This window comes from Pseudolactococcus chungangensis CAU 28 = DSM 22330, from assembly GCF_002441885.1.
GTDB lineage: Bacteria > Bacillota > Bacilli > Lactobacillales > Streptococcaceae > Pseudolactococcus > Pseudolactococcus chungangensis.
Genome location: NZ_JXJT01000014.1, coordinates 1 through 49,767, shown reverse-complemented (window position 1 = coordinate 49,767; position 49,767 = coordinate 1). Strand labels below are relative to the sequence as shown.

Annotated in this window: 48 protein-coding genes and 1 pseudogene; all 49 read left to right on the top strand. The window is 39.7% G+C overall.

Annotated features, from left to right (window positions below; genetic code table 11):
- The first annotated feature begins 240 nt into the window (after positions 1-240).
- The 49 genes and pseudogenes from RR45_RS06965 to rplS all read left to right on the top strand — a co-directional run bounded on the left by RR45_RS06965 (position 241) and on the right by rplS (position 49,615).
- Positions 241-735, top strand: coding sequence for a FeoA family protein (locus RR45_RS06965; RefSeq protein WP_031365855.1), 495 nt, complete (start codon positions 241-243; stop codon positions 733-735).
- Complete coding sequence (gene feoB / locus RR45_RS06960) at positions 728-2,830, top strand: ferrous iron transport protein B (RefSeq protein ID WP_031365854.1); 2,103 nt, start codon at positions 728-730, stop codon at positions 2,828-2,830. Before RR45_RS06965 ends, feoB begins: the two co-directional genes overlap by 8 nt.
- Positions 2,827-2,961 carry a FeoB-associated Cys-rich membrane protein gene (locus RR45_RS06955; protein WP_084463486.1) on the top strand — a complete coding sequence of 45 codons (135 nt, stop codon included), beginning with the start codon at positions 2,827-2,829 and terminating at the stop codon, positions 2,959-2,961. Before feoB ends, RR45_RS06955 begins: the two co-directional genes overlap by 4 nt.
- Positions 2,962-3,053: 92 nt before the next feature.
- Entirely contained in the window at positions 3,054-3,419 is a 366-nt protein-coding gene (locus RR45_RS06950) for an ArsR/SmtB family transcription factor (protein WP_031365853.1), read from the top strand.
- Positions 3,412-5,520: a heavy metal translocating P-type ATPase gene (locus tag RR45_RS06945; RefSeq protein WP_031365852.1), complete on the top strand. Its 2,109-nt coding sequence runs from the start codon at positions 3,412-3,414 to the stop codon at positions 5,518-5,520. The genes RR45_RS06950 and RR45_RS06945 overlap by 8 nt, the downstream gene beginning before the upstream one ends.
- 352 nt (positions 5,521-5,872) lie before the next feature.
- Entirely contained in the window at positions 5,873-6,736 is an 864-nt protein-coding gene (locus RR45_RS06940; protein WP_031365851.1) for an Rgg/GadR/MutR family transcriptional regulator, read from the top strand.
- A 588-nt stretch (positions 6,737-7,324) separates the two neighbouring features.
- Positions 7,325-7,468 (top strand): hypothetical protein, encoded by a 144-nt coding sequence (locus RR45_RS11230; RefSeq protein ID WP_003138273.1) that lies wholly within the window; start codon positions 7,325-7,327, stop codon positions 7,466-7,468.
- 155 nt (positions 7,469-7,623) lie between these two features.
- Positions 7,624-9,594 carry a hypothetical protein gene (locus RR45_RS06935; protein ID WP_072353641.1) on the top strand — a complete coding sequence of 657 codons (1,971 nt, stop codon included), beginning with the start codon at positions 7,624-7,626 and terminating at the stop codon, positions 9,592-9,594.
- The gene (locus RR45_RS06930) at positions 9,591-10,202 is read left to right on the top strand and encodes an ATP-binding cassette domain-containing protein (protein WP_031365849.1); all 612 of its coding nucleotides are present in this window, start codon (positions 9,591-9,593) and stop codon (positions 10,200-10,202) included. The genes RR45_RS06935 and RR45_RS06930 overlap by 4 nt, the downstream gene beginning before the upstream one ends.
- 14 nt (positions 10,203-10,216) lie before the next feature.
- The gene (locus tag RR45_RS06925) at positions 10,217-10,825 is read left to right on the top strand and encodes a hypothetical protein (RefSeq protein ID WP_031365848.1); all 609 of its coding nucleotides are present in this window, start codon (positions 10,217-10,219) and stop codon (positions 10,823-10,825) included.
- A gap of 503 nt (positions 10,826-11,328) precedes the next feature.
- Positions 11,329-12,705 (top strand): anthranilate synthase component I, encoded by a 1,377-nt coding sequence (trpE, locus tag RR45_RS06920; RefSeq protein ID WP_031365847.1) that lies wholly within the window; start codon positions 11,329-11,331, stop codon positions 12,703-12,705.
- The gene (locus tag RR45_RS06915) at positions 12,689-13,246 is read left to right on the top strand and encodes an aminodeoxychorismate/anthranilate synthase component II (protein ID WP_031365846.1); all 558 of its coding nucleotides are present in this window, start codon (positions 12,689-12,691) and stop codon (positions 13,244-13,246) included. The genes trpE and RR45_RS06915 overlap by 17 nt, the downstream gene beginning before the upstream one ends.
- 57 nt (positions 13,247-13,303) lie before the next feature.
- Positions 13,304-14,308: an anthranilate phosphoribosyltransferase gene (gene trpD, locus RR45_RS06910; protein ID WP_031365845.1), complete on the top strand. Its 1,005-nt coding sequence runs from the start codon at positions 13,304-13,306 to the stop codon at positions 14,306-14,308.
- Positions 14,308-14,586 carry a chorismate mutase gene (locus RR45_RS06905; RefSeq protein WP_031365844.1) on the top strand — a complete coding sequence of 93 codons (279 nt, stop codon included), beginning with the start codon at positions 14,308-14,310 and terminating at the stop codon, positions 14,584-14,586. The genes trpD and RR45_RS06905 overlap by 1 nt, the downstream gene beginning before the upstream one ends.
- Before the next feature lie 30 nt (positions 14,587-14,616).
- Positions 14,617-14,739, top strand: a complete 123-nt coding sequence (locus RR45_RS11225; RefSeq protein ID WP_179295333.1) for a chorismate mutase — start codon at positions 14,617-14,619, stop codon at positions 14,737-14,739.
- On the top strand, positions 14,727-14,873 hold the full coding sequence (locus RR45_RS11220; protein ID WP_167362599.1) for a hypothetical protein: 147 nt from the start codon (positions 14,727-14,729) through the stop codon (positions 14,871-14,873). The genes RR45_RS11225 and RR45_RS11220 overlap by 13 nt, the downstream gene beginning before the upstream one ends.
- A gap of 28 nt (positions 14,874-14,901) precedes the next feature.
- The gene (trpC, locus tag RR45_RS06900) at positions 14,902-15,672 is read left to right on the top strand and encodes an indole-3-glycerol phosphate synthase TrpC (RefSeq protein ID WP_031365843.1); all 771 of its coding nucleotides are present in this window, start codon (positions 14,902-14,904) and stop codon (positions 15,670-15,672) included.
- Positions 15,662-16,252, top strand: a pseudogene (locus RR45_RS11560) (phosphoribosylanthranilate isomerase); the annotation flags it as partial. The gene trpC and the pseudogene RR45_RS11560, both read left to right, overlap by 11 nt.
- 479 nt (positions 16,253-16,731) lie before the next feature.
- Positions 16,732-17,931, top strand: coding sequence for a tryptophan synthase subunit beta (trpB, locus tag RR45_RS06890; RefSeq protein ID WP_031365841.1), 1,200 nt, complete (start codon positions 16,732-16,734; stop codon positions 17,929-17,931).
- A gap of 1 nt (position 17,932) precedes the next feature.
- Positions 17,933-18,706 carry a tryptophan synthase subunit alpha gene (gene trpA / locus RR45_RS06885; protein WP_031365840.1) on the top strand — a complete coding sequence of 258 codons (774 nt, stop codon included), beginning with the start codon at positions 17,933-17,935 and terminating at the stop codon, positions 18,704-18,706.
- A 128-nt stretch (positions 18,707-18,834) separates the two neighbouring features.
- Complete coding sequence (gene rpsA / locus RR45_RS06880) at positions 18,835-20,076, top strand: 30S ribosomal protein S1 (RefSeq protein ID WP_031365839.1); 1,242 nt, start codon at positions 18,835-18,837, stop codon at positions 20,074-20,076.
- Positions 20,077-20,268: 192 nt separating this feature from the next.
- Positions 20,269-22,056: an excinuclease ABC subunit UvrC gene (gene uvrC, locus RR45_RS06875; RefSeq protein ID WP_031365838.1), complete on the top strand. Its 1,788-nt coding sequence runs from the start codon at positions 20,269-20,271 to the stop codon at positions 22,054-22,056.
- A 143-nt stretch (positions 22,057-22,199) separates the two neighbouring features.
- A complete protein-coding gene (locus tag RR45_RS06870; RefSeq protein WP_031365837.1) occupies positions 22,200-22,898 on the top strand; it encodes a hypothetical protein in 699 nt (232 codons plus the stop codon).
- Positions 22,895-24,313 (top strand): dipeptidase PepV, encoded by a 1,419-nt coding sequence (gene pepV / locus RR45_RS06865; RefSeq protein WP_031365836.1) that lies wholly within the window; start codon positions 22,895-22,897, stop codon positions 24,311-24,313. Before RR45_RS06870 ends, pepV begins: the two co-directional genes overlap by 4 nt.
- A gap of 162 nt (positions 24,314-24,475) precedes the next feature.
- On the top strand, positions 24,476-25,819 hold the full coding sequence (locus RR45_RS06860) for an L-cystine transporter (RefSeq protein WP_031365835.1): 1,344 nt from the start codon (positions 24,476-24,478) through the stop codon (positions 25,817-25,819).
- A 58-nt stretch (positions 25,820-25,877) separates the two neighbouring features.
- Entirely contained in the window at positions 25,878-26,243 is a 366-nt protein-coding gene (gene acpS, locus RR45_RS06855; RefSeq protein WP_031365834.1) for a holo-ACP synthase, read from the top strand.
- A 3-nt stretch (positions 26,244-26,246) separates the two neighbouring features.
- A complete protein-coding gene (gene alr / locus RR45_RS06850; protein WP_031365833.1) occupies positions 26,247-27,356 on the top strand; it encodes an alanine racemase in 1,110 nt (369 codons plus the stop codon).
- A complete protein-coding gene (locus tag RR45_RS06845) occupies positions 27,357-27,704 on the top strand; it encodes a type II toxin-antitoxin system PemK/MazF family toxin (protein WP_031365832.1) in 348 nt (115 codons plus the stop codon).
- Between the two features lie 179 nt (positions 27,705-27,883).
- Entirely contained in the window at positions 27,884-28,306 is a 423-nt protein-coding gene (spx, locus tag RR45_RS06840) for a transcriptional regulator Spx (RefSeq protein WP_031365831.1), read from the top strand.
- Between the two features lie 163 nt (positions 28,307-28,469).
- Positions 28,470-29,318 (top strand): bifunctional methylenetetrahydrofolate dehydrogenase/methenyltetrahydrofolate cyclohydrolase, encoded by an 849-nt coding sequence (locus tag RR45_RS06835; RefSeq protein WP_031365830.1) that lies wholly within the window; start codon positions 28,470-28,472, stop codon positions 29,316-29,318.
- 51 nt (positions 29,319-29,369) lie between these two features.
- On the top strand, positions 29,370-30,698 hold the full coding sequence (gene xseA, locus RR45_RS06830) for an exodeoxyribonuclease VII large subunit (RefSeq protein WP_031365829.1): 1,329 nt from the start codon (positions 29,370-29,372) through the stop codon (positions 30,696-30,698).
- Complete coding sequence (locus RR45_RS06825; protein ID WP_031365828.1) at positions 30,691-30,909, top strand: exodeoxyribonuclease VII small subunit; 219 nt, start codon at positions 30,691-30,693, stop codon at positions 30,907-30,909. Before xseA ends, RR45_RS06825 begins: the two co-directional genes overlap by 8 nt.
- Complete coding sequence (locus tag RR45_RS06820) at positions 30,899-31,771, top strand: polyprenyl synthetase family protein (protein ID WP_031365827.1); 873 nt, start codon at positions 30,899-30,901, stop codon at positions 31,769-31,771. Before RR45_RS06825 ends, RR45_RS06820 begins: the two co-directional genes overlap by 11 nt.
- Positions 31,764-32,585: a TlyA family RNA methyltransferase gene (locus tag RR45_RS06815; RefSeq protein ID WP_031365826.1), complete on the top strand. Its 822-nt coding sequence runs from the start codon at positions 31,764-31,766 to the stop codon at positions 32,583-32,585. The genes RR45_RS06820 and RR45_RS06815 overlap by 8 nt, the downstream gene beginning before the upstream one ends.
- The gene (locus RR45_RS06810) at positions 32,572-33,006 is read left to right on the top strand and encodes an arginine repressor (RefSeq protein WP_031365825.1); all 435 of its coding nucleotides are present in this window, start codon (positions 32,572-32,574) and stop codon (positions 33,004-33,006) included. The genes RR45_RS06815 and RR45_RS06810 overlap by 14 nt, the downstream gene beginning before the upstream one ends.
- Positions 33,007-33,051: 45 nt before the next feature.
- Positions 33,052-34,722 (top strand): DNA repair protein RecN, encoded by a 1,671-nt coding sequence (recN, locus tag RR45_RS06805; RefSeq protein ID WP_031365824.1) that lies wholly within the window; start codon positions 33,052-33,054, stop codon positions 34,720-34,722.
- Positions 34,723-34,726: 4 nt separating this feature from the next.
- Positions 34,727-35,527: a glutamate 5-kinase gene (gene proB / locus RR45_RS06800; RefSeq protein WP_031365823.1), complete on the top strand. Its 801-nt coding sequence runs from the start codon at positions 34,727-34,729 to the stop codon at positions 35,525-35,527.
- Positions 35,517-36,734, top strand: a complete 1,218-nt coding sequence (locus RR45_RS06795; RefSeq protein ID WP_031365822.1) for a peptidoglycan bridge formation glycyltransferase FemA/FemB family protein — start codon at positions 35,517-35,519, stop codon at positions 36,732-36,734. The genes proB and RR45_RS06795 overlap by 11 nt, the downstream gene beginning before the upstream one ends.
- Positions 36,735-36,847: 113 nt before the next feature.
- Positions 36,848-38,017: a peptidoglycan bridge formation glycyltransferase FemA/FemB family protein gene (locus RR45_RS06790; protein WP_031365821.1), complete on the top strand. Its 1,170-nt coding sequence runs from the start codon at positions 36,848-36,850 to the stop codon at positions 38,015-38,017.
- Positions 38,018-38,031: 14 nt separating this feature from the next.
- The gene (locus tag RR45_RS06785) at positions 38,032-39,273 is read left to right on the top strand and encodes a glutamate-5-semialdehyde dehydrogenase (protein ID WP_031365820.1); all 1,242 of its coding nucleotides are present in this window, start codon (positions 38,032-38,034) and stop codon (positions 39,271-39,273) included.
- A 237-nt stretch (positions 39,274-39,510) separates the two neighbouring features.
- Entirely contained in the window at positions 39,511-40,458 is a 948-nt protein-coding gene (gene rsmH, locus RR45_RS06780; RefSeq protein WP_031365819.1) for a 16S rRNA (cytosine(1402)-N(4))-methyltransferase RsmH, read from the top strand.
- Positions 40,459-40,557: 99 nt separating this feature from the next.
- Positions 40,558-40,938, top strand: a complete 381-nt coding sequence (locus RR45_RS06775) for a septum formation initiator family protein (protein ID WP_031365818.1) — start codon at positions 40,558-40,560, stop codon at positions 40,936-40,938.
- 12 nt (positions 40,939-40,950) lie between these two features.
- Complete coding sequence (locus tag RR45_RS06770) at positions 40,951-43,245, top strand: penicillin-binding transpeptidase domain-containing protein (RefSeq protein ID WP_244148309.1); 2,295 nt, start codon at positions 40,951-40,953, stop codon at positions 43,243-43,245.
- A 143-nt stretch (positions 43,246-43,388) separates the two neighbouring features.
- Complete coding sequence (mraY, locus tag RR45_RS06765; RefSeq protein WP_031365816.1) at positions 43,389-44,378, top strand: phospho-N-acetylmuramoyl-pentapeptide-transferase; 990 nt, start codon at positions 43,389-43,391, stop codon at positions 44,376-44,378.
- 181 nt (positions 44,379-44,559) lie between these two features.
- Complete coding sequence (gene spxB / locus RR45_RS06760) at positions 44,560-46,350, top strand: pyruvate oxidase (RefSeq protein WP_031365815.1); 1,791 nt, start codon at positions 44,560-44,562, stop codon at positions 46,348-46,350.
- An 81-nt stretch (positions 46,351-46,431) separates the two neighbouring features.
- Positions 46,432-46,965, top strand: coding sequence for a hypothetical protein (locus tag RR45_RS06755; RefSeq protein WP_031365814.1), 534 nt, complete (start codon positions 46,432-46,434; stop codon positions 46,963-46,965).
- Positions 46,966-47,001: 36 nt separating this feature from the next.
- Positions 47,002-47,799, top strand: coding sequence for an HAD family hydrolase (locus RR45_RS06750; protein WP_031365813.1), 798 nt, complete (start codon positions 47,002-47,004; stop codon positions 47,797-47,799).
- Positions 47,799-49,103 (top strand): FAD-binding oxidoreductase, encoded by a 1,305-nt coding sequence (locus tag RR45_RS06745; RefSeq protein WP_031365812.1) that lies wholly within the window; start codon positions 47,799-47,801, stop codon positions 49,101-49,103. The genes RR45_RS06750 and RR45_RS06745 overlap by 1 nt, the downstream gene beginning before the upstream one ends.
- A 164-nt stretch (positions 49,104-49,267) precedes the next feature.
- Positions 49,268-49,615, top strand: coding sequence for a 50S ribosomal protein L19 (rplS, locus tag RR45_RS06740; RefSeq protein ID WP_003136991.1), 348 nt, complete (start codon positions 49,268-49,270; stop codon positions 49,613-49,615).
- Positions 49,616-49,767: the final 152 nt, after the last annotated feature.

Below are 49,767 nucleotides of genomic sequence, written 5' to 3'. Positions count from 1 at the left end.
ATTTTATTCTAACTTAATTTGACAAATCATAGAATCAAAAATCGAGTTAATCCCTCGATTTTTTGATTTTATACAAAATGTCGGAAAAATTTTTCATTTTTTGTCTAAAACCTTTTACTTTTTGTGCTATAATAAATGAATAAAGAAATCATTTGATTTTGATAGTTAAATCTGATATGTATTGATAGCCGAAAGGAATGATGGTTGCTTTTTATCAAAAAACAACCTCAAAATAATAATATGATTACATTAACTAGTTGCCCACTCAAGCAAACCTATTTTGTTTCAGAAATTAAAGGTGACCCGGATAGTAGAAAGCATCTACAAAACTTAGGTTTTGTTAAAAACGCACGCGTCGCCGTGATGAATCGTGACAAGCATAACGGTGTCATTCTCATTCACAATTCCCGTGTTGCATTAGACAATACCATTTTGGATAATATTACACTCTCAAAAGAACTCATCGGTCGTGGCAACCTTACCAAACTATCATCAGTTAAACCAGGGCAGATGGCTATGGTCCTTAGTATTGCCGTTGCACATCCGTCGGATCCTGCTGAGGCAGCTTTGAAACGTCGCTTACTGGACATGGGTGTGACACGTGGCACACGTATCTTTGTTAGAAAGGTAGCACCATTAGGTGATCCGATGGAATTACATGTCAGAGGATACGAACTGACCTTGCGAAAAAATGAGGCAGAAAAAGTAGAAGTGAGCGTACTAGAAAATGACTGAAAACAAACGATTTGCACTAGTCGGAAATCCTAACTCTGGTAAGACATCAACCTTTAATTTGTTGACAGGGGCTAATCAATATGTTGGCAATTGGCCCGGTGTGACTGTCGAGAGAAAATCAGGTAAATACGTTAAAGATAAGTCAATTATCATTCAGGATTTACCTGGTATTTATTCTCTATCTCCTTTCACGCCAGAGGAAAATGTCACTCGAGATTATTTATTATCTGATGACTATGATGTTGTGATTAACCTCGTAGATGCAACGAATATTGAGCGTAATCTTTATCTAACAACCCAGTTGATTGAGATTGGAAAACCTGTTATCATTGCCCTCAACATGACCGATTTGCTGGTGAAACAAAATATCTTCATTGACACAGAAAAGTTATCTTACTCACTTGGCGTACCTGTTGTTAATATCTCGGCCCTTAAAAATCAAGGCTTTGATAACTTAGTTGCCCAGAGTCAAAAAGCAACGGTCCCTCAAGTTCAAGTTCATTATGATGAACGTTTTGAGGCTAGCTTAATGGAACTTTCTAATGTGACGAACATCACAAATCGCTTTGAACTCATTAAGATTTTTGAAAATGATGAAAAAATAATTGAGCGCGTTGCTTTATCAGCCAAACAAACTGATGAAGTCTCAGAAATTATCTCGATTGCAGAAGATATATTTCTGGATGATCGACAAAGCATTGTCGTTAATGAGCGCTACCAATACTTGACGACCTTGGCTGACATGGTTGAGCATCGGACACAAGGTGTCAGATTGAATGTGTCAGATAAGATTGACCAATTTGTGACATCACGTCATTTTGGTCTACCTTTTTTCCTCTTCGTGATGTGGGCAGTTTACTATGTCAGCATCCAGACGGTTGGCACTATGGGAACAGATTTTGTAAATGAGAAATTATTTGGGGAAATCGTCCCACATTATGCTCAAAATTTGCTTGATTTTTTAAATATCGCACCAATTGGTCAGAGTTTAATTTTGGACGGCATTATCGCCGGTGTCGGCGCTGTTCTTGGTTTTGTTCCACAAATTTTTGTTCTCTTTATCTGTTTAGGTATTCTGGAAGATTCAGGCTATATGAGTCGCGTTGCCTTCGTCATGGACCGTATTTTCCGTCGCTTTGGTCTATCGGGTAAATCCTTTATCCCAATGTTGATTGCGACAGGGTGTGGTATTCCAGGTGTGATGGCGTCTCGGACAATTGAAAATGAAAGAGACCGTCGAATTACGATTATGGTGACAACTTTCATGCCATGTTCGGCTAAATTACCGATTATTGCTTTGGTGGCCGGCTCTCTTTTCCCTAATAATTCTTTGATTGCGCCAAGTGCTTATTTCGTTGGTATTTTTACGATTGTCATCAGTGGTATCATGCTGAAAAAGACTAAATTATTAGGCGGTTCTGTGACACCATTTATTATGGAGTTACCAAATTACCACATGCCGAAATGGTCAAACGTCTTACGCTATGCGTTAGATAAAGGATTAAGTTTTATCAAGCGTGCAGGAACGATTATTCTTGCCATGACGATAGTGCTATGGTTCTTGACAACTTTCAATTTTCGCTTGCAGGTCGTTGATACGGAGCAATCTATTTTGGCAGGGATTGGCCGAGTGATTATGCCGATTTTTGCCCCACTAGGTTGGACCTCTTGGCAGGCAACTGTTTCGACGTTTACTGGTTTACTTGCAAAAGAAACACTCGTCTCGACCATGGGTGTGTTGTATCATGCGAAAGGTGGTGCGGCTTTGAATACTGCCATGCAGAGTAATTTCACAGCCTTATCTGCCTATACCTTGCTCTTGTTTAATTTACTTTGTGCACCATGTTTTGCTGCTATCGGTGCCATTTATCGTGAAATGGGAACAGCAAAATGGACAGGTATTGCAGTTGGTTTCCAATGTGGTATTGCCTATATCATCAGTTTTATCGTTTATCAGATTGGGACGACTATTGCTACAGGTCAAGTTAACCTATCGACTGTGTTAGCGATTTTATCTCTACTGCTTGCTAGTTACTATGTGTTTAGAAAACCAGTCTACCAAGCGCCTAAACTTTCAGAAAGTGTGACTATATGAACATCCAAACCATCATTATTTTTGCCCTAGCTATCGCAGGTGCTGGCTATGCTTTTTATAAATTCATCAAGTCTCGTGGCGCTTGTGAAGATTGCGGTTGCTCTTGTCCGGTTAAAGAGCAGATGAAATGAAACATATTCAAATGAAAGTTTGAATATGTTTTTTCTTTATGTTAAACTAGAAATAATCAAACGGTGATTTGAATAATAGGAGGCCATATAAAATGCGTGAAGAAAGTTGTAAAATTCCTTGCTTTAATGAAGAGAAAGTAAAGGCAGTGAAAGCAGAATTAGCCGCAGCTGATATATTTACCATCAGCCAGCTTTTTAAAGTGGTAGCAGATGAACATCGGTTTAAGATATTGTATGCCTTGACAAAACAAGAGAGACTCTGTGTTTGTGATGTCGCACGCATCATCGGAGCAACTGTTGCCACAACTTCTCATCATTTACGTACTTTGAGTAAACAGTCAATTTTGACACATGAAAAAATTGGTAAAATGGTTTATTATCAACTCAGCAATCCAATGATTCAACAGCTCGTGCTAGACGCGATGAACCGAGAAAAAGAGGGGATTACCTATGGCTGACAAAGAAATACATCATTATCGATTGACTGGTCTATCTTGTACAAATTGTTCGGCTAAATTTGAGAAAAATGTTCAAGCAATTGAAGGTGTTAGTGCGGCAAAAGTCAATTATGGCGCAGCTAAGTTAACCGTAACAGGACATGTATCAGTTGCCGAATTGGAACAAGCGGGTGCCTTTGACAAGATTAAGGTAAGACCAGAACAAGATACTAACTCTGATACAACACATCGGCAGACTTCTTTTTGGCGTGACAATCGTAGCCAATTGATTGCAGTAGTTCTGATTATTCTAGCTTTCATTAGTCAATGGTGTATAGGGGAGCCACATTTTCTGATGCCTGTTCTATTTGTTATGGCAATCTTAGTAGGTGGCTATGCCTTATTTATAGAGGGATTTAAAGACCTCATCAAGTTTGAGTTTTCAATGGCAACCTTGATGACAATTGCCATTATCGGTGCTACTTTGATAGGTGACTTTGCTGAGGGAGCTGTTGTCGTCATTCTTTTTGCGATAAGTGAGATGCTAGAGGGCTATGCAGCCGAACGGGCGCGACAATCAATTTCAACCCTAGTGAATGTTGCCCCAAAAGTTGCAACGGTTCGCCGTAATGAATTAGAACAAACAATTGCTGTTCAGGAGATTCAAATTAATGATATTATGATTATTAAACCTGGTCAGAAAATTGCCATGGATGGTGTCGTTATAAGAGGTGACTCAGCCGTTAATCAAGCTGCCATTACAGGAGAATCCCTTCCAGTTGACAGACGAATTGGAGATGTAGTCTTTGCAGGAACACTTAACGAAACAGGTTATCTAGAAGTTCAAGTCACAAAACTTGCATCAGATACAACGCTTGCCAAAATTATCCAACTCGTCGAATCAGCCCAAGGTGAACGCGCACCAGCTCAGGCTTTTGTTGACAAATTTGCAAAAATATATACCCCATTCATTATCTTGCTAGCGACCCTGATCATCATCGTTCCACCCTTGTTTTTCGGTGGCGACTGGCAGAGATGGTTTTACCAAGGTCTATCAGTCCTAGTCGTCGGTTGTCCGTGTTCTTTAGTCATTTCAACCCCAGTCTCTATCGTGTCTGCTATCGCTAACGCTGCGCGTCATGGTATCTTGATTAAAGGTGGGATTTATTTAGAAGAAATCGGAAAGCTTCAAGCCATTGCCTTTGATAAAACGGGTACTTTGACAGAGGGAAAACCGACAGTAACTGACTTTGTTGTAGTAGATGAACGCTATAATGAAACTGACCTACTTCAAAAAATATCAGTCTTGGAAAGTTATGCGCAACATCCTCTTGCCTCTGCTATTGTAGAGGAAAATCAAAGACGTGGCATCGACATAATACAGACCAGCATTGAAAATTTTCAGTCAATCACAGGACGTGGTGTGCGGGGCGACATTTTAGGTACAACTTACTTTATTGGTAGCGCAACATTATTTTCATCAAACTCAAAAATCACTACTATAGCACAAGCCTTTCACGACCAAAGTAAAACGGTTATCTACTTTGGTACAAGTGAGCAAGTCCTAGCAGTTATTGCCATGCAAGATATCGTTCGACAAATGAGTCAACAAACGATACAAGAATTACAATCACTTGACATTCAAGAGACGGTCATGCTGACAGGAGACAACCAAGCAACAGCGAATCAGATTGCCAAAGAAGTGGGTGTCTCATCAGTCAAAGCAAATCTAATGCCAGCAGATAAATTGCAAGAGATTCAGAACTTACAAGCGACCTTTGGACGCGTTGCTATGATTGGCGATGGTGTTAATGATGCACCAGCTTTAGCAGTGGCGACTGTCGGTATTGCCATGGGTGTCGTGGGAACAGATATAGCTTTAGAAACCGCAGATGTCACTTTAATGGGAGATGATTTATCTAAATTACCATTTCTTATCAGACTGAGCCGTAGCACTTTACGAACCATTAAGCAGAATATTACTTTTTCATTAGTCTTGAAAGTCATCGCCTTGCTACTGGTTATCCCAGGCTGGCTCACACTTTGGATAGCCATTTTAGCTGACATGGGTGCGACGATAGTCGTTACATTGAATGGTATTCGGTTGTTGCGAGTGAAGTGACATATAATTAGATTGCGTATCAGAATTAAAAATATAAAAATGTAAAATCGTAAGAGAAATATGCTTTGAAACATTTTAATCTTACGATTTTTTTAATTGATAAAAGATAGTACTTAGGTTATCCATTTGAAGATTAATTTAGTGGGAATAGCTTATAAAATATACCAAATAGTAATCTAGTCTAAAACTTTAATGCATTTAAGTTGAGATATACAAATAAAAATTGATAAATAAATTTCTTATATATGAAATAAATGATTGTAATAATTTATTATTTTTGTATTATTCTTACTGATTATGTTAAAATTAGTAAGAAGAACTTCGTTTTTTTATTTAGATTGGAGGAAAGTGTTTGACAAAATTACAAGAAGAAATGTCTGAACAAATGGAATTGCGAACATTTTATCAAAAAACGCGTGAAGCGCGTGGCTATAGTTATGGTGAGATTGAGACAGGCTATCTTCATAGTTCTCAAATTTCACGTTTTGAAAAAGGCGAAAGTATGTTTTCGGCTGAGTGTCTTTTGCTAGCGATTCAGGGGCTTAACATGACCCCAACAGAGTTTTTTGCTTTGATGCCGACTTATGAACCCAGTAGGCTACATGTTTTTATGAAACAAATGAGTGATTACGCTATAAATAATGATATAGAGCGAATGAAAAAATTATTAAAGCCGAGAGCCAAGAAAAAAATTGATAAAATTTATAATGTCATGGTTAAAGTGGCGATATATGATTCATCAGGAGAAAACTTAATCACAGATAACGATCGAAAACTCATTCAGGATTATCTAACAAGTATCGAGCAATGGACACTTTTTGAAATTGATGTTTTCTCCAACTGTTTGGAAGCGTTAAGTCTTAAAGAAGCCTATTATTTGGGGCTAGAGATGTTAGATTGCGATGAACTATCTAATCTATTATATTCTCATGCTGATGTTGTTAAAAGAACTTTAGTAAATTTATATGTCCATATGGTATGTAATGAACAATACACGCGTGCGAATAGAATTAAAAATGAACTAGAGGAACTTTTAGATGCATGGGATATGGAAGGGAAGATTATAGTTTCTATTTTTGAAACTTTTTCCAAATTTAAGCAAGAAAAAAGCTCTGAACTTTTCGAGGAGATACAGAGCGATATTCAGGTTTTAAAAAAATTTGGCATTGTAGATTTAGCTAAACGAATTGAGATGTTCATGGCAAAGGAACACTAAGTTCTAGCTATTTCATCTGTAATCATTTAGTAAAGATAAGTGAACGTAAAAAAGCTAACATATTGATTTCTCCTTTCGTTTTACTTGATAAATTTATTATAGCATCAGAAAATATTTAAAAATGCAGAATTGAGAATCTGCAGGAGTAAATGAATCAAATTGAGAATGCTCAGGACATAAAGCTAAAGTCCTGAGCATTCTCAATTTTTGTTTTAAAGTCAAGAGAATATACAATTTTCATCATCAAGTCATGCAGATTCTCAATTTTTGAAATTTAATAATTTTTATGTAGTAGAATTAGAATTGTAAGTTAGTTCGAACGACTTTCAAAACTTAATTGTTTATCTTTCTCCACTTTATTTATTTTGAGTGAGGGAATAGTATGTTAATGACAAGATAGAAGGAGTCAATATGATGAAAATTAAAAAAATTGCAATGTTAACAGTTGCGGTAGCAACATTAGGTGGCGCAGTTGTTGGATGAGGAAAAGCATCCGCAGCTACTGATTATCCTCATCCTTGGGCTAGAGATAAATGGGATCACAACATAAGCTTAACAAACGTCAGCTCATCTTATAAGAATTGGTCTATGTCTGGCAAAGCAGATATTGTCAAAAATAATAAAGTCCAAACTGGTGGTTGGAAAGGTGCAGGGCAAACCAGTTCCATTAGTGTTGGCCATCTACCGTGGGAAATCACAAGTACACCAGAACCTTGGTGGGAATACCAATAATACGTTGAGTTTGTAGACTTAAATACTGCATATTCAATCAACCGTAAAACCAAAATGATTGACATAATTCATAGGTGAATTTTGGTTTTATACTTGTTTGAATATCAATCTGTTGAAAAAATATCGGCATCTATTTTTAGGAGTGAACACTTGGTATGAAGAAAATTTTACAAAGTAAATATCTGATTATTTTTATCGTTACATTTTTTCTTGGCTTGCTATCATTTGTTCAAGTGCGAGAAATTAAATCATACATCGTCTATCCGGCATCGGAAACCCTATCGATTAAGCAAGTTGATGACACGAAAGCTAACAAAGTTTATTTTGAAATCTTAGAACAATTTGCTGTTACGCATCATATCGAGTTATATTATCCTGTTGTGACTTCAGGCAAAACAGAAACCTTTACTTTTGGAAAAGGTGAAGATTTGACAAAGTTAAAAAATAGTTATGTGGTTGGCGGTTATTGGTCATCGGATAATCTGAGTCAAGATGATTTAAAATTTTTGAAAAATAAAGGTATTATTTCTGAGAAATTCCCAGCCTTTTCACCTCAAATGTCAGGTTTATCATTCTTGTTTAGTGGGTTGAAATCTTTAATTACCTGGGGAATTATTATAACATTTATAACAATCTTAACGTTGTTGAAACTACTGAAAAGTAAGGCGGTAATTATCAGAAGAAGTTTAGGGACTTTAAGAAAATATGCTCTGATAGAATTAGTAACGGATGTCGCGAGCTATCTAGTGTTTGGCATGAGTGTTTTTACACTTGTTGGCATTTTAAATGGCGGATTAGTTTATACCAATGTTTTTTCAATGGTGATTGCCTTATTTCTAACGTTATCAATTGTCATAATCATCTTACTTATATTGGCCAATTTATTAGTGTTTTTGGTTATTCAATTTTCAAACCCGATTTCAATTTTTAAAAATAAATTACCTAATAAAGGGTTTTTAGGTATTCTATCTGTTTTAAATATATTTATCCTTATTATTTTTGGGACTTCCTTAATCAAAACTATCAAAACAATTCAGCCGATTTATGAAGCCTATCATAGTATGAGTCAGTGGCAAAACTACCAAGATTACCTGACTTATAGCCGTCATGGGCTAGATAATCCAAATAGTATTGATGAAGATCATCGTTTAGATAAAAATCAAATGGCGGAAGAATTGACCTATACACGAAAATGGGCAGCATTCTATCTAGCTTATCCTAAGGAGAAGGTTATTACCAATATGCCTTTGAATTGGCAAGTTGAGGCAGTATCAGAAACAGCTTATAGTTCGCAAAACACACATATTGTTAATAGGCAATTTTTGAAAGAAAATCAAAAAATGGGTTATCTTGAAAAATTGGCAGAACCTGTTAAAAATTATCTTTATACAATTTATTTACCCGAGAAATATACTGATGAGCGAGAGAACCTGGAAAAACTATTGGATATGGGAGAGTTAAGCCTAGATAAGACGATTAGTAAGTTTCAATTTATAACAATCAAGAATGGGCAAGAAACGTTTCAGTTTAATTCAACGATTGAGGGGCAGGCTATTCCTGAGCAACTCCAAAAAGACCAGATATTTGTTGTGGTGAATACGGCATTACTTGATATGACTAACATTGTCGCAGCTGATTTACCACGTGCTTTGTCGGAGCAATCCATTTTTGAGCGTCATGGTTTTGATGGTATCGCAAAACAAACGGACGTTCAAAAAGGTATTTTAGATACAACGAATGTCTATCAACGCATGTCAACTTATGTGACGGAGTTATTTAATAGTTTATTAGCGAATGCTATCTCACTTGTTTTATTATTCATTTTTCAAATTATGATTTTTTATAAATTTATTAGTTTGGCCATTAGATTAAAAGCGAAACAAATTGTGATTACAGCGTTATATCGTCCAAAATCGAAAAAAATATTTTTCTCTATCTTAGCCTTGGCTTTTGGGATAAATATCGTATCAAGCATCGGTGTCTGGTTATTGACAAAAGAATTGGTACTTATCTTGATAATGCTGAGTTTTCTGATTCTTGAAATGTTGATTTTAATGACAGTTTCAGCCATTAAACTAAAAAAATATAGGGTACAAATTTTAAAAGGAGAAGTTGAGGTCGTATGATTGAAGTCAAAAATTTAAAGAAAACATTTGATCAAAAGATAGTTTATGATGGCATTGATTATCAGTTTGAATTTGGTAAATCATATGCCATTATTGGCGAGTCAGGTAGTGGAAAATCAACTTTTCTCAATGCGCTTGCAAGACTTGAAAAACCGACATCTGGAACGATTCAGTTAAAAAATCAAGATATTTGGAAAATGAAAGAAACAACTTATTTTCAGCACCATCTAGGTTATATTTTTCAAAATTATGCTTTGATAGATGATGAAACAGTGTCACAAAATTTAGGACTTGTTTCTAAAAATAAAGCGCGACAAGTTGAAGTGTTATTACAAGTTGGTCTTGATGAAAGCTATTTGAAATCAAAAATTTATGAGTTATCTGGCGGTCAGGCACAACGGATTGCGATAGCAAGATTATTACTGAAAGAATCAGACGTTATTTTAGCTGATGAGCCAACAGGTGCCTTGGACGAAAAAACAGCTGAGGAAGTTGAGCGTTTATTATTATCCTTGGTTAAACCGGAAAGTGTCTTGATTGTGGCAACGCATGATGAATTTTTGGCAAGTAAAATGGACGCTATTATTGATATGGTAGCATTTAAGTAAGAAAGTTGAAAAATATGAAGAAAATAATAATTACGCTTGTGTCGTTTGTGGCGATCTTTTCCTTGGGTTTTGCCTTCATGTCTTGGAAAAATCCAAGAAATCATCCGGAAAGAGTTTCAGGCAAGGCAGAAACGCTTATCAATGAAACTTCTGGAGAGAAAAAGATTAAAATTAAGACAGCTGGCTATTATGATTTGATAGCTATTAAGTCGGATGATTTGGTAGCAGGCAGAGAGTTCCCGCTAGTAGGTCAAACAAATGTTGGGCACTTTTTCAAAAAAAATCAAGAAGTTATTTTGAGTCCGAATAGTGAGGTTGAGATGGTGCCAAGTAAATTTGAAAAGATTGAAGTAGAAAATGAAGGCATCAAGTTACAAAATTCAGGTGCTTACCTAATCGAAAAACAATTCTCAGTAGGTGATTATGAGGCATCACTTTCTGGTGTGGCGACAGATACAAGTGGCGTTCAAATTATCATTGAAACATTGAGTGGTAAAGTAAAGCAAGAAGTTAGTTTATTAAATGATGTTGATAAAATCAATCTGACAGTTTCAAAAAATACTTTTTTAAGAGTGAAAAAGGGCTTAAATAGGGAGTTGCGTGTTATTTTGAAAAAGAAATAGAATTGTTGTTTTTTTCAACATTCGATTATTTTCGAACGATGAACTGAAACTAAATCTTTTTTTCGCTTGACAACTTGTCAGAATAATCGTAAAATTAGAACAATAGCAGAAGAAGTAGCGAGATATTAGGACTTTCAGGGACTTGTCGGTGATTGCGAGACAAGAGTTCTATCACGTGAATGGGCTGCGATGTGTGAACTGATATCAGATTAGTTCGATTTTGATTCGAAACGATAAGAATCACGTGGGTGCCCGATATCGCACAATCCCTTGCTTGAGGGAGATGAGATGTAGAGAAAGACTATTTCAAATAGGTTTTTTCGCTACAATTGAGGTGGCACCGCGTGTGATAACGTCCTCGACGAAAGTTTAGTCTTTCGTCGAGGACTTTTTTTGAAAAATTTTTGTGTTAAACGAATATGGTCATCAGCTCATAAGCCAAGGTGGCTACATGTCACTGACTTGAACTTTCACAAAAATGATGTTTATAGAAAAGAGTAAATATGACTTTAAGAAAAACAATTAATGCTGATATTATTACACCTATTCTGGCTTATTTGCGACTGGAATTAAAACATAAGCTTATCTTGGAATCTATTCCGAGAGAAAAGGAAAATTCACGTTACTCCATGATTGCTTACAATCCCGTGCATGAAATTAAGTTTGAAAATGGCGTGCTGACAGATAATGGTCAGGTCAAAACAGATGATCCACTTGATTATCTGAGTGAGCTGACTGTTAAAAATAAAGAGAGGTCAGACCTACCGTTTACGGGCGGAGCCATTGGTTTTGTGAGTTATGACACCATTGCCCTCTATGAAAATATCGGGGAGATTCCCCAAGATGCAATTGGCACGCCAGATTTGCATTTCTTTCTCTATGAATCTTATCTGATTTTTGACCACAAGAAAGAGCAGATTACCATTGTCGAGTCGGATATTTACAGTGGGCGCACGGCTGATGATTTAGCGCTTGCCATGGAGTTGGTGCTATCAAACTTGACGCGACCACATAAAAATGAATTTGAAACGGTTAAGCTCAATCCCTTATCCTTCAAAAGTAATACGACCAAGGCTGATTTTATTGAGATGGTGGCGCAGGCTAAGGAGCATATCAAAAATGGCGATATGTTTCAGATCGTCCTTAGTCAGCGTTTGACGAGTCAGATTTCGGGCAATCCCTTTGATTATTACCGCAATCTGCGCTTGACCAATCCGTCAAATTATCTGTATTTCCTAGATTTTGGTGACTATCAAATCATGGGTGCTAGTCCGGAAAGTCTGGTGTCAGTGAAAAATGGTGTTGTCACGACCAATCCCATTGCTGGCACACGACCACGGGGCGCTGATGAGGCAGAAGATGAGTACTTGTCAAATGACTTACTGGCTGATAAAAAAGAGGTCGCGGAGCATCGGATGCTAGTTGACCTCGGTCGCAATGACATCGGGAAGATTTCTAAAGTTGGTACGGTCAAAGTGACCAAGTACATGGAAGTCGAGTATTTCCGCTATGTCATGCACCTGACGAGCGTTGTCAAGGGCGAACTTTTAGACAGAGTCTCTAGCTTAGATGCCCTCAAGTCGACCTTGCCGGCAGGTACCGTATCAGGTGCACCGAAAATTCGCGCCATGCAGCGGATTTATGAGCTAGAAAAGACCAAACGTGGTATCTATGCGGGTGCTATCGGCTACCTGTCAAGCAACTCAGACATGGACTTCGCGATTGCCTTGAGGACTATGGTGCTCAAAGAAGGCAAGGCGCACGCCCAGGCAGGTGCGGGCATCGTCTTTGACAGCGTGCCTGAAAGCGAATATCAGGAAACTTTGAACAAGGCAAAGGCCATGACCAAGATTGGAGAAAGCAATGATTTTATTAGTTGATAATTACGATAGTTTTACCTATAATTTAGCCCAATACATCGGCGAATTTGCCGAGGTTAAGGTCTTGCGAAATGACGACCGAGACCTCTACACTGTCGCCGAGGCGGCTGATAAAATCGTCTTTTCTCCAGGCCCCGGTTGGCCTGCTGACGCTGGCAGAATGGAAGAAATGATTCGTGACTTTGCCGGTAAAAAACCAATCTTAGGCATCTGTCTCGGTCACCAAGCCATTGCCGAAGTTTTCGGTGGCAAGCTAGATTTGGCAAAACACATCATGCACGGCAAAACCTCTATGGCTGAAAGTCAGATAGATTCGCCGTTATTGGCAGGTATTCCGAAAACGCATGAAATTATGCGCTATCATTCGATTGTCATTTCTCAAATGCCAGCAGATTTTAAAATCTTGTCAAAAACGACTGATGACCATGAGATTATGTCGATTCAACATGACACCTTGCCGATTTTTGGCATGCAATATCACCCTGAGAGCATTGGCACGCCTGAGGGGATGCGGATGATTGAGAATTTTGTGAGGTTGTGAAGCATTACTGAAATTGTTCGATGCCAACTTGACCTAAATGAATGAAAGAAAAATAAGATGAAAGAAAAACTAATCAAACTAATGAACCGCGAAGATCTTTCGCGCTACGAAGTCAACCAAATCGCCAATTCTATGTTTAATGGCGAGCTGACAGACTCACAGTTATCAGCTATTCTCATTGCCCTTGCCATGAAAGGCGAAACGATTGATGAAATGGTGGGAATTGTTGATGTTGTCCGCGAAAAAGCTTTGAAAATTCCGACGAGCATCACGACTGCCATGGATAATTGTGGGACGGGTGGCGATTTGTCATTTTCCTTTAATGTTTCCACGACTGCTGCCTTTATCTTGGCGGCGGGTGGTGTCAAAATGGCGAAACATGGCAATCGGTCGATTTCCTCAAAATCGGGCTCGGCTGATGTCTTGGAGGCGTTGGGGATCAATCTCTATCACACGCCAGAGGAGTTGGCAGACATTTTCGATAAGACAGGACTCGTTTTCCTTTTTGCCCAACACGTTCACCCTAATATGCGTTATGTTATGCCTGTTCGGCGTGAGCTGGAGGTTCGCACGGTACTCAATCTCATCGGTCCTTTCACAAACCCAGTCAATCTCGATACCCAGCTGCTCGGAACCTCTCGTCGTGACCTTTTAACAACGACGGCAGAAGTTCTGAAATCATTGGGGCGCCGTCGCGCCCTAGTCATCAGCGGGCCAAACAATATGGACGAGGCGAGTCTGGACGGTGTCAACCAGTATGCCTTGCTTGATGAGACGGGCGAGATTACGGTGCATGAGTTCGACCATGAGAGTCTGGGGATGCCGCGTGTGACTCTGCAAGAGATTCGCGGTGGCGAGGGCAAGGAAAATGCGGCGATTCTCAAATCTGTGCTGAAAAATGAAGCAAGTCCATTCTTGGAGGTCTCGGTTTTGAATGCGGGGCTAGGCTTTTTTGCGGCAGGTGTCTCGGAGACGATAGTTGCAGGGATTGCCAAGGCGCGTGAGGTCATCGCAAGTGGTCAAGCACTGGCGAAATTAGTCGAGATGCAGGAGCTGAAATAATGGCGGAAAATTTAACTGAGATTCGGACAGAGATTGACAAAGTCGACGAGCAAATGATTAGCTTGCTTGCGCAACGTGGTGACTTGGTCAAGCAAGCGGCGACCTTTAAAAGGACAGTAACTGATGTTCAAGCACCTCAACGTGTTGCGACAGTTATCGAAAAAGTGAAGGTCTTGGCGCGCGAAAAGGGAGCAGATGAAAAGTTGGTCGAAAAACTTTATCGGAATATGATTACTGATTTTATCGCACTTGAACAGGAAATGCTCAAGTTAGAGTAAAAGCAAGATTGAAACAAGGGGGGGCTTAAAATGGCAGCTGATAAAATGGACACACGCTCGAAAATTAAGCAAATTGATATAGAACTATTGGCTTTGATCAAGGCGCGTGGCGAATTGGTTAAACAGGTCGTAGCAAGTGATTGGCAGGTGTAAAAAAAGTTGACGTCACACGATTAGCGCGTGAAAGGGGGATTTGTAGTGCCCTGATTGATAAACTGAACAGCGCCATGCTTGCCGGTTTTACCGAACTGGAAACACAAATGATTACCGAAAATATCAAGCGCTAACCTATACAAATGAAAATAAGGAGTTGAAATGGAAAACTTTCTTGAAAAAATACTAGCTGAAAAAGTACTTGAAGTGGCACAAATGCCTCTAGAAATACCAGGTCAAGTCCGAAAAGTCAAAGGCTTTATTGAACGCTTGCGAGAAAATCCGCAGCAGCTGCAGGTTATCGCTGAAGTCAAACGTGCCTCGCCGTCACTTGGTGCCATTAACCTAGATGTTGATGTCTTGGCACAGGCAAAAAGTTATGAAACGGCGGGTGTTTCTGCGATTTCAGTTTTGACTGACCCAGTCTTTTTCAAGGGCGCTATTGACGATTTGCGTTTGGTTGCCAAAAACGTTGACGTGCCAGTGCTGAACAAGGATTTTATCATTGATAAAAAGCAGATTACGCGTGCGGTCAATAGTGGGGCGACGATTGTCTTGTTGATTGTCGCTTGTCTAGCTGAAAAAGACTTGCAAGACTTGTATGACTATGCAACATCTCTAGGTTTAGAAGTTTTAGTCGAGGTGCACAATGCTGAAGAGCTAGCTATTGCGCATCGAATCAATGCTGAATTGATTGGCGTTAATAACCGTAACCTCAAAACTTTTGAAGTCGACATTCAAAACAGCCTAGACTTGGTGCCCTTACAAGAAAAAGAAAGATTTTACATCTCAGAGTCTGGGATTAAATCACCTGTCGAAGCTGAAAAAGTTGCCCAAGATTTCCGTGCTGTACTGGTTGGCGAAGCCTTGATGAAAGACGGTAATCCGACAATTGCCGCTAGAAATTTGCAGGTCAAGCGCCATGTGGATTAAAATTTGCGGTCTGTCAACGCAAGCAGCCGTCGAAACAGCAGTCAAAGCTGGTGCCACTCATATCGGCTTTGTATTTGCTGACAGCAAGCGCAAGGTCACACCAGAATATGCCAAATATCTAGGCAAATTTGTCCCCAAAACGGTCAAAAAAGTTGGCTTGTTTGTCAATGAGGACTTAACACTTGTTCAAGATATTGTCGCCAAAGTCGGACTTGACATGGTCCAACTCCACGGACAAGAAAGCGCGGACTATGCAGCTCAGGTTGGCGTACCCGTGATTAAAGCTTTCGGTATTAAAGATGGTAAACTGCCAGATAACATCTCAGAGTTTAAAAATCAGGTGATTTTATTAGACGCACCACCCGCCCAATTTGCGGGGGGAAGTGGCACAAGTTTCGACTGGAAAGCCCTTGATTTATCAGCTTTGGACGGTTACCAATTCTTTGTTGCCGGTGGCTTGACGCCTGAGAACGTTGGTGAGGCGATTCGCTATTTTCCTACTGCCTATGGTGTGGATATATCGTCTGGCGTCGAAACAAATGGTGTTAAGGATTTGGAAAAAATCAATCATTTTATAGAAAAGGCAAGTGTTGCCCATTCGGAAGATTTATTAGCAGAATGTTTGGCAATCATTAGAAAATTGAATGATTATCATATCGTGCCTTACCTAATGGGAAGTCTTGCAGTGACTTTAGTAGCTGGCTTTCCGACCAATCCAGATGACATTGACCTTCAACTTCGTCAAGCAGATTTTCAAAATTTTGATTTATTGACAGAAGTGATGGCATCCATGGGTTATCAACTGATTGATTTACACGAACACAAATTTTCAAAAGGTAAGATTCTTGTTGGTTTTGCTAACGTAGAAACGCTGAAAAAATATGCGGATGTTGATTATTCTGAATTGGCACTTGGAAAAAATCAAGCAGATAGCTCAGCATTATTTTATTTACCTAATATTGCGCAACAAATCAAAATTTATAAGGCGGCAACCCAAGATAGCTGGCGAGCAGGGAAACCAAAAGATCAACTGATTTTAAATCAACTAAAGGAGCAAAAATGACCTACCAAAACCCAGACCCAGCCGGATTCTTCGGCACCTACGGCGGCACATTCGTCCCGGAAACGCTGATGTACGCCGTCAAAGAACTCAAAGCAGCTTACGAGGACAGCAAGACTGACCAAGCTTTTCAGGACGAGCTCGCCTATCTCCTCAAAGACTATGTCGGGCGTGAAAATCCGCTCTATTTTGCTAAAAATTTAACAGAAAAACTCGGCGGCGCCAAAATTTACTTCAAGCGTGAAGATCTCAATCACACAGGTGCCCACAAAATCAACAACGCCCTAGCCCAAGTCATGCTGGCTAAAAAAATGGGCAAAAACAAAATCATCGCTGAAACAGGCGCGGGGCAACACGGCGTGGCGACGGCGACAGCAGCAGCATTGTTTGGCATGGACTGTAAAATCTACATGGGTGCCATTGATGTCAAGCGCCAAGAACTCAATGTTTTCCGTATGCAGCTCCTCGGTGCCGAAGTTATCTCAGTGACGGATGGGTCGAGCGTGCTCAAAGATGCGGTGAATGCTGCTCTCCGTGCTTGGGTTGAAAGTGTTGAAGATACTCATTATATCCTTGGCACGGCTGCAGGCCCTGCGCCATTCCCAGAAATGGTGCGCGATTTCCAAGCCATTATCGGGCGTGAGGCGCGGGCGCAAATTCTTGAAAAAGAGGGTAAACTTCCTGCGGCTGTTGTTGCTTGTGTTGGCGGCGGTTCAAATGCTGCCGGACTTTTCTACCCCTTTGTCAATGATGAAACGGTTGCCATGATTGGGGTTGAGGCTGCAGGTCGTGGTCTTGATAGTGGCGAAACGGCTGCCTCTATCAATCGCGGGTCTGACGGTGTCCTCCATGGCAATATCATGCGACTGCTTCAAGATGAAAACGGTCAAGTTCAAGAGGCCTACAGTATCTCTGCCGGGCTTGATTACCCTGGCTTGGGGCCTGAGCACTGCCACTGGAACGAAACGGGACGAGCAGAGTATATCTCAGCGACTGACGATGAAGCATTAGCAGGGTTTAAGATGCTATGCGTCACTGAAGGCATCATCCCCGCACTCGAAAGCTCACACGCCATTTCCCAACTGCCGAAACTGGTCAAACGCTATGGCAAGGATGAGAGCATCATCGTCTGCCTCAGCGGTCGCGGGGACAAGGATGTCGCGCAGATTAAAGAACGTGCAGAAAAAGGAGAATTTTGAGATGAAAAGCTTGCGACAACATTTGGAAAACCTGAAAGCTGACGGCAAAACTTTGCTCGTACCATACATCATGGCGGGCGACCATGCAGATGGCATCGCAGGACTCCCTAAAACCATTGATTTTTTGGCGGAAAATGGTGCTAGCGCCATTGAAGTCGGTATTCCCTTTTCAGATCCAGTGGCTGACGGCCCTGTGATTGAATTGGCGGGGATCCGTTCCTTGAAAAATGGGACGACTTTAAGAAAGGTTATCGACACCCTGAAAACAGTCAAAACGGATATCCCACTTGTCATCATGTCTTATTTTAATCCTATCTATAAATACGGCATTGAACAATTTGTCAATGACCTCAAAGCAACGCCAGTCAAAGGCTTGATTTTACCAGATGTGCCACGGGAACATGAAAATATGATTGCACCGTTTTTGACAAACACTGATATTGCTTTGGTGCCACTTGTAACTTTAACTAGCATCCCAGAACGCCAAGCTGAATTGGTCAATGGAGCGGAAGGTTTTATTTATGCTGTGACGGTCAATGGAGTCACAGGTGCAGATCGCGATTATCGGGCAGATTTGAATCAACATTTAGCGAAATTAGCTGAGATTTCTGATGCCCCCGTTTTAGCAGGTTTTGGCGTGTCCTCAATCGCACACGTTGAAAAATTCAGACAAGCAGTCGATGGTGTCATTGTTGGCTCCTACATTGTTAAAGGATTACACGAAGGCAAAACAGCTGAAATTGCAGAATTTTTACAAAAATCAAGTCAAATATAAAATAAAAAGCGATTTCTATACAAAAATCGCTTTCTTTTTAGGAATAATTATGGTAAGATAAACATTAGGACTGTATCTATCGTAAAAGATGTGTACCAGTCAAATTGTTGGAGGAAACTTTTTAAAAAATGAACGAATTTGAAGAACTATTGAACAGCGTCGGTGACGTTAAAGTCGGTGACGTCGTAAGCGGTGAAATCCTCACTGTCGAAGGTGATCAAGCTACTGTAGCTATTGTTGGTACAGGTGTTGAAGGTGTTTTGACACTTCGCGAACTCACTAACGAACGTGACGCTGATATAAATGACTTCGTCAAAGCTGGTGAAGTTAAGGAACTCTTGGTTGTTAAGCAAATCGTGGGTAAAGAATCAGAAGGTGCTAATGTTTACTTGCTTTCTGAAAAACGTCTTGCTGCACGTAAAGCTTTTGCTGACCTTGAAGGTAAAGAAGGCGAAGTTGTCACTGTTAAAGTCTTAAAAGACGTTAAAGGTGGCTTGTCAGTAGACTTCAATGGTGTTCGTGGTTTCATCCCAGCATCTATGATTGACACTTACTTTGTACGCGATACTAAGAAATTTGTCGGTGAAGAATTTGATGCTAAAATCATCGAAGTTAACGCTGCTGAAAAACGTTTCATCTTGAGCCGTCGTGCGGTTATTGAAGAAGAATCTAAAGCACAACGTGCTGAAGCTTTTGCTAACTTGCATGAAGGTGATATTGTTGAAGGTACTGTTGCACGTACAACTGATTTTGGTGCTTTTATCAACCTTGGTGGTGTTGACGGACTCGTTCACGTGACTGAATTAGCTCACGGACGCGTTAAAAAACCTAGCGATGTTGTTAAAGTTGGTGAAACTGTTCAAGTTAAAGTCTTGAAAGTTGATGAAGAAGCTGGTCGTGTATCACTTTCTCTTAAAGCGACACAGCCTGGCCCATGGGATGACATCGATGAAAAAGCACCAGTTGGTTCTGTTCTCGACGGTACTGTTAAACGTATTACTGACTTCGGTGCCTTCGTTGAAATCTTCCCTGGTGTTGAAGGTTTAGTTCACATTTCTCAAATCTCTTGGGAACGTGTTGAAAACGCTAAGGATGTCTTGTCAGTAGGGCAAGCCGTTCAAGTTAAAGTACTTGACGTGAAACCAGCTGAAGAGCGTATCTCATTGTCTATCAAAGCTTTGACTGAAGCGCCTGCACGTAAAGAACGTTCAAATGATTCAGGTAACGCTGCACAAGGTGGACAACGTCGTGATGCTAAACCACGTGCACCACGTCGCAATACTAAACCAGAATACACATTACCAGAAACACAAGAAGGATTCTCACTTGCTGACTTCTTAGGTGATGATTTCGATATTAACAACTTTTAATTAAAGGTTTCCAAAACGTCCGAAAGGGCGTTTTTTTGATATAATGGAAAGAAAGTGGTGCCAAAAACGGCTTTAATTATGATTTCGTAGTTGAAAAAATGTACACAAGAATAGCAATAAGTATAGTGGCTACGAATTAAAAGGAGAACGTATCAAAATGGTCAAATTGAAATTTTTGAGGTCGACCTCAGTATGAATGATACCATTAAGGCAAAACTTGCCATACTGCCAGACAATCCTGGCTGTTATTTGCATAAAGATAAAAACGGAACGATTATTTATGTCGGTAAAGCCAAAAATCTAAAAAATCGGGTACGCTCATATTTTCGTGGTTCACATGACACTAAGACTGAATTATTAGTGTCAGAAATTGTTGATTTTGAATTCATTGTCACAGAGTCGAATATCGAGGCATTACTCTTGGAAATTAATCTTATTCAAGAAAATATGCCCAAGTATAATATCATGCTCAAGGATGATAAGTCCTACCCTTTTATCAAAATCACACGCGAGAAGTACCCACGTCTTTTGATTACGCGACAAGTTAAGAAGGATCAGGCTCATTATTTTGGCCCTTATCCAGATGTTGGGGCGGCTAATGAAATCAAGCATTTGCTCGACCGAATTTTTCCTTTGCGTAAGTGTAATGTCCTGCCTAATCAAGTTTGTTTGTACTATCATATGCATCAGTGTCTGGCGCCATGTGTTTTTGATGTTGATCCTAAAGTTTATGAAGGAATGACTGAGGAAATCACTAAGTTTCTCAATGGTGGTGAGGACAAAATTGTCAAAGAGTTAGAGTCAAAAATGCATGAGGCCGCGGCTGGCTTTGAATTTGAAAAAGCTGCTGAATACCGGGATTTAGTTAAGAGCATCGGAACGCTTAGAACTAAGCAGCGGGTTATGAATCATGATTTACAAGATCGAGATGTGTTTGGTTATGCGGTAGACAAGGGGTGGATGTGTGTGCAAGTTTTCTTTGTGCGTCAAGGAAAACTCATTCAACGCGATGTGAATTTATTTCCCTACTATAATGATGCAGATGAAGACTTCTTGACTTACATTGGTCAATTTTATAAAGGAGCTGAACACTTTATTCCCAAGGAAATTTTTATTCCGTCGGATATTGACTTGGCATCAGTTCAAGCTTTGACACAAACGAAAGTGATTCAACCGTCTCGTGGTGAAAAGAAACAGCTAGTAAATCTCGCGACGAAAAATGCGCGTGTTAGCCTACAGCAAAAATTCGAATTGGCTGAGAAAAACATCGAAAAAACACACGGTGCGATAGAAAATCTAGGAACTATCATGAATATCCCGACTCCCCGACGGATTGAAAGTTTTGATAACTCTAACATCATGGGGACAAGTCCGGTTAGTGCCATGGTTGTCTTTGTTGACGGAAAACCTTCTAAAAAGGATTATCGTAAATTTAAAATTAAGACTGTCGTTGGACCGGATGATTATGCTAGTATGCGAGAAGTTATCTTGCGGCGTTATAGTCGTGCCATTAAAGAAGATGGTATTTTACCAGATTTAATCATCATGGATGGTGGTGTTGGTCAGATTAATGCAGCTAAGGACATTCTTGATAGCTTAGGGCTTGATATACCAATAGCAGGTTTAGCGAAAAATGATAAGCACCAAACGCAAGAGTTGCTATTTGGAGACCCTTTGGAAGTTGTCCCATTGAGTCGGCAAAGTCAGGAATTCTTCTTGTTGCAGCGAATTCAAGACGAAGTCCACAGATTTGCCATTACCTTTCACCGACAAGTTCGTTCAAAAAATTCATTTTCTAGCAAATTGGACGGTATTGACGGTTTAGGCCCGAAACGTAAGCAGAAATTAATGCGCACGTTTAAATCTCTGACAAACATCCAGGCGGCAACACCTGAAGCAATTCATGAGGCAGGCATTCCATATGAAGTCGCACGTCGTATCAAAGAAACGCTGTCGTCAACAGAGGATGAACAAAAATAGGGATGGCCCCAATTCGCAAAAGGATGAGCCCAGATCGCAATTTTGCCCATTTTTTTGATAAAATAGTGATGATAGCAAATAAAGTGGTACTAATTCATACTTGGAATAGTATCAGGATATGACGAGATGAAAAGAGGTGACAAATGACAAACAAAGCCCAGCTTTGGACAGCTGATGAGATGTATCGCTTTGCGCGAGAAAATAAACTTGGTTTTAACATTTGGGGCGCATGGTTGCAGAAATTACATTTTAAGGTTGTCGCAGAAAGTTTGTTGGATGACGAATACGCTGTTTCTAGTTTTATTGGTAGACATACAGACTACGATGATGACGAAGGCGAGGAAAATGAAGGTGCGCAAGCAGACCCGAAATTTTTTAACACGCAAGGTTATTATGCCTACATCATTACGAATGAGAATCGGCTAGTTTACGCCCGTTGGCGACCCTTTTTTCACAAAGTATCCTCTATTCCGCTTAATGATATTAAAAATATCGAGCCGATCACTCACATTATTTGGGGACATGTTCGAGTGGAATCTTTAGGTGATAATTTTTCGGTCTTTTGGACGAAAAGTGTCGTTAGAAGAATTGCCAAACGAATCCAAGAAGGTGTGAGTGACATCAAAAATAGTCACATGTATGGTGGATATCAAACAAATACACCTGTGCAAGAGCCACCACAACAACAGCCTATGCCTGAAAAAACGGCAGAGCCAAGAGTTGTCTATGACACATCCACCATGTATGAAAAATTGTCATCTGCTAAGCTTTCAATGGAAGAGGGATTGATTACAGCAGAAGAATATGACGAGTATAAAGAAAGGTTATTAGGAAGAAAATGACACAGATTGATTTTAAAGCAGAGGTTGCAGCACGTAAAGATGATTTATTGACAGACTTGTTTTCACTTTTGAAAATTAACTCAGAACGTGATGACAGCCAAGTAACACCAGAAACACCGTTTGGACCAGGTCCAGTTGCTGCACTCAAACAATTTTTGAGTTTAGCTGAGCGTGATGGCTATGCGACGAAAAATGTTGACAACTATGCTGGTCATTTTACTTATGGTGATGACCTACCTGAAGATGCAGAAGTTCTTGGTATTTTTGCACACATGGATGTTGTCCCTGCAGGAACGGGCTGGGATAGCAATCCTTATGAACCTGAAATTCGCGATGGCAATATTTATGCTCGTGGCGCATCAGATGATAAAGGCCCTACAATGGCGTGTTACTATGGTTTAAAAATCTTAAAAGAATTGAATGTACCATTGACTAAAAAAATTCGCTTTATCGCAGGAACTGATGAAGAATCAGGTTGGGGCGACATGGATTACTATTTCGCGCATGTAGGATTACCAGAGCCTGACTTCGGTTTCTCACCAGATGCGGAATTTCCAATTATCAATGGTGAAAAAGGTAATATCACTGAGTATCTACATATCTCGGGTGACAATTCAGGTGCTGTTCACTTGCATCGCTTTACAGGTGGTTTGCGCGAAAATATGGTACCAGAATCAGCAACAGCCGTGATTTCAGGTAATGTAGCAGATTTAAACACCAAACTTGAAGCATTTGTGAGTGCACATGCAGACAAAAAACTTAGATTTGAGACTGAAGTCAATTCAGATGGTCGAGTAACGGTTGTTCTTCATGGTCGTTCAGCTCACGGTGCTATGCCAGAAAAAGGTATTAATGGTGCCACTTACCTTGCTAAATTCCTTGATGAAATCGGTGTTGTATCACCATTCACTAAAATTGCGGGAATGATCTTAATTGAAGACCATACTGGTGATAAAACAGGTGTTGCCTTCGAAGACCCTAAAATGGGTGCTTTGTCTATGAATGCGGGTGTCTTTAACTTTGACGATAAATCATCTGATAATACCATTGCCTTGAATTTCCGTTACCCACAAGGAACAGATTCTGATGCGATTTATCAAGTACTCACAGCACTTGAAGGTGTTGAAAACGTTACTAAATCAGCGCATGAGCACACGCCGCATTATGTCCCAATGGATGACGAATTGGTGAGCACTTTACTTGCCGTTTATGAAAAACAAACAGGTCTTAAAGGTCACGAGCAAATTATCGGTGGTGGGACTTTTGGTAGATTACTTAAACGCGGTGTAGCCTTCGGTGCTATGTTCCCTGGTGACATTGATACGATGCACCAAGCCAATGAATTTATTCCAGTCGATGTCTTATTACGTGCGGCGGCAATTTATGCTGAAGCAATTTATGAATTAGCGAAATAAGCTGTTAAATCTGTAAACATCTCTGAATTGGAGGTGTTTTTTTGTTGTCAATCGTATGGCTATTAGCATTTTAGATATTTTTATCGCGGATATAAATTTTTGATATATCAGATGATAAAATAGCATGAGAAAATAGGTCTATATTAATTTAAAGGGGAACTCATGTCTATTTTATCACTACTTATTATACTATCAGGTTTTATTGGTAGTTTGCTATGGCTTTTTCAATTGCAGGTAAAGCATATTAGCTTTAACAAGCGGGTGCTTTTTGGCTTATTTGGCGGTATTATTTTCGGTCTAGTGATTCGACTTTTGTTCGAAAAGGCTTCTAATTTTTCTACGAGTCTATCATGGATTTCTTTGGTGGCAGATGCTTATGTGGCACTGTTGCAAATGCTAGTCATGCCACTTGTTTTTATCTCTATTGTTGGGGCTTTTACGAAGTTAGAAGTTTCGAAAAACTTGGGTAAAATGGCGCGTAACGTTCTAGCTATTTTATTAGGGACAACTGCGATATCAGCTGCTGTTGGTTATTTATCAGCTATCGCTTTTGGTCTGAATGGTGCAGTCTTTTCTGAGGGAGCGGCTGAAAAAGAAAGAATTGCGGCGCTCGCAGAAAAGCAACTTCAGGTTAAGGGGGTGCCAATCACTGAGCAGTTGCTCAACCTGATTCCTCGTAATGTATTTGCAGATTTTGCTGGAACACGTCCGACCAGCACGATTGCTGTGGTTATCTTTGCTAGTTTTTTGGGTATTGCTTTTCTAGGCATTCAAAGAAAGTACGCGAAGGAATCTCAAACCTTTGCTGATTTAATTCAGTCGCTTGAAAAAATTATCTTGCGCGTGACGACTTTAGTTTTAAGGCTCACACCTTTTGGTATCTTTGCTTTAATGACACGTGTCATGGCAACGAGTGATTTTGAGGCACTTGTCAATCTTGGGCGATTTATCATCGCAAGTTATGCGGCAATTATTGTGATGTTTATCGTTCACTTTGTACTTTTAGTTTGGGTGAAAGTATCACCGAGTGAGTTTTTGAGCAAGGCTTGGTCAACGTTGCTCTTTGCCTTTACCTCAAGGACGAGTGCAGGGACACTGCCGATGAATGTTGAAACGCAAATTCAAAAATTTAGTGTGAACGAGGCAGTTGCTAACTTTTCAGCAAGTTTTGGTTTATCAATTGGTCAAAATGGTTGTGCGGGCATCTATCCAGCCATGCTCGCAACGATTGTTGCACCTACAGTTGGGATTAATATCTTCTCAATTGAATTTATATTATCGCTTATTGCGATTGTGACAATTTCGTCGCTTGGTGTGGCGGGTGTGGGTGGTGGTGCAACATTTGCATCCCTAATTGTTCTATCTTCTATGAATTTACCGATTGCGATTGTAGGGCTTGTCATTAGTGTTGAGCCATTAATTGACATGGCAAGAACAGCGCTCAATGTCAGTGATGCAATGGTAGCAGGGATTGTAACGGATAGATTAATAAAAAAACAAGCTTAACTCAGCATCAAAATGATTAAATCCCCAATCAAGGGGATTTTTTTGTTATAATTAGAATATGATTTATGGTAATGGTGTTGATAATATTGAACTTTCTCGGATTGACAAGGCACTAACTCGAAATCCCAAATTTGCACAACGTGTGCTCACAGAAAATGAATTGGCAAAGTTTAGGTCCTTATCGGGGCAGCGCCAAATTGAGTTTTTAGGCGGACGTTGGGCAGCTAAAGAGGCGTATTCTAAAGCCTACGGCACCGGTATTGGTGGTCAACTCTCTTTTCAGGATATGACCATTTTACCAGATGAGCTAGGCGCACCGAAGTTTATTCAACATCCTTTTTCTGGACAAGGCATGGCGCATTTATCCATTAGTCATAGTCATTTGGAAGCTATTGCTTTCGTCATTTTAGAAAGTCGTGAATAGAAAATGAAACCAAGTACACATCGGCCAACGCAAGCAATTATTAATCTTGCAGCGATTCAGGCAAATATAGAGAACTTCAAGAAGTATACAGGCAACAACACCGATATTTGGGCAGTTGTTAAAGCCAATGGTTATGGTCATGGCGCCAATGATGTGGCGCAATGCGCCAATGACTTAGTCTCAGGTTTTTGTATCTCTAACCTTGATGAGGCGATTGAGCTTAGAAGTCATGGCATTGTCAAACCGATTTTAGTTTTGAGTGGTATCGTGCCAGAAGACATCCATATTGCAGTTAACTTACGCATTACTGTAACAGTTCCTTCATTGAATTGGCTTAAACTCGTCGTACAGCATCTTGAAAATGTCGAAACCGAACATTTAAAATTCCATATTAAGGTAGATTCTGGAATGGGAAGAATTGGTGTGACGACTTTTCGAGAGGCAAATGAAATTATCGCACTGGCGGATCAGTATGGCATGGTCTTTGATGGTATTTTTACACATTTTGCCACAGCGGATGAAGTCGCACAAGAAAAATTTGAGTCGCAATGGACAAAATTTGAATCGATTGTATCAGATTTAAGTCGTCGGCCGCAGTATGTTCATTCTAGTAATTCGGCTGCTGGTATTTGGCATAAGGAAACCATTCAAGATATTGAGCGCTTAGGAGATGCCATGTATGGTTTAAACCCAAGTGGGCAAACACTTGACATGACTTATGAAATAACACCAGCACTTGAGTTGAAATCAGAATTGACACATATCAAGACTGTTGAAAAAGGGGAAACGATTGGTTATGGTGCGACATTTGTCGCAGATCGACCAACAATTGTAGGTACTGTACCAATCGGTTATGCAGATGGTTGGACGCGTGATATGACTGGTTTTTACGTTTTAGTTAATGGAGAAAAATGTCCGATTATCGGTCGAATTTCTATGGACCAGATGACTATCGCTTTAAATGAAAAATTACCAATTGGAACAAAAGTAACTTTGATTGGACATGATGGAGATAAAAAAATAACAGTAGACGATATTGCAGCACATCGTGGGACTATTAATTATGAAGTTGTTTGTTTATTAAGTGATAGGATAAAACGGATATATATATAAATGGGTAGAGAAATATTAAGGGGAGATGTCTTTTTTGCCGATTTGTCACCAGTGACAGGAAGTGAACAAGGGGGAGTTAGGCCTGTCTTAGTGATTCAAAACGATGCAGGTAATACTTTTGCACCAACGACAATCGTTGCGGCTATTACAGCAAAAAAGACAAAAAGAGCTTTACCGACTCATGTTGCGATTTGTAAAGAGGCGGCGGGGGTTGGATCAGATTCAGTTATACTGTGCGAGCAAATGAGAACAATCGATAAGTGCCGTTTACGAGAAAAAACGGGACATCTCAGTAGTGAGATTATGGCACAGGTCGATGTCGCAATCAAAAAAAGCTTATCTTGCTAAAAAGATAAGCTTTTTGTTATATAATCGTAATAAAAAATAACATAAAAATAACATTTAATTATAGTTAAATCCATTTACAAAGGCATTTAATTACGATATAATAATTTTATAAATGAATTAAATAACAAATTTATTTAAGTTGTCGTAGTTTTTTAATATTATTTAAAGATAAGAGGGTTATGATTAAGATATACACAGTTGCCTACAGTTCGTCTTGTGATAAGGCTAAAGCGTGGTTGAACGAACACAATTTAGAATATGAAGAAATTAATTTGATGAAGGCTGAGCTGACAGATGAAGAAATTCTGCAGCTACTAACATTAACTGAGAACGGAACTGAAGAGATTATCTCTAAACGTGGTAAGGCTTATAAAAAATTAAATGTTAATTTAGACGATTTATCTATGAGTTGCTTGATTGAAGTGATTGAAAAAAATAGAAGTTTATTGAGACGACCTTTAATCGTTGATGAAAAAAGACTTCAAGTTGGCTATAACGAAGATGACATCAGAAAGTTTTTACCACGTTCTGTTCGAAAGATTGCCTTTCAAACAGCAGAAAGTAGAATTAAGCGTGACTTGCTGTTGCATGGCGTCATTTGAACTGATACATAGTAATACCGAACATTTTACATATTAAGCATTAAAAACAGTAGAGAAACAGCGGTAAAATCGCTGTTTTTTTGTTAAAATAGTTTCATACCTCGCTTTTTTGCTAACAATAAAAGTGCTAATGATGAGGTAAAAAAGAAAGACGGAGAACAACATGACCTTAATTGACGGCAAAGCATTAGCCGATAAAATGGCAATTGAATTGAAAACAAAAGTTGATGACTTAAAGTCTGCCGGTGTCACACCAGGTCTGGTTGTGATTCTAGTTGGCGAAAACCCAGCAAGTCAAGTCTATGTCAGAAATAAAGAACGTCGCGCCTCTGCAGCAGGCTTTCATTCGGAAGTCATTCGTTTGCCAGAAGAAACGACAGAAATAGCACTACTCAACTTGATTGCACAACTCAATCAAGACGATAAATGGCATGGGATACTCGTGCAACTCCCTTTGCCTGCTCATATTTCAGAAGAAAAAATCCTACTCGCTATTGAACCAAATAAGGATGTTGATGGCTTTCACCCAACCAATATGGGCCGCCTCTGGTCAGGTAATCCTGTCATGATTCCCTCAACACCAGCGGGCATCATGGTCATGCTAGAGACTTATGGCGTTGACCTATCAGGCAAGAACGCGCTAGTGATTGGACGCTCTAATATTGTAGGGAAACCAATGGCACAGATGTTGCTAGACAAACACGCAACAGTTACAATCGCCCACTCGAGAACAAAAAATCTGCCAGCATTAGCCAAACAAGCTGATATTTTAGTGGTAGCAATCGGGCGTGGCAATTTTGTCACGTCAGATTTTGTGAAACCAGGAGCTGTTGTTATTGATGTCGGTATGAATCGTGATGAAAATGGCAAATTAATCGGTGACGTCAAATTTGATGAAGTTGAACCAATTGCTAGCCTCATCACACCAGTACCAGGCGGTGTCGGACCAATGACAATCACCATGCTAATGGAGCAAACCTATGAGGCCGCTAAACGGACTTTAAACAAATAAACACTAAATTCAGACGGGGAAAATTTCCCGTTTTTTTGGTACAATAGTAACATGACAGAATATTTGAGTGTGTCAACATTAACTAAATATTTAAAGACTAAATTTGACCGTGACCCTTACTTGGAGCGGGTTTTTCTGACGGGCGAAATTTCCAATTTTAGACGCCGTCCCAAGCACCAATACTTTGCAATCAAGGATGAAAAATCCGTGATTCAAGCGACCATGTGGGCAGGGGCTTTCTCTAAACTCAACTTTGAATTAGAAGAAGGCATGAAAGTCAACCTTGTTGGCCGCGTTCAGCTCTATGAACCTGGTGGCTCTTATTCGATTATCATCGAAAAAATGATGCCCGATGGCATTGGCGCTCTTGCGATTCAACTTGAGCAACTCAAGAAAAAACTAACTGCCGAGGGACTCTTCAATCCTGACTTCAAGCAAGCTATCCCGGCCTTTTCTCGAAAAATCGGTGTCGTTACAAGTCCCAGTGGTGCAGTCATTCGTGACATTATTACCACTGTCAATCGTCGCTTTCCGATGACAGAGATTTTACTATTTCCTGCTAAGGTGCAGGGCAATGGTGCAGCCGAAGAAGTTGCCAGTCGCATACGCGAAGCCAATGGACGTACAGACTTGGATGTTCTAATTATCGGTCGAGGTGGTGGGGCTATTGAAGACCTCTGGGCTTTTAATGAAGAAATTGTCGTCCGTACAATTTTTGAATCAAGAATTCCGGTCATTTCCTCAGTTGGACATGAAACGGATACGACATTAGCGGATTTTGTGGCGGATAGACGGGCTGCAACACCTACCGCCGCTGCAGAGTTGGCAACACCAAACACGAGATTAGATATTTTACAGTATTTGACAAACAGTGAAATACGACTTAGCACCAGTGTACAACGCAGTGTCAATCAAGGACAAGAAAGATTCATTAGACTTCAAAATTCAGTGATTTTTCGGCAACCTGAACGTTTATATGATGGTTATCTTCAAAAATTAGACCAGTTAACAGGTACATTGACCCAGAATTTACAACAACATTACCAAAAAAATCAACAAACCCAAGTACTTTTGACAAGTCGTTTGACAAGTTTACGATTGTCGCAAAAGATAATAGAATCGAGTCGATATTTAGACCGCGAAATAGCGAGTTTAAAAATTAATTTTACCAACTTTTTTGAGCAACAAAAAATACGAGCAGAAAAAGCTTATGACAGTTTGAGCTTGATTGACCCAGAGAAAATTATTAAACGTGGTTTTGCGATTGTAAGAACGGCAGAACAAAAAGTAGTTAAGTCTACTCAAGATGTTAAAACAGGTGATTTTCTGAGCTTAGAGGTTTCAGATGGCCAGATAGATGTAGAGGTGAAAAATGGTTAAAGCAGTAACTTTTGAAGAAAATTTAGCAGCATTAGAGGATATCGTTAAGCGTTTAGAAAATGGTGATGTTCCCTTGGAAGAAGCAATCGCAGAATTTCAAAAAGGCATGAAGCTATCTAAAGCTCTACAAAAAACCTTGAAAGATGCCGAGGCAACCATGGTAAAAGTCATGGCAGACGATGGAACAGAGCAAGTATTTGATGAACAATAAAGCATTTTTGACCAGATTGACAAGTATTTTTGATGACTTTTATGATGCGGATGACTTGGTGTCACATCTGACGCAGAGTATCCAATACTCAATTCAGGCAGGTGGCAAGCGGATTCGACCTTTGTTTCTACTTGAAACCTTGCAGGCCTTTGGCGTGAGCATCACGACAGAACATCTCAAAGTAGCTGGTGCTGTGGAGCTAATCCATACTAGCTCACTCATCCACGATGACTTACCGGCCATGGATAATGACGATTTTCGTCGTGGTAAACCGACTAATCACAAAGTTTTCGGAGAAGCACAGGCAATTTTGGCAGGAGATGCCCTCTTACTTGATCCCTATCTTTTACTGGCAAATGCCGACCTACCTTCAGGAGTCGTTGTTGCATTGGTAAGAGAATTAGCACTAGCCTCAGGCAGTCACGGAATGGTTGCAGGTCAAGTCCTGGATATGGATGGAGAGACGCAAACTCTTACTTTTGAGCAGCTGAAACAAATTCATGCTCTGAAAACGGGTAAAATGCTAACATTTCCTTTCGTTGCCGCAGGCCTTATCGCGCAGCAGTCAGATGAAGTCATCTTATCACTCCGCAATCTAGGGGAAAAAGTCGGTCAAGCCTTCCAAATCAGAGATGACATTTTAGATGTTACAGCAACATTTGACCAAATCGGGAAAACGCCTGGTAAAGATGAAGCTGCAGACAAGTCGACCTATATTAAATTATTAGATTTGGCGGGTGCCAAAGCAGAATTATCAGCCAATCTGGTGGCAGCTGAAAATATTTTGGCGGAGCTTTCACGCACAACGCAGCTAGTGCCTGACAGCATTTTGAAACAAATTGAAAGATTAAAAATTGACTAAAGAACGAGTAGATGTCCTAGCCTATAATCAGGGACTATTTGATACACGCGAGCAGGCAAAACGCGGTGTAATGGCTGGTATTGTCATCAATGCCCTCAACGGAGAGCGCTTTGATAAGCCAGGGGAGAAAGTTTCCGATGATTTAGAGTTGATGATTAAGGGTGAAAAGTTACCTTATGTCAGCCGAGGTGGTTTGAAACTGGCGCGAGCACTTGATATATTTAAGATTTCGGTTTTAGATCAAACTGCTATTGACATTGGCTCATCAACAGGTGGTTTTACTGACGTCATGCTCCAAAATGGTGCCAAAATGGTCTATGCTGTTGATGTTGGAACGAACCAGCTAGCTTGGAAAATTCGACAAGATAATCGTGTTGTGGTTATGGAGCAGTTTAATTTTCGTTATGCCAAATCAGAGGACTTTAACCATGATTTGCCGACTTTTGCATCAATTGATGTTTCTTTTATCAGTTTGGCTTTGATTTTACCAGCTTTATTCGATATTTTACTTGAAGGTGGTCATGTTGTCGCGTTGATTAAACCACAATTTGAGGCGGGGCGTGAACAAATCGGTAAAAATGGCATTATTAAAGATGCCAAAATTCAAGAAACAGTGATTGAAACGGTTGTCAATATGGCAAATGGTCTAGGCTTTTCGACCATTGGTTTGACAAGTTCACCGATAAAAGGTGGTCATGGCAATATTGAATTTCTATTGCATTTGACAAAAAACGCAGAAGTGATAGACCACGTAACATCACGGATTAAAACGGTGGTTGCAGATGCGCATGGAGAATTAGATGAAAAAAAGTGAACGGATTGATTTAATCAAAAAAATACTGGTTGAGCAAGACATCATGACACAAGATGACTTAGTAAACGCTCTTTTGGATTTAAATATTGAAGTCACACAGGCTACTGTTTCACGCGATATGAGAGAACTTCGTTTAGTAAAAGTACCGGCAAAAACAGGTGGTTATCGCTATGCCTTGCCTGAAAGTAATCGACTCAATACAGATGCAGAGTTTTTTCAATCAGTTGTTGAAGAAATTAAAAAACAGGGTAATCAATTGGCGATTAGAACAAGCCCTGGGTCAGCTATGCTGCTTAAACATCGCTTGTTGACACGCTTTGAACCGTTGATTTTTACAGTGCTGTCAGATGATGATACGATTTTATTAATCGCCACTACGGCTGCAACTGCTGAAAAAATTTACACAAGTTTATCAAATTGATGGTGTGATAAAGGAAAGCCTAGGCACCTTGATGGAGGGAAATTGATGTTACAAGAAATATCTATCAAAAATTTTGCCATTATCGATACAATTGCCATGCAGTTCGAACAAGGCATGTCGATTTTGACAGGTGAAACAGGTGCTGGAAAATCGATTATTATTGATGCCATGAACCTGCTATTAGGGTCGCGGGCACAGACGTCATTTGTCCGACATGGTGCTGATAAAGCGGAAATAGAAGGTTTATTTTTCTATCAGCAAGACAACCCAGAAATTGCCCAGCAACTTGAGAAACTTGGCTTTGAAAATACAGGCGAGCTGATTTTGCGTCGGGAAATTTTTGCCAATGGTAGGTCATCTTGTCGAATTAATGGTGTTTTGACACCTTTGTCAAATCTTCAAGCGATTAGTAGCTTTTTGGTTGACATTCATGGTCAACATGACCACCAGGAGCTGATGAGTCCAACTCATCATTTAGCGATGCTCGATGAGTTTGGTGACCAAAAATTTCTAAAAATTAAACAAGACTATGCGCAGAAATTTTCAGATTATAAAACGTTACGCCAAAAATTGCTCACACTCAAAAAAAATCAAGCTGAATTTGCGCAACGTATTGATATTTTGAGATTCCAAATTGATGAAATCACTTCGGCTGAGATAGATATCAAAATAGATGGGGAAATTTATCAAAGACGCGAGCGGCTCACGCATGCTAATCATATTGCAGAACACTTAAACGCAGCTTTTTATTCATTAGATGATGATGCATCAGATTATTCCAGTCTTTCTATGGTAAGAAATGCGATGAATGAGCTAGAGTCGGCGAGCCAGTTTGATGCCCCAAGCTATGCTAAATTGTCTGAAAAAATTGCAGATGCCTACTACCTATTAGAAGATGCTGCGGCAGATTTAGAAAAGCGAATTGATGATTTAGAATTCAATCCGTCAGAGTTGGCGATGATTGAAGACCGAATTTCGGTTTTGACAACCCTCAAGAAAAAATACGGTCCTGAATTAACAGACATCCTCGCTTACTTGGTAAATTGTCAAAAGGAGCTGGACGCACTAACTGGGGATGAGAACTCTTCAGAAAATCTGGAAACCTCATTTAAAGTGGCTGAAAAATCACTTTTAATCAGTGCTCAGACCCTTTCAGATTCCAGAGTAACGATTGCCGAAAGGCTTGCAAAAGATGTCAAAGGTGAGTTGGCCGACCTCTACATGGCAAAAGCAGATTTTAAAGTTCAGTTTGAGCCTGCGAAGTTTTCAGTTAATGGTAATCAGCATGTCGAGTTTTTCATTCAGACCAATCCAGGGGAAGGTTTTAAGCCTCTTGCCAAGACAGCATCGGGTGGGGAAATGAGTCGGATTATGCTTGCAATTAAGTCAAGTTTTGCTAGACGTGAAAATAAAACAGCAATTGTTTTTGATGAAGTTGATACAGGTGTTTCAGGACGTGTCGCCCAAGCAATAGCTAATAAAATATATAAAATTTCTCAAAATGGTCAGGTCTTGTGTATCTCACATTTACCGCAAGTTGTCGCGATTGCGGATAGCCAATACCATATAGAGAAAATTCAAATGGCTGATAGCACCACATCATCAGTTAGAAAATTAACATTTGAAGAACGGGAAATCGAAATTGCTAAAATGCTTGCTGGCGATGATTTAACACCTGAAGCATTAGCACAAGCCAAAAAATTACTGGAAAAATAAGAAGATGAATCGAGAAAAACTAAAAACTGCTAAAAGAATCGTTGTTAAAATTGGGACCTCAAGTCTGATTTTGTCGAATGGTCAAATCAATTTAAAAAATATGGATGACTTGGCTTTTACCCTGTCAAGTTTAAGAAATGAGGGCTATGAGATTATTTTGGTGACATCTGGCGCCATCGGTGTTGGCTTAAATGTCTTAGGCCTAGATAAAAGACCACCAGAAATTGCACAACAGCAAGCATTGGCGTCAATCGGTCAGGTTGAGTTAATGAGTCTTTACAATCATATTTTTGCGCGCTATCAGCAAAAAGTGTCGCAAATTTTGTTGACCAATGATGTGATTGAATATCCTGAGAGTCGTCAAAATGCGTCTATGTCACTACAGGCAATCTTAAGCCTAGGTATCATTCCAATTATTAATGAAAATGATGCAGTTAGTGTCGATGAAATGGATCATAAGACTAAATTTGGTGATAATGATCGATTAGGTGCCATTGTGACAAATTTGGCAGATGCAGATTTGTTAATCATGCTTTCAGATATCGATGGGCTTTATGATAAAAATCCCAATATATTTGACGATGCCAAGCTCATTGACAATGTGTCTGAAATTACTGATACATTGATGAAGGTAGCTGGAGGGGCTGGTAGTCGCTTTGGGACTGGTGGCATGACTAGCAAATTAGAGGCAGCTAAGCTGATTTTTGACAATGATAAGCAAATGGTGTTGACGAATGGTGCTCGAATTTGTGAGATTCGGGATATCATTGCCGGCAAAAAGAAGGGGACATATTTTGGACAGTAGTCAATTTACAGTCATCACAGCAGCCGAATTTTCGGATTTTGTGGCGACACGGGATGACATCCATTTCCAGCAAACTAAAGCATTTGGCGAGTTACAAGCTGCTTTAGGACATCAGCCATTTTATTTGGCGGTAAAAACAAACCAAACAATCGTGGCTGCTATGCTTGTGACACTTGCAAAAGTTAGGTTTGGTTATTTGGCAGAGGCACATGGTAATCCTTACTTTTCAACAGTAGAAAATGACAATCAAGTGCTGATTTCTGGTGCCAAAGCTTTGCTGAAAAAACAAGGTGTCTTGAAACTCATCATCCATTCTAATCAAATGATTGAAAAGTATGATGATAACTGGGAAAAAGTGGGCGAGTTTCACCAAGGGTTAGATGCTTTTTATCAAGATTTAGGCTTTTTACAAGGTCGGTTGAGCGATTTTGAAAAAGGCTTTAATTACAATTATAGTAAAGCTTTGACGGGTTTTGAAAATTTTGCTAAACTTGAAAAATCATATAAGAAAAATGGTCTTCAAACAATTAAAAAGGCGCGTAAACTAGGTATTCAAGTCTATGAAGCGAGCTATGATGAATTGGCTGATTTTAAAAAAGTAGTTGATGAAGCAGGCGAGCGTAGGAATTTCTCAACTCGAGAGTTGTCTTACTATCAGACTGTCTATCGCACTTTTGGTGAACGTGTTAAATTTGTCTTGGCTAAGCTTAATTTCCAGAAAGAATTAGCAGCAAATCAGCTAGAACTAGCTGGCGTCTATCAGGAAATTGAGCAGGCTGAAGCTCAAAATAAGAAAAAAAGCATTGATACACTGCATCAGAGAGTGTCGCGTCTTGAAAAATTTCAATCGGAACTTCAAACGTTGGCGGAAAAACATGGCGACCAAGATGTTATCTTAGCTGCGTCACAATTCTTTATCATGCCCAATGATATCCTCTATATGTTTAGTGGGATGTATGATGTGTATAGAGAATTTTCTGCACCTTTCTTGATTCAAGATTACATGTTACAATTTGCTTTTGAGCATCACATTGAACACTACCATTTTATGGGGGTTAATGCGCCTGATCATCCAGATCAAGGTGTTTTGAAATTCAAACAAAACTTTAAGGGCTATATTTGGCGGTCCTCTGGCAACTTTGAATTGACAATCAAGCCAGTTTTGAACAAAGTAACAACTATGTTGAAAAAAATAATGAACCGATAAATGGTTTCAAAATGATACCTTTTAAGTGTGTTATCGTGTAATTTAAGTGTTTATAGACGTAGAAATTATCCATAGAGCAAGCTTACTGCTCTTTTTTTTGATATAATGTAAACATGTATACAGTAAAAATTGGTCTACCGGCAGCTGAACATGATGCCTTTATTAAGGCATCGAATTCGACAAATCTATTGCAATCGTCAAACTGGGTAAAGGTTAAAGATAATTGGCGGCATGAACGTATCGGATTTTACAAGGATAATGACCTCAAATCAAGCGTGAGTATCTTGATTAAGCCGCTACCATTAGGCTTGACAATGCTTTATATTCCGCGAGGGATTGTCCTTGACTACTCAGATACTGAGCTACTGACATTTGTCTTATCAGAGCTTAAAAAATATGGGAAGTCACAACACGCTTTATTCATCAAGTTTGATCCCCCCATTTTAGCTGATCAGTCAGAAATGTTGATAAAGAGGTTAGAAAATCTAGGCGTTAAATGGTCAGGATTGACCACTGATATGGGTGATACCATTCAACCGCGCTATAATGCTGTGATTCATCAAGAATCATTTTCTGAGGATGCTTTGAGTAAAAAAACGCGTCAATTTTTACGAAAAGCACGTCATTCACAACCTATTTTTGAAATTGGCGGTACAGAACTTGTCGCTGACTTTGCTGAATTGATGAAAAAAACAGAATCACGTAAAAATGTGAGTCTGAGGAATGCTGCTTACTACACGAAATTGCTTGAAACCTATGGTGGTGATGCATTCATTAATCTTGTCAAAATGGATTTTGGCAAGCTCTTATCAGAAGCAAAAGAAAATCGGGAAAAATTGACAGATAATCTGAGTAAAGCTAAAAATGAAAAGCGTGTCAAATCTTTAACAAGTGACCTTGAGATGATGGACAAAAATATTGTCGCATTAACAGAGGCTGTTACAACTCACGGTGCTGTTATTCCTGTTGCAGGTACGTTGACAGTGAATTTTGGAGGTGCTGCGGAAACGTTATATGCCGGTACTGATACAGCTTTTCAAAAGTACTACCCATCTTATCTGGCTTGGTATGAGGCTATTCATCACGCTTTTGAAATGGGGGCACAGACCCTGAATATGGGTGGGCTTGAAAATTCATTGTCTGAATCAGATGGTCTTTTGAAATTTAAGAAACATTTTAATCCGAAAATCGAAATTTATGTAGGTGAATTTGATTTACCGGTTAACCGATTCTTGTTCAACTTGAGTAAGTTAGCCTACAAATTGCGTAAAAAAATGAAATAATGTGAGGAAACCAGATGATTGAGACACTTGGAAAAAACGCTAAAAGCGCTACTTTCGAACTTGCGAAATATGCCACACTTCAAAAAAATCAGTTTTTGCAACAATTAGCGCAAGCTCTTATTGATCAGACTGATACAATCATTACCGAAAATGCAAAAGATTTAGCCAACGCGGAGGCTAATGGGATTAATCGGATTATGATGGATCGCCTTCGTTTGACACCAGAGCGAATCATTGACATTGCTGAGGGTGTCCGTCAAGTGGCTGCGTTGCCTGACCCAGTAGGACAAGTGATTAGTGGCTATACCAATATTGATGGTTTAAGAATCCTTCAAAAACGTGTGCCTTTAGGTGTCGTTGGGATGATTTTTGAAAGTCGGCCAAATGTTGGAGTAGATGCTTTTGCTCTATGCTTTAAAACAAATAATGCGGTTATTTTGCGCGGAGGAAAAGATGCCATTCATTCTAATCAGGCGCTCGTTCAAGTCATCAAAACGACTCTAACAGCTACAGGTATCACGGAACATGCGGTAGGACTCGTGACGGACACAAGCCATGAAGTAGCAAGAGAAATGATGCAGGCCACTGAATATTTGGACGTACTGATTCCACGAGGTGGTGCAGGACTTATCAAGACAGTCAAGGAACAGTCTCGCGTCCCAATTATTGAGACTGGGACTGGTAATGTTAGTATATATGTTGATGAATTTGCAAATTTAGATATGGCAACAAAAATCGTCATTAACGCTAAAACACAACGACCAAGTGTTTGTAATGCAGCCGAAAGTTTGGTTGTCCATGAAAAAATTGCAGCTGAATTTTTACCAAAACTTCAGACTGCGATTAATGCGGTACAGGAAATTGACTTTAAAGTTGATGAGTTAGCCGCTGCTTTGATGAAGGGTGAGCCTGCAACGGAAGCGGACTTCGGGACTGAATATTTGGATTACAAGATGTCAGTTAAGGTTGTCTCAAATATTGATCAGGCGATTGCGCATATTAATCGGTACAGTACGAAACATTCAGAGAGTATCATTACGGATAACTTAGTTCACGCCGATCAATTCCAAGCACAAATTGACTCAGCTGCGGTTTATGTCAATGCCTCTACAAGATTTACAGACGGTTTTGTTTTTGGGTTAGGTGCCGAAATTGGTATTTCAACTCAAAAATTACATGCGAGAGGCCCAATGGGACTTGAGGCGCTTACATCTTATAAATATTTGATTAATGGTAATGGTCAAACAAGAAGCTAAAGATCAGGCTGTTATTGGTAGAATCTTTTATGGTATTGATAAACACGAATCTGATGATGTGATTTAGAGATCCGCCATGATTTCATGACTAAAATATGACAATTCAGTAAAAATCTAGAAATTGCTAGATTTTTTTGGTATAATAAGATTTGTTTAGGTGATGCGTCAATCAAAGCGTCAACTGATTTTAAAGTCATAACATTAAAATCAGCACTAAACACTAGAAAGTGAGTAGACATGTCAGACCAGACAACTTTTAAGCATGATACCGTTCTGCTACATGAAACCGTTGATATGCTTGAAGTCAAGCCTGATGGCATCTACGTCGACGCCACACTGGGTGGTGCAGGTCATAGCGCGTATTTACTGAGCCAACTCACTACTGGGCACCTGTATGCTTTTGACCAAGATGAAACAGCCCACCAAAATGCTAAAATAAAACTAAAAACACAGCTTGAAGCTGGACGTGTGACGTTGATTAAAAATAATTTTCGACATCTAAGAGTGGCACTGGCAGAGCACGGTATCACTGAATTTGATGGCATTCTCTATGATTTGGGTGTCTCAAGCCCTCAGTTTGATGATAGTCAACGTGGTTTCTCTTATAAAAAAGAGGCGAGATTAGATATGCGCATGGATCAATCACAGGCATTGACCGCGCACGATGTTATTAATACATATGCTTTTAACGATTTAATGCGAATTTTTAGCCGTTATGGTGAAGAAAAATTTTCTAAACAAATTGCGCGAAAAATTGAAAAAGCACGAGAAATTGCACCAATAGATACGACACTGCAGTTAGCAGATATCATTAAATCTGCATTACCTCAAAAAGAATTGAAGAAAAAAGGTCATCCAGCTAAACGAATTTTTCAAGCCATTCGTATTGAAGTGAATGATGAACTGGGTGCTGCTGCCGAATCAATTGAAACAGCCATTCATATGCTTAAAAAAGATGGCAGAATATCAGTTATTACATTCCATTCTTTAGAAGATAAGTTAACAAAATCACTCTTTAAAGAGTATGCAACGGTTGACATCCCTCGTGGTTTACCCATGGTACCGGAGGAAATGAAACCCCTTTTAACGGTGGTTAACCGAAAACCAATTCTTGCATCCGAGAATGAATTGGTCAATAATAATCGGGCACACTCTGCTAAATTAAGGGTGGCACAAAAAAATTAAAATACCTGTCGGGAAGTGAATGATAGTGGCTTTGAGCAGAGCGGTAGCAAGGTCAAGTTTCTATTACTTAACGCAGTTAAATTATAGAAAGGTAAAATCATGGCAGCCAAACCAAAAGAATATTTTGATATTAAAACCGCCAACCAAAATGGTAGCTATAATATCTCTGCGGATTCAATTGCGCCAGAGCTTTTGACGCGAAAATTTAAAAAACTGTCAACTGTTGAAAAAGTATTTTACCTTTCAGTGATTGTGACAACGATTGTACTTGCGATTGGCATGGTATTTGTCAGAACTAAAATTATTGAAGTTGAGCAAAACACTTTGACAATTCAAGCAGAAGTTTCAACAAAAGAAGACCAACTCAAGGCTTATGATCAGCAAATCAATGAGTTGATGGGCGACGATAGAGTTATGAAACAAGCGAGAGACAGTGGTCTTAAACAGAATAATGATAATGTGATAAAGGCAACGAAATAAATGATAAATTTTTTGAAAAAACTTGTACTTTTGCCATTTAGAAAAGTAGCAAAAAATGCCGCTAAAACGCATTTAAGCCCACAAGCCAACCGTAAACGGATTGCGCAGGACATCTTGATTCTCGCTATCTTTGTGTTTACGGTTTTTATCGTTAGATTTTCTTGGATTATCGTGACCGATTCTAGTAATGGGGTGAAATTATCCGAGCGTGCTAAATCGAATTATTCAGAAACGACGACAATTTATGCGAAACGTGGCACGATTTTTGACCGAAATGGGACGGCGATTGCGACGGATTCAAGTGATTACTCCATTTATGTCATTCTTGATACGACTTATGTATCGGGTGAGGGAAAGAAACTCTATGCCGCGCCAAAAGATTTTACAGCGATTGCGCAATTGTTCAAGGAAAAATTAGGCATAGACGAAAAATATACCTTGGCACAACTTCAACGTAAAGGCGCTAGTCAAGTCGAATTTGGTACTGCTGGTAAACATATCTCATTCACGCAAAAAGAAGAGATTGCAAATGCAGCCAAGGAAAAAGGACTTGCAGGTATTGGCTTTACTTCGCATTTAGCACGTTCTTACCCTAATGGTAATTTTGCATCGAATTTCATCGGGCTTGCGGGTCTTAAAGATGGGGATGATGATACCAAAGGATTGATAGGACAATTCGGCCTAGAGGCATCATTAAATGGCATATTATCAGGTAAAAACGGTGTTGAAACGCTGGAAAAAGATAAGAATGGACAAGCACTACAAGGTGTCGCTAAGTCAGTGACGCCAGCTAAAGATGGTCAAGATGTCTATACGACAATTGATGCCAATATGCAAGGCTACTTAGAAACATTGATGGATACGACCGGTATAAAAGATGCTGGTGCACAAAATGTTGTGGCTACCCTCGTCAAAGCTGATACAGGCGAGATTTTAGCGACGACACAACGTCCAACATTCAATCCAGCTACTCAAACTGTTATTGGTCCTAAAGATGATAATAAATCTGATAAAGAAAATCTCTTTGGCCAGAACAACCTGCTCTATCAGGCTGCATTTGAACCAGGGTCAACCTTCAAACTGTTTACTGTGGCGGCCGGTATTGAAACTAAAACCTTTAATCCTAATGCAACCTATGTTTCAAAACCTATTATGGTTGTTGATGCACCTGTTAGTGACTGGGATGTTAAAGATTTCCCTGATGGTCGTGCTATGACATTTGCGCAGGGTTTTGCGCATTCATCAAATGTCGGGATGTCTAAACTTCAGATTGCTATGGGTGATAAATCTTGGGATGATTACTTGAAACGTTTTAGATTTGGTGTACCAACCCGTATGGGTGTAGGTGGTGAAAGTTTCGGTAATCTACCTGATGAAAATGTCGTCTCACAAGTGAACTCATCATTTGGTCAAGGGATTAGTGTGACAGAAGTTCAGATGCTAAGGGGCTACACTGCCTTTGCCAATGGTGGTAAGATGTTAGAGCCACATTTTATCTCTAAAATTGCCGATATTGATGCTGGCACAGAACGTGTGAGTCAGCCAGAAATCGTTGGGAAACCGATTGAGAAATCAACGGCAGACGATGTGCTTAAATATATGGTCAATGTTGGTACGGATCCTACTTTCGGTACAGCCTATGACTGGAAAAATAATCAACCTTACTTCCGTGTAGACGGTAAAGATGTCTCAATTAAGACAGGTACAGCCCAAGTTGCTAAGCCTACGGGAGGTTACTACGAAGGTGATACATCTTATCTCTATTCAGCAGTTGCCATGGTACCGTCGGAGAATCCAGATTTTATTTTCTATATGACGGTGACATTACCGGAACATTGGACCTTATCTTATATCTCAGATGTTGCTAATCCATTATTGGAACGAGCTTATGAGCTAAAATCAACAATTGATGAAACATCACTGGCAACAACAAACAATGAAAATGTTAAAGAAGCCAAGGTCACTTTGGGAGATTATAAAGGTAAAAGTCCTGGTAATACATTGGATCAATTACGCCAACAAATTTTACAACCAGTCGTTGTCGGCAGTGGGTCAGTCATTACGAAACAATCAATTGAGGCAGGGACTAAACTTGGTGCCAATGCCCGTATCTTATTATTGACCGATGGTGATGTGGCTATGCCAGACATCTATGATTGGTCCAAGGAAGATGTTGCAACCTTAGCTAAATGGACGGGGATAACAGTCACTTATAACGGCTCTGAAACTGGAAAAGTAACAGAACAAAGTATCAAGATGAATTCAAGCTTGAAAAAAGGTCAAAAATTAACAGTGACACTTAATTAACTCGTGGCAAAAATGAATACGCAAGAGAGAGAATGAGTTGACTTCCTTTTAAGCTAACGTTTTTGTTTTGTTAAAATCAAGACAAACGTCATTTATAATTGACGCATCATTTGATTCTATAGAAAATTACGGAAATGGATATGATTTTAAATTCTATTATTGCTGGACTTGTCGCGTTTATCGTGACAGTTCTTACAATTCCCGCCTTTATCCGCTTTTACCATAAAGCAAAAATTGGTGGGCAACAAATGCACGAAGATGTTAAACAGCATGCTGCAAAAGCGGGGACACCTACTATGGGTGGCTTTGTTTTTGTTGTGGTGAGTTTGATCGTTTCGCTCGTATTTGCGCTTATTTTTGGTAAACTGACTGCTGCTTTTATGGTCATTTGGTTTGTCTTTGCTATCTATGCTGTTGTCGGATTCCTAGATGACTTCTTGAAAATTTTTAAACAAATTAATCAAGGGTTGACAAGCTGGCAAAAACTGATAGCTCAAGTCGCAACGGGTATTATTGCCTACCTTATTTATACACACGAAACTGCCGCTAATTTTTTAAATATTTTTGGTTTTCGTGTAAATCTCGGTGTTTTCTTTGTTGTCTTTCTTGTCTTTTGGTTAGTTGGCTTCTCAAACGCTGTTAATTTAACGGATGGTATTGATGGTTTGGCGTCTATTTCAGTTGCGATTTCTCTGCTTGCCTATGCAGTGATTGCCGTACACCAAAATCGTTTTGATGTGTTAATTTTAATCGTTGATGTTATTGGTAGTTTACTTGGTTTTTTCATCTTCAACCATAAACCGGCTAAGATTTTTATGGGGGATGTCGGAAGTTTAGCGCTTGGTGGTTTACTCGGTATCATTTCGATTATTTTAAATGTTGAGTGGACTTTGCTTTTGATAGGGATTGTCTATGTCTTTGAGACCGTTAGTGTGATGATGCAGGTGACTTACTTTAAAGTCACACATGGTAAACGTATCTTCCGAATGACGCCTGTTCATCATCACTTTGAACTTGGTGGCATTTCGGGGCATGGTAAGCCTTGGTCAGAGTGGCGTGTTGATTTCTTTTTTTGGAGTATTTCCTTGATAGGGTCAATTTTGGCACTTGTTATCTATTTTATTGAAAATTAAGTTTTACTATATGATATTAGAAAAGGTTCCGATTTTCGGACCTTTTTCTTTATCTCATAAATAATAAGTTGTATAATAAAAGTATAAAAAAATTAAGCGCTTTCACATTTTTGGATGTCATGTTGACTTAGATAATGAGTTATTAGTTTGATTAGTAACTTAGTAAGAAGGAGCTAGAATAATGGATAAAATTAATGCAGGTGTTGCAGCCGTAAAAGTTTTAGAAGAATGGGGTGTGAAACACATCTATGGGATTCCCAGTGGCTCTATCAATTCTTTGATGGATGCTTTATTGCATGAAAAAGATAAGATTGACTATATTCAAGTGCGTCATGAGGAAGTTGGCGCACTAGCAGCAGCTATGCATGCTAAATATACGGGGCATATCGGTGTTGCTTTTGGATCAGCAGGACCTGGAGGTACTCACTTGCTGAACGGTCTATATGATGCACGTGAGGATCATGTACCTGTCTTAGCAATTGTGGGGCAATTTGCGACTAATGGGATGAACATGGATACTTTCCAAGAAATGAACGAAAATCCAATTTATGCGGATGTTGCCATTTATAATCGGACAATTACAACTGCTGAACAAATCCCTCATGTCATTGATGAGGCTATTCGTCAAGCCTATGCCAAAAATGGTGTCGCTGTTGTCCAATTACCAGTCAATCTAGGGACCTTTGATATTCCAGCTAAACCGTTTTATTCTGCAGCGAATGCGCACCGAACATTTCCAAATCCTACCCTGCATTTTGGGGACATAGAGGCGGCTGCTCAGATACTAGACGCATCTGAGAAAACAATTATCTATGCTGGCATTGGCATACGAGGTTCAGGTCAAGATATCGTTGACCTATCCCGTAAAATCAAAGCACCAGTAGCAGTGACAGGCATCAATTTTGATGAATTTGATGCTAATTTTGAAGCTCTGCTAGGTTCTGCTAATCGCGTGGCAACTAAGCCAGCTAATGAAGCATTTCCAAATGCTGAGACAGTCGTTTTTGTTGGTAATAATTATCCTTTTGCAGAAGTCACTAACCTTTTTGAAAATGTCAAAAACTTCATCCAGATTGACATCAATCCTGCTAATCTCGGTAAGCGTAATTATAATGATGTCACGATTTTAGGTGATGCAGGTGAAGCCATTCGTGAGTTGACGAAGTTGACCAAAGAAAAACCAGAAACAGGCTGGTGGCGTGCCAATCTCGCCAACATTAAAAATTGGAATGATTACGTTCACAAACTTGAGACTAAAACAGAAGGGGATTTGCAGCTTTATCAAGTCTATCATCAAATCAATACCCACGCCGAAGATGATGCTATTTTCTCAATTGATGTCGGTGATGTGACGCAAACTTCAGTTCGCCATTTACACCTCAATCCCAAACAACTGTGGCGGACATCTAATCTCTTTGCGACCATGGGGATTGGCATCCCGGGTGCCTTGACTGCTAAACTTGACTTTCCAGCGCGTCAAGTCTGGAATTTAGCGGGTGATGGTGGCTTTAATATGGTCATGCAAGACCTCGCCACAGAAGTTCAGTACAAGCTACCGATTATCAACGTTGTTTTCAGCAATAACCAGTTTGGCTTTATCAAAGATGAGCAAGAAGAAACAAACTCCGGCTACATCGGTGTTGAGTTCATGGGGGTAGATTTTGCGAAAATTGCGGAAGGTATGGGGGCAAAAGGTTATACTTTAACAAGTATAGGGGATGCTAAATCTGTCTTTGATACAGCATTAGCAGATATTGCCAAAGGTAAAACTGTCTTGATAGATGCTAAAATCTCTGGTGACAGACCAATTCCAGTTGAAGCGCTTGTTTTAGATGAAAAGATTCATGACAAGGCAGTAATCGCAACTTATCGTGAACGGTATGAAGCAGAAGACTTAGTGCCATTGGCCGTTTACTTGAAGGCAGAGGGTATCGAGCCTAGGTACAAGGCAATTGATTTAGGTGGGTTCTGATAAAAATACAAGTTTATGATATAATAATCTCGTTGCTAACAATGGGGTTATTTTTATTTGAGACATGGGAGAAGGGAAACGATGAAGAAAAAAAGCTTTATATATCAGACATGGTGGATTGGCTTAATACCTATGCTGGTTGGCTTTATTTTTATAATCGTAGCGACGGTTATACAACTTGTCCCAATGGACGGTATTGACATTAATGGTGTTTATACTGAAAATATATCCGCAATCAGCGATTTTCGTTTTATCTTTTTAGCGGTTTTTGGTGGTTCTGGTCTCTTTATTTTCATGATAGGATTACTTCTTATTGGTTACTCTAAGCACCAAAAAGTTAAAAATAAATGGTTAAAAGAACAAGGTATTAAAATGAGTGCTGAGGTGATTGATTTTCAGGGGACAGCACGCACTGTTAATAATAATAGGTTGACAAGATTAACATGCACAGCTAAAATCAATGGTACAGATTACATTTTTAAAAGTCAGCCCCTACGCCTGAATCCTGTACCATTTTTAAAAAATGGTTTGGTTGATGTTTATTATGATTTAGGAAATATGAAGCGATATTTCATTGATGTGGACGGTAGTGTACGTGATGTTGTAGAGCTTTGAATTAAGTCGGTAGTATAGTAGTTCAATGGAGATAAGATGACGATTAAAACAATTTTTTTCGATTTGGATAACACTTTATTGTCAGATGAGCAGGCGGTTCAATTAGCGATAGATAGGACGACTGCTTTTTTGGTCAGTAAATACCCAAGGGTTCAGGCACAAGAGTTTGAGGTAGCCCTTAAAAGTCGAGCAGTAATGCTTTTTGATACCTATGCGATTTATGATTTTACAGTACAGATTGGCATCAGCCCTTTTGAAGCTTTATGGGGAGAGTTTACAGATGAGACCCTACGGTTCCCTGAGTTATCTGAAGTCGTCAGGGCTTATCGTCAGCAAGTTTGGACCATGGTATTGGCAGACGTGGGTATTTCGGATAACCGATTGGCCAAGTTAATTTCTTTGATGTTTATTGTCATTAGAACTGAAAATTCAGTGCCTTATGAGGATACTTACACCGCCTTGGATGCCTTGTATGAGCGTTATCAATTAGTTCTTTTGACTAATGGAGCGCCTTCTTTACAGAAATTGAAATTAGAAAAAGCACCAAAACTAGGAAAATACTTTAAGAAAGTGATTATTTCTGGAGATTTCGGTCAGGGAAAACCGGCGCCAGAACTTTTTAATTTTGCTTTGTCCCGTGCCCAAGCGAATAGAGAAACAAGCCTCATGGTAGGTGACCAGTTATTTACCGATATTTTAGGTGCTAACACAGTTGGTATGAAATCTGTCTGGATCAATCGTAAAAATGACGCTAAAAGTGAAGTTGCACAACCAGATTATACGGTAAAAAGTTTGACAGAAGTTGTTGGATTACTTGAGAAAGAGGATATTTGATGGAGATTTCAGAAAATTATTTGACTAACCGTGTGACTGGAGAAATTGGTCAAGCGACTGCGATTTATTTTCCAACATCGCAAGAAGATGTAGTTGAGTTGATGCAAGCAGTCAGAAAAAATCATCAGAAATTGATCACAATTGGTGGGCATACGGGACTTTCGGGTGCGACCTTCCCTGATAACAATCAGGTTTTAATGAGTCTTGAAAAAATGAATCGGATCATTAAACTGGATACTGAAACAATGACCTTAACTGTTGAGGCGGGCGTGACAATTGCAGAAATCTCAGAATTTCTGGCGGAGACTCCTTACTTCTATGCACCTGACCCGGGGAGTAAAGCAGCGAGTATTGGTGGGAATGCAGCGACCAATGCAGGTGGGATGCGAGCTGTTAAATATGGTGTCACTCGAGACAATATTCGAGCGATGCGCGTGATATTGGCTGATAGTCGCAAACTTCGAGTCGGTTCTATCAACCGAAAAGACAGCTCAGGCTATGATCTTAAAGATATTTTTATTGGCAGCGAAGGCACGCTAGGTGTCATTACTGAACTTGATTTGAAAATTCAGCCTAAACCGAAATTCAGTCGAGATATTTTGTTGGGCTTTGAAAGTTTGATGCAGTTATCTCCTAAAGTCTTCGAAATCCTAGCATCAGGTCTCGTGCCAGCAACCTTAGAATTTTTTGAGCGAGACAGTATGGCTTATTCTGAGCGCGCATTACAGCTAAATTTCCCTGATTTATCGGGTCAAGCATTTCTACTCATTACCTTGGATGGCAATGCTGAGCAGCAACTAGAAAATGAGCTGGACTATTTAGCAAGTCTAAGTGACGAGGCTCTGATTTTGAAGGATGAGCAGACACGTCATGCTGTCTGGCAACTTCGGGGGGCAATTGTCTCCTCAGTAGAACTTGAGAGTATCCAAGAACCACTGGATGTGGTTGTTCCCGTTAATCAAATAGCACCAACGATTATCGCGCTGAAGCAAATGGCAATAGCAGCGAATCTATCCGCTATCTTTTTCGGTCATGCAGGCGATGGTAATATCCATGCCAACATTATCAAAAACGATTTGACGGATGAGGAATGGACGGAAAAACTTGAAGCTTATCTGGATGAGCTATATGCCTATGTCGCAAAAGTCGGTGGCAAGCCTTCTGCAGAACACGGTATTGGGTTGTTGAAAAAGCCATATTTTCAGAAATATATCGGAACTAGTGAGTTGGTGGCTATGAAGGCGATTAAGCGCGCCTTCGACCCAGAAAATATCTTGAATCCTGGTAAGATTTTTGATTTGTGATAGGTTGATAAACTAATTTCAGCAAAATGCTTGAATAATCAAGGTATTCTGGTATAATAGATAGGTGCGTAATGGACGCATACAAACCGCTCATCCGCTGAGGCGTGTGCTAAGGGCACGAATACTTAGGTAAGTCTTAAGATGAGTAGAATAGGAGAATAATAATGAATCCATTAATCGAAGCTATCAATGAAGGTCAACTTCGCAGTGACATCCCTGCTTTCCGTCCTGGTGACTCTGTGCGTGTTCACGCTAAAGTTGTCGAAGGAACTCGGGAACGTGTCCAAATTTTCGAAGGTGTTGTAATTGCCCGTAAAGGTCAAGGCATCTCAGAAACTTATACAGTTCGTAAAATTTCAAACGGTGTTGGTGTAGAGCGTATCTTCCCAATCCACACACCACGTGTTGAACAAATCGAAGTAGTACGTTACGGTAAAGTCCGTCGTGCGAAACTTTACTACTTGCGTGCCCTTCAAGGTAAAGCAGCTCGTATTAAAGAAATCCGTCGTTAATTTGATGGTAGGAAACCCTTATTTGATAAGGGTTTTTCTTATGTCTGGAGTTTGGATAGAAAGACTTGTAAGTCATAAAATATCGTTTGGTGGGCGAAAAGTGGGCGAGTTTTTTATGAGTCGCGAATTGTAAAATTAAGTTAGAAAAATAA

Bases quoted from the DNA above. Each gene is read 5' to 3' on its own strand.
- RR45_RS06965 (WP_031365855.1), top strand. From the start codon at position 241: ATGATTACATTAACTAGTTGCCCACTCAAGCAAACCTATTTTGTTTCA.
- feoB (WP_031365854.1), top strand. From the start codon at position 728: ATGACTGAAAACAAACGATTTGCACTAGTCGGAAATCCTAACTCTGGT.
- RR45_RS06955 (WP_084463486.1), top strand. From the start codon at position 2,827: ATGAACATCCAAACCATCATTATTTTTGCCCTAGCTATCGCAGGTGCT.
- RR45_RS06950 (WP_031365853.1), top strand. From the start codon at position 3,054: ATGCGTGAAGAAAGTTGTAAAATTCCTTGCTTTAATGAAGAGAAAGTA.
- RR45_RS06945 (WP_031365852.1), top strand. From the start codon at position 3,412: ATGGCTGACAAAGAAATACATCATTATCGATTGACTGGTCTATCTTGT.
- RR45_RS11230 (WP_003138273.1), top strand. From the start codon at position 7,325: ATGTCTGGCAAAGCAGATATTGTCAAAAATAATAAAGTCCAAACTGGT.
- RR45_RS06935 (WP_072353641.1), top strand. From the start codon at position 7,624: ATGAAGAAAATTTTACAAAGTAAATATCTGATTATTTTTATCGTTACA.
- RR45_RS06930 (WP_031365849.1), top strand. From the start codon at position 9,591: ATGATTGAAGTCAAAAATTTAAAGAAAACATTTGATCAAAAGATAGTT.
- RR45_RS06925 (WP_031365848.1), top strand. From the start codon at position 10,217: ATGAAGAAAATAATAATTACGCTTGTGTCGTTTGTGGCGATCTTTTCC.
- trpE (WP_031365847.1), top strand. From the start codon at position 11,329: ATGACTTTAAGAAAAACAATTAATGCTGATATTATTACACCTATTCTG.
- RR45_RS06915 (WP_031365846.1), top strand. From the start codon at position 12,689: ATGATTTTATTAGTTGATAATTACGATAGTTTTACCTATAATTTAGCC.
- trpD (WP_031365845.1), top strand. From the start codon at position 13,304: ATGAAAGAAAAACTAATCAAACTAATGAACCGCGAAGATCTTTCGCGC.
- RR45_RS06905 (WP_031365844.1), top strand. From the start codon at position 14,308: ATGGCGGAAAATTTAACTGAGATTCGGACAGAGATTGACAAAGTCGAC.
- RR45_RS11225 (WP_179295333.1), top strand. From the start codon at position 14,617: ATGGCAGCTGATAAAATGGACACACGCTCGAAAATTAAGCAAATTGAT.
- trpC (WP_031365843.1), top strand. From the start codon at position 14,902: ATGGAAAACTTTCTTGAAAAAATACTAGCTGAAAAAGTACTTGAAGTG.
- trpB (WP_031365841.1), top strand. From the start codon at position 16,732: ATGACCTACCAAAACCCAGACCCAGCCGGATTCTTCGGCACCTACGGC.
- trpA (WP_031365840.1), top strand. From the start codon at position 17,933: ATGAAAAGCTTGCGACAACATTTGGAAAACCTGAAAGCTGACGGCAAA.
- rpsA (WP_031365839.1), top strand. From the start codon at position 18,835: ATGAACGAATTTGAAGAACTATTGAACAGCGTCGGTGACGTTAAAGTC.
- uvrC (WP_031365838.1), top strand. From the start codon at position 20,269: ATGAATGATACCATTAAGGCAAAACTTGCCATACTGCCAGACAATCCT.
- RR45_RS06870 (WP_031365837.1), top strand. From the start codon at position 22,200: ATGACAAACAAAGCCCAGCTTTGGACAGCTGATGAGATGTATCGCTTT.
- pepV (WP_031365836.1), top strand. From the start codon at position 22,895: ATGACACAGATTGATTTTAAAGCAGAGGTTGCAGCACGTAAAGATGAT.
- RR45_RS06860 (WP_031365835.1), top strand. From the start codon at position 24,476: ATGTCTATTTTATCACTACTTATTATACTATCAGGTTTTATTGGTAGT.
- acpS (WP_031365834.1), top strand. From the start codon at position 25,878: ATGATTTATGGTAATGGTGTTGATAATATTGAACTTTCTCGGATTGAC.
- alr (WP_031365833.1), top strand. From the start codon at position 26,247: ATGAAACCAAGTACACATCGGCCAACGCAAGCAATTATTAATCTTGCA.
- RR45_RS06845 (WP_031365832.1), top strand. From the start codon at position 27,357: ATGGGTAGAGAAATATTAAGGGGAGATGTCTTTTTTGCCGATTTGTCA.
- spx (WP_031365831.1), top strand. From the start codon at position 27,884: ATGATTAAGATATACACAGTTGCCTACAGTTCGTCTTGTGATAAGGCT.
- RR45_RS06835 (WP_031365830.1), top strand. From the start codon at position 28,470: ATGACCTTAATTGACGGCAAAGCATTAGCCGATAAAATGGCAATTGAA.
- xseA (WP_031365829.1), top strand. From the start codon at position 29,370: ATGACAGAATATTTGAGTGTGTCAACATTAACTAAATATTTAAAGACT.
- RR45_RS06825 (WP_031365828.1), top strand. From the start codon at position 30,691: ATGGTTAAAGCAGTAACTTTTGAAGAAAATTTAGCAGCATTAGAGGAT.
- RR45_RS06820 (WP_031365827.1), top strand. From the start codon at position 30,899: ATGAACAATAAAGCATTTTTGACCAGATTGACAAGTATTTTTGATGAC.
- RR45_RS06810 (WP_031365825.1), top strand. From the start codon at position 32,572: ATGAAAAAAAGTGAACGGATTGATTTAATCAAAAAAATACTGGTTGAG.
- recN (WP_031365824.1), top strand. From the start codon at position 33,052: ATGTTACAAGAAATATCTATCAAAAATTTTGCCATTATCGATACAATT.
- proB (WP_031365823.1), top strand. From the start codon at position 34,727: ATGAATCGAGAAAAACTAAAAACTGCTAAAAGAATCGTTGTTAAAATT.
- RR45_RS06790 (WP_031365821.1), top strand. From the start codon at position 36,848: ATGTATACAGTAAAAATTGGTCTACCGGCAGCTGAACATGATGCCTTT.
- RR45_RS06785 (WP_031365820.1), top strand. From the start codon at position 38,032: ATGATTGAGACACTTGGAAAAAACGCTAAAAGCGCTACTTTCGAACTT.
- rsmH (WP_031365819.1), top strand. From the start codon at position 39,511: ATGTCAGACCAGACAACTTTTAAGCATGATACCGTTCTGCTACATGAA.
- RR45_RS06775 (WP_031365818.1), top strand. From the start codon at position 40,558: ATGGCAGCCAAACCAAAAGAATATTTTGATATTAAAACCGCCAACCAA.
- spxB (WP_031365815.1), top strand. From the start codon at position 44,560: ATGGATAAAATTAATGCAGGTGTTGCAGCCGTAAAAGTTTTAGAAGAA.
- RR45_RS06755 (WP_031365814.1), top strand. From the start codon at position 46,432: ATGAAGAAAAAAAGCTTTATATATCAGACATGGTGGATTGGCTTAATA.
- RR45_RS06750 (WP_031365813.1), top strand. From the start codon at position 47,002: ATGACGATTAAAACAATTTTTTTCGATTTGGATAACACTTTATTGTCA.
- RR45_RS06745 (WP_031365812.1), top strand. From the start codon at position 47,799: ATGGAGATTTCAGAAAATTATTTGACTAACCGTGTGACTGGAGAAATT.
- rplS (WP_003136991.1), top strand. From the start codon at position 49,268: ATGAATCCATTAATCGAAGCTATCAATGAAGGTCAACTTCGCAGTGAC.